We start from the raw sequence: 54,778 nt of genomic DNA on the forward strand, positions 1-54,778 counted from the left end.
CCGTGTTGGCGCGCTATCCGAAGGGCGCACTCCGCAGCGGCCAGAATGGCGGCACCGCTGCGAATGGGAGCCATCGCCTCGGAGCAGATACCGATGCAGCAATGCACCCGAACCGTGCGGCCATCGACCGAGATCGGTGCGGACACGGCAGATTGAATGCGATCAACGATAGCCATGATTATGTCGAGGTCAGCGCGCCGGGTGGGTGCCAGCATGGCGATCACCCCGTCGTCGCCCGTCCGCATGACCGCATCCTGTCCCCGCATCGTAGCCGCGACGCGCTGCACCACGCGATCCATGATCTTGTCCCCGGCATCAGCCCCCCAGCCGCCATCGGCAATGTGGAGATCGTCGACCTGGATGTGCAGAACCGCAGTCGTGCGGTCGCGACGGGCGCAATCGTCCAGCACGTCGTCCACGATTCGCTTCAGGACCGGCCGCGCGAGGGGCTGATCGCTGGACAGCATGGAAAGGGCTGATATCCGGTCGGTGCGGTGGCGTAAAATATCGCCATTCAGGGCGAGGAATACCGGCAGCACGATTGCCAGCACCATCGCCACCGCGTCCTGTCCCGAGGCCCATGCGATGGCAGTCACGACAGGGAACAGCATCATCCAGTCCACGCGGGCGATCCAGCCTGTCAGGCGGGTCCGCGATTGCGGGGCACTTGGCCGGTCGGTCATGCGAATCTCCGATCATCAACTGATTCAGGAGGTAGGCCGCAGGCTCTAACGGTGCCTTAACGCAGGTCAGGAACTTCCATCGAATTGTCTCAATCCGATACCGCGTCTCCCCTGGATGTTACCGTTAAACCGGCGAAATCAAATAATGTCGGGTCCAGCATATGCGAGGGGCGAACCTGCATAAGAGCCGAGAACATCTTGGCGCGACGTCCGGGCACCCTGGCCTCCCACCCGTCCAGCATCGCTTTGATGACCTGCCGTTGCAGCCCATCCTGCGACCCGCACAGATCGCAGGGTATGATCGGATAGGCCATGGTCTCCGCGAAACGCGCGCAGTCGGCTTCTGCCACATGGGCAAGCGGACGCAGCAAGGTCAGATCGCCTTCGTCATTCAGGAGTTTGGGTGGCATCGTCGCGATCTTGCCGCCATGGAACAGGTTCAGAAAGAACGTCTCCAGTATGTCGTCACGGTGATGACCCAGCACCACGGCGGAGCAGCCTTCCTCGCGCGCAATGCGGTACAGATTGGCCCGACGCAACCGTGAACAGAGTGCGCAATACGTGCGCCCGGCAGGCACCTTGTCGACGACGATGGAATAGGTGTCGCGGTATTCGATGCGGTGCGGCACACCCATCCGCTCCAGAAACGCGGGCAGCACGGTGGCGGGGAAATTCGGCTGCCCCTGATCCAGATTACAGGCCAGGATGTCGACCGGCAGAAGCCCGCGCCACTGCAATTCGGTCAGCACAGCCAACAATGTATAGCTGTCCTTGCCGCCCGACAGACAGACCAGCCATTTCGGGCGCGCTCCGCCCGCCCGCGCGGTATCGGGCGGAAGCATGCCATAGCGTTCAATCGCCTCGCGGGTTTCGCGCACCAGACGTTTTCGCAGTTTGCGAAATTCGGTGGTCTTGGGCGCGCCATGAAACAGAGCGTGAATGTCGTCGGTGCCTTGGTCGGATCTCAGGATGTCGGGCATGGGCGGCGTCCTTGGGTCGGGTAACCTTGTCCTAGCGGATCGGACGAGGGGCTTCCACAGGGCAACCGAGTTCAGGCAGCAAGTGTCGGACCAGATATTGCGGGAATATCAGCCCGCGGGCGACCGGCGAGAATACGGTATCATCTTATGTCCCCTCACTGAACGCGGGCAGCAGTGCTTTCGCCCTGTATTATGACGCAAGTGCAGTCATCAGGGACGAGCCGCAATGGCGGATGTGGCTCGGGTCGCAGTCCGTCGACGTTGCCCGTAAACCGGATATTGTCAGTCCGGAACGTTGTCGATGCCAGCACCGCCCCACGGATGGCAACGCACGATACGCCGCACCGCCAGCCATCCTCCGCGTATACCGCCGTGGCGTGCCAATGCCTCCAGGGCATAGGCCGAGCAGGTAGGCTGATAGCGACAGTTGTGTCCGACGTGAGCGGAGAACACCGCGCGGTAACCATGAACCGGCCACGAAAGGACGCGGGCGAGGGGGGTCACGTCTTGCGTCCCTTGGTCCTCACCGATCCATGAACCTTCGTCAGAGCCTTCCGAAGATCGTCCAGTAGCGCCTCGAACTCCCGCGCCGCTGTCGCTTCGGCGCGCCCGATGAGTGCGTAATCCCACCCGGCTTGGCCCAGATCGGGCAGGACCAATCGTGCCGCTTCACGCAAACGCCGCTTGGCGCGATTGCGGGCCACGGCATTGCCGACTTTTCTGGAACAGGTGAAGCCCACACCGATTACCGGATCATCGTCGCACCGGTCGCGGGCCTGCAACAGAAATGCCCCTGCAGGCACGCGCAAGCCCCTGTTGAGCGCAAGAAATTGCCGTCGCTTCTGCAGAACACGCAAAGACGCCGGAGAGGATACCCCCTCCGGCGTCGAAATCGCGTCATCCATCGGGCGTCTTACGCCGAAAGAACCTTGCGGCCACGGGCGCGGCGCGCGTTCAGGATGCGACGTCCGGCCTTGGTGGCCATGCGCGCGCGGAAACCGTGGCGCCGCTTGCGGACAAGGTTCGAGGGCTGGAAGGTACGTTTCATTGCCTTCTCTCCGACATCTTGGGCCAGATTCTGACGTGAACCTGTAACCGGGTAAACTGGAAGTCGCCGTCTAGGTCAGGTGGCAGGGGCTGTCAACGGTCCCGACCGGGCGAACTCACGATCTCCGCGAAGTGTCATCCATTGTTTCAGCCGGATCATCCCGACTTGTAACATCGCGACCCGCGCAGCGTCACAGTCTGAAACAATCGACCTCTTTCAGGGCTCGGGCTTACACGCCCTCTCAAGTCGGCGTGAGGGCGGGTATCTCCGTGCCTCCACACCCGTCAGATACCATTCAAAGTCCGCCGAGCGACCCACGGTCGTCTTGCGGGAAAATCCGAATGATGCACTGGATGTGACATGATCGATCAAACAACGCCCCCCCGGCCCAAGGCAAGGTCAGGTCCAGCTCGATACGTTCCACTGGCTGTTATTGGGCTCGCCGCCGTGATGGGCGCGGTCTTGCTCCGCGATCATCTCAGCTTCGACGCGCTGGCCGCCAACCGCGAGGCGCTGCTGACATTTCGCGATGCGAATTACGTCCTGACCGTCGCGGTCTTCATTGCCGCCTATATCGTCATCGTCGGTTTTTCTCTGCCGGGTGCGACCGTCGCCACGCTGACTGGCGGGTTCCTGTTCGGCGTCTTTCAAGGCACAATATTCAACATGGTCGGGGCGACCAGCGGGGCCACGATCATCTTCCTGGCGGCAAAATACGGATTTGGTGACCGTCTTGCCGCCAGAATGGACGCCTCGGGCGGGGCGGTGAAAAAAATCAAGGAGGGCATTCGCGAAGACGAGACATCGTATCTGTTCATCATGCGCCTGGTCCCTGCAGTGCCGTTCTTCGTGGCAAATCTGTGCCCCGCATTCGTCGGTGTTTCACTCGGGAAATTCGTTTTCACCACCTTCTTCGGCATTCTACCTGCATGCGTGATCTATACTTGGGTCGGTGCCGGACTGGGAGAGGTTTTCGCCCGTGGCGAAACCCCGAACCTTGGCATCATATTCGAACCGCAGATCCTTGGCCCGATCCTCGGCCTCGTGGCACTGGCGGTACTGCCCATTGTCTTCAAGAAATTGCGAAAGCAAGACCGGGGAACACCATGAACATGCAAGCCGCGCCACAGGAAACGACGCAGGTGAAAGGTCCGGCCATGCAAGAGATCAAGACAGACGTCCTGGTGATCGGCGCCGGGTCCGCCGGACTCAGCGTTGCAGCGGGGGCCAGCCAGATGGGCGCCGACGTCACATTGCTGGAAGGCCACCTGATGGGCGGCGATTGCCTGAACTACGGCTGTGTCCCCTCCAAGGCGCTGATTGCGGCAGGCAAACACGCTCAGGCGATGCGCAGCGGGGCAAAATTCGGCGTGTCTCCGGTCAAGCCAAAAGTCGACTATGCCGCCGCCAAGGGCCACGCCCGCAAGGTTATTGAGACCATCGCCCCCGTCGACAGCGTCGAGAGATTCGAGGGTCTGGGTGTCCGCGTCATCAAGGAATACGGCACCTTCACCGACCGCGACACGGTCGTCGCGGGGAACCATCGCATCACAGCGCGCCGCATTGTTATCGCCACCGGATCGTCGCCCTTCGTGCCGCCGATCGATGGTCTCGACGATGTGCCGTTTCACACCAACGAGACGCTGTTCGACCTGATGGAGCAGCCCGACCATCTGTTGATCATCGGCGGTGGTCCCATCGGAATGGAAATGGCGCAGGCGCACATCCGGCTGGGCAGCAAGGTCACCGTGATCGAAGGGGCCAAAGCCATGGGCAAGGACGATCCCGAACTGGCCGAAATGGTGCTGCGCAACCTGCGCGCCGAGGGCGTCGAGATCGTCGAGGGGGCCAAGGCCGGGAAAATTTCGGGCAAGGCGGGTGCGATCACGGTCCAGACGGACAACGGCACATTCAAGGGCTCGCACCTGCTGATGGCAGTCGGGCGCAAGGCCAATATCGAAAAACTGAACCTGGATGCGGCGGGTATAGAACATGACCGCGCCATCAGGGTCGGTGCCGACCTGCGGACCACGAACCGCCGCGTCTATGCCATCGGCGACGTCGCGGGCGGGTTACAGTTCACCCATGTCGCGGGCTATCACGGCGCGACCGTGATCCGTCCGATCCTGTTCGGCCTGCCCGCGAAGGCACGCGAGGATCACGTTCCATGGGTCACCTACACCGACCCCGAACTGGCCCAGATCGGTCTGACCGAGGCACAGGCGCGCGAGGCGCATGGCGACAGGCTTGAGGTCCTGCGCTCCGGCTTCGAGGAAAACGACCGTGCCATCGCGGAAGGCAGGGCCGAGGGGCTGATCAAGGTCATGGTCGTGAACAAGCGTCCGGTCGGCGTCTCGATTGTCGGACCCCACGCGGGCGAGCTGATCGGCCTGTGGGCGCTGGTCATCGCCAACAAGCTCAAGATCGGGGCCGTTACCAACATGGTCGCGCCCTACCCGACGCTGGGCGAGGTCTCCAAACGCGCGGCGGGTCAGTATTACGCCCCGCGCCTGTTCGACAGTCAGTTGGTCAAGGCCGTCGTCGGATTCGTTCAGCGATGGATGCCCTGACCGGAACCTCTGTTCCTCCTGTCGCAATCACCCGCTAGGGGCCATAAGATGCCCCGACGCAACCAGACCGGTTTCCACCATGTTCACGACCCTCTCCGGCCGCTTCCTGATCCTGACCGTGGTGTTCGTGATGCTGGCGGAAGTGCTGATTTTCGTGCCGTCCATCGCGCGCTTCCGCCTGGACTACCTGACCGAACGCATGGAGCGGGCACAGATCGCTTCGCTGGCGCTGCTGGGCGCGGACGAGATGATTCCCGAAAATGTTGAAGCGGAACTGCTTGAAAACGCAGGCGTCCTCAACGTCGTGCTGCGCCGGGACGCGATGCGGCAACTGGTCCTGTCGTCGGACCTGCCTGGCCCTGTCGCAAAGACGGTGGACCTGCGCGATCCTATGGCCCTCGTCCTGATCCGCGATGCCGTCGTACGTTTTGTGACGCCCACGCCCGAAGTTATCCGCGTCATCGCCGAACCCGCCCGCGGTGGCGGCGTCCAGATCGAGGCCGCCATCGACACCGGGGATCTTTACGCCGCGATGATCGAATATGGCCTGAACATCCTGTGGCTTAGCCTGATTATCTCGATCATCACTTCGGTCTTCCTGTTCCTTGCTGTGCGACGCCTTCTGGTCATGCCGATCAAGGCCCTGGTCGGTCACATGAAGGCCTATGCCGCCGCTCCCGAAGACGCGCGCCGCATTATCGAACCCGCATCCCGCATCCGCGAGTTGAACGAGGCCGAGACGACCCTGCGCGACCTTGAAACCCAACTGTCGCAATCGCTGCGTCAGAAGGAGCGTCTGGCCCAGTTGGGCACCGCCGTCGCCAAGATCAGCCATGACCTGCGAAACATCCTGACGACAGCCACCCTGCTGGCCGACCGGATGGAAATGGTCGACGACCCCACCGTCCGCCGCGTCGCCCCGAAGATCGTCAAATCCCTGACCCGCGCCGTGAACCTGACCGAAGGGACGCTGGCCTTCGGGCGCGCCGAAGAGGCTGCGCCTGCCCTCCAGCTGATCGACGCGCGGCCATTCTTCGAGGAGATTTGCGAAGGTGAACAACTTGCCGTCGCGCAGAAGCATGTCACCATCCGTCACGACGCGCCACCTGGCCTGACCCTGCGGATCGATCCCGACCAGATGCACCGCGTGATCGGCAATCTGATCCGAAATGCCCGGCAGGCGATCCAGGTGTCCGGCGGCGCGGGCGAAGTGATCGTAGCGGCGTCCGATATTGGTGATGCCTGGCAGATACGCGTCACCGACACCGGCCCCGGCTTGCCCCCCAAGGCACAGGAGAAACTGTTTCAGGCGTTTCAGGGCAATGTTCGCAAGGGCGGGACCGGCCTCGGCCTCGTAATAGCGTCCGAACTGATCCGCGGCCATGGCGGAACCCTGACGCTGGAACACACGGGCGAGGCGGGAACGACCTTTCTGATCCATCTGCCGCGATCGGTGGACGCAGGTTAAGACGACAGTGGCAAGATAGGCGTGCATCCCCTGATCGCGACTTTGGGGCCTTTTGCAACCGGATCAGGGCACCACGACGATCTTGCCGGTGGATTTGCGCTCGCGGAGCAGGGCCAGTGCTTCTCCTACCTGGTCCAGAGGCAACACGTGGCTGACATGTGGCCGTATTTCGCCCGCAGCATACATCGCGAACAGGGCGGCGATGCTGTCGGTGACGGGTGATGGATCGAAATCCAGATATCCGCCCCAGTAAAAGCCGATCAGGTCTATGTTCTTGACCAGGATGTGATTGGCGGGAAACTCGGGGATCTCGCCGCTGGCGAAGCCGATCACCAGATATCGCCCACCGGGCCGGATGGCACGGAATGCTGCCTTCGCCACGCCCCCGCCGACAGCATCATAGACCACGTCCACACCACCCAGATTGCGCAACTGATCACGCAGATCGGGTGCGTCGGCGTCAATCAGGTGGTGTGCGCCGTGGTCGCGCGCCACAGTAAGTTTATCCGCGCCACGCGCGACGGCAACGACCTCTGCCCCCATCTTCGCGCCCAGTTCCACCGCCGTCAGACCCACACCGCCCGCCGCTCCCAGCACAAGAAGACGTTCGCCGGGTCGCAACCGGGCACGGTGGGTCAGGGCGAGATGGCTGGTCGACCATGCCACGATGAAACCTGCCGCGATCTCTGACGGCATCGCGTCTGGTACGACAACAAGGCGGTTCGCGGGAAAAACCCCGTATTCGGCCAGTCCGCCTTGTCCGCCAAAAACCGCGACCCGCGTTCCGGGGGACGGACCGTCGGTGTCCGGACCAAGGGCGGTCACGGTACCGCAGACCTCCAGCCCTGGAATGAAGGGGGGAGGCGGGGTCGCCTGATAAGTGCCCTTCACCATCAGCAGGTCCGCAAAGTTCAGCCCCGTTGCCCCGATTCTCAGGGCGACCTCGCCGAGACCCGGTTCGGGAACCGCAACATCCTGCTGCAAAGCGGCGGACTCGGGCCCCGTTACGACATATCCACGCATCTCAAAGTCTCCGCTTGCCTGAAAGTGGTCGGAGCAGGGTGTCATTTGACACGCCAGGCTTCCAGCCCCCGGTTTCGCGCAAGCTGTTGCAAACAGAGTTAAAACAACCCATCGGCGATCGATGAAATCGACGGAAAGTCGAATGGAACCTTGCACTTATGCAAGCACGTCTCGCGTTTCATAGATCTATTATACCAAGTCAGCATAAGCGTATGATCTTAGAATTCATTATTCTTCATAAAATTTTCAGTCTTCAGAACATATGTCATTCGAACGGAGCTCAAGATGAAACATCCCGTGGACGTCCATGTCGGCAGGCGGATTCGCCACCGTCGCTGGATGGTGGGAATGACACAGCAACAGTTGGCCGAACAGGTGGGGATCAAATTCCAGCAGATTCAGAAGTACGAAACCGGCATGAACCGGGTTTCCGCGTCGCGACTTTGGGAGATTTCGGACGCGCTCGGTGTCGCGATCGAGCATTTTTTCGAAGGTCTGGAGGGAGAGATTCCTGCGATAGGGGCGCAAGATATGCTGTCCGACAAGGAAACGGTGGAGTTGGTTCGCGCCTATTATGCAATGCCCGAAAACCAGCGCCGTCGCCTGTTCGATCTGGCGCGCGCCTTGTCCGAGAGTGCCGCGTGAACCCGCCTGCCGCTTGACCGTCCTGCGCCGGGATGCCACCCGGTCGGGATGACGAACCGCACCGACATCGACGATATCCGAAAGGCTGCGCATGCGCTGGCCGATGCCGCGCGTGTCGTGACCCTTCGGTATTTTCGCCACCCCCTCGAAATCGAGACCAAGCGGGCCGATTTCGATCCTGTCACCGTCGCCGACCGCGAGGCCGAGGCGGCAATGCGGGCTGTCCTGTCGCGCATGCGGCCCGATGACGGGATATTGGGCGAGGAGGGCGAGGCCGTTCTCGGCACCAGCGGCCTGACCTGGGTGCTGGACCCGATTGACGGCACGCGGGGGTTCATTTCCGGCACACCGACCTGGGGCGTGCTGATCGCGGTGCAAGACGAGGATGGCCCGTTTTACGGCATTATCGACCAGCCGTTCACGGGCGAGCGGTTCGAGGGTGATCCGTCCGGCGCGAGATGGATACGGGCGGGCGAAACGCGGCCCTTGCAGGTCAGCATGACCGCCACGCTGGCGCGGGCGACCATCCTCAGTACCTTTCCCGAAGTCGGGACAAGGGCCGAAGGGGCCGCCTTTGCCCGCGTCGCGCGGGACTGTCGTCTGACGCGCTATGGCATGGACTGCTATGCCTATGCCCTGCTGGCGGCGGGCCACGTCGATCTGGTCATCGAGGCCCAGTTGCAGCCCTATGACATTGCCGCACCGATCGCCGTCATTCAGGCGGCCGGCGGCATCGTCACCGATTGGCGGGACGGCCCGGCCCATCATGGCGGTCAGGTTATTGCCGCCGCCACACCCGCACTGCATGCCGCCGCGCTGGAGCGTTTGAATGGCTGAGGTGCTGATCCGGGGGGCTGGTCACATCCTGACCATGGATGCAACCGTGACCGGAGCCGACATCCTGATCCACGATGGCGTAATCGCCGGGGTTGGAGCGGGCCTGACCACGGTGGGTGAGGTCGTTGACGCGACAGCCTGCCTCGTCACGCCCGGCCTCGTGAACACGCACCATCACCTCTACCAGACATTGACCCGTGCGGTGCCCGCCGGGCAGGACGCATTGCTGTTCGGCTGGCTGCGGGCACTCTATCCGATCTGGGCACGGTTTACGCCGGACCATGTTCACGTCGCCACTCAGCTGGGGTTGGCAGAGCTGGCGCTGTCGGGCTGCACCACGTCGTCCGACCACCTGTATCTGTTCCCGAACGGCGTCCGGTTGGAGGATACGATCCATGCCGCCGCAGACGTCGGTTTGCGATTTCATCCGACTCGCGGGGCCATGTCCATCGGCGCATCCGACGGCGGCCTGCCGCCGGATGTTCTGGTCGAGTCGGAAGCGTCGATCCTTGCCGACAGCATCCGCGTGGTCGACGCGTTCCATGACCCCGCGCCGGGGTCGATGTGCCGGGTCGGCATCGCGCCCTGTTCGCCGTTTTCGGTCAGCCGGGAACTGATGCGCGATGCGGCTCTGCTGGCGCGCGACAAGGGCGTCATGCTGCACACCCATCTGGCCGAGAATGACGAAGACGTCGCGTTTTCGCTCGACCGCTTCGGGTGCCGTCCCGGTCAATATGCCGAAGACCTTGGTTGGACCGGACCAGACGTCTGGCATGCCCATTGCGTCAAACTGGATGCGACGGAAATCGACCTGTTCGCGCGAACGCGCACGGGTGTGGCGCATTGCCCCTGTTCCAACTGTCGGCTTGGGTCGGGCATCGCGCCTTTGAGAGATATGCTGGAGGCGGGGGTTCCGGTGGGCCTGGGTGTTGACGGCTCCGCGTCGAATGATCGCGCGAACCTGTTGGACGAAGCGCGGCAGGCCATGCTGTTGCAGCGGGTATCGCGGGGCGCCGATGCCATGTCGAACATCGAGGCGCTGCAATTGGCCACCGCCGGGGGTGCTGCGGTTCTGGGCCGCGATGACATCGGCCGACTGGCTGTGGGGATGCGTGCCGACATTGCCATATGGGATATGTCCGGTGTCGAGGCGACCGGAAGCTGGGATCGCAGCGCGCTGTTGCTGGCCGGTCCGCGCCGGGTCCGCGACCTCTTCGTCGAGGGGCGGCAGGTGGTGCGTGACGGGCGTATCACGACCATAGATTTGCCCCGCGTGATCGAGCGGGCCGAGACCCTGCTGACGCAGTTGATGGCCTAGATCGGCGGTTCCGGCGGAACGCGATCGCCCGTAGCCTCGCGGAAATGCCGACGGCAGAGCGAGATATAGCGGTCGTTGCCCCCCACTTCGACCTGCCTGCCCTCGGACAGGGCAGTGCCGTCTTCGTCCACGCGAATGACCATCGTCGCCTTGCGCCCGCAGTGGCAGATCGTCCGCACCTCGCGCAGTTCGTCCGCCAGCGCCAGCAGCGCGGCGGAGCCGGGAAACAGCTCGCCCCGGAAATCGACCCGCAACCCATAGGCCATGACCGGCACGTTCAGGTCGTCGACGGCGCGCGCCAATTGCCAGACCTGCTCGCGCGATAGCCATTGCGCTTCGTCCAGCAGGACGCAGGCGACCGGACCTTCGGTCAGCCGGGTTTCGATCATGGCATAGAGATCAGACCGGCCCGACCATGTGTCGGCTTCAGCGTCGATGCCAATGCGACTGGCGATGCGCCCCTTGCCCGCACGGTTGTCGAAATTTGCGGTCAGCAGATAGGTCTGCATTCCCCGTTCTATGTAATTGTAGGACGCCTGAAGCAGGAGCGTGCTTTTGCCTGCATTCATTGTCGAGAAATGAAAATAGAGCTTGGCCATGCCCCCTCCTGCCAAGCGGCCCACGTGGCTGCAAGCCCCCTTCAGGCGCGCGTAAGCAGAACAGACCCGACGGAATACCCGGCCCCGAATGAACAGATCAGCCCCTTGTCACCCAATTCCATGTCAGCCGAATATTGTGAAAAAGCGATGATCGATCCGGCCGACGACGTGTTCGCATAATCCTGCAGAATGTTCGGCTGTTCTTCGGGCGCAGGCACGCGGCCCAGAACCTTCTTGCCGATGAAATCGTTCATCGACTTGTTCGCCTGATGCAACCACAGCCGTTTCAGGTCGTCCGCCACCCAACCTGCATCGGCCATGTGATCGGCGATGTGACCTGCCACCAGCGGCAGCACTTCTTTGAATACCTTGCGACCGTTTTGCATGAACTGCATGTCGCGACGGTCTTCCATTGCGTCACGCGTACGGCGTAGGAACCCGTCGTTGTTGCGGATATTGTTGGAAAACTGCGTCGCACAGCGCGTGCTTTCAACGATGAACCGATCGCCCGTGGCCAGATCATCCCGCTCCAGCACGACGGCGGTGCAGACGTCGCCAAAGATGAAGTGGCAATCGCGGTCGCGCCACTCCAGGTGGGCCGAACATATCTCGGGGTTGACCACGATGGCGCGGCGGATCGACCCGGCGCGGATCATGTCTGCCGCGGCCTGGATACCGAAAGTCGCCGATGAACATGCGACATTCATGTCGAAGGCGAACCCGCCCGTGCCCATCAGGTCCTGAATTTCGATGGCAATGGCGGGATAGGCGCGTTCATGGTTCGAGGCGGCGCAGATCACGACATCAATCTCGCCCGCCAGGATACCCGCCTGCGCCAGCGCATCGGTACAGGCCGCAACTGCCATTTCGGCCATCTGGCTCGGGGCTTCGTCGTCGCGCGCGGCCAGCTTGGGATACATCCGGTCGGGGTCCAGCACGCCCGCCTTGTCGAGAACGAAGCGCTGTTCGATTCCGCTGGCGGACTTGATGAACTCGGCGCTGGACCGAGGGATGGCTTCACGGTTGCCCGACGCGATGTCATCGGCACGTCTGTCATTTTCGCGGTCTGCATAAACGTTGAATGCGACCACCAGTTCGTCGTTAGTGATTACCTGCGAAGGGGTAAAGACGCCCGATCCGGTGATTGCGACGCTAGGTGTGTTGGCCATCCGATGCCTCCCCCAGAGGTCGGTCAGATGTGCCGGGCAGGTCCGGTGTCGTCAAGCCTATGAGGCGCGGAGCGTTACGTCAGATCCGCCCCGCCCCAAGGCTCAGTTCAAAGCGGCTTCTGCGGGACAGTCATCGTCGGCCGCATCCAGATCGACGCCAAGGACGTCCATCAGTTCAGCATGACAGGCTTGCCATCCACTGTCGTCATAGAGCGTCAGCAGTGGCAGTTCGGCCGCCGCGAAGGCCCGGCGGCGGACGGCATCGCGGTGGGCGGGACCACGACCGGCCGGGAGTTCGACGCCGCACAGGGGCATGCCCTCCATGTCGGAAATGACCACGTCGATCCGGCGTTGACGCAGAGCACTGGCAACAGGGGACAGATCGTCGTCGCCGGTTTCGAAAAGACCCGCGAGGGATACCTGCATGTCGATCCGCAACCCCTGGCTGGCGGCGAACCGGGCGAGGGCGTGCAGCATGTCGGACTGACGCGGAGCGAAGAGCTTGCGCTTGCGAAGGCCCGCGGCGAGCGCCGACAAGACAGAAGCGCGGGGCTGCGCGTCGATGCGGTGGGCGGGAAACTCCAGGGTGATTTCGGGCGTTGCCGTGGCGCGGCGGATCGCCATGCTAGAAGCGCTAAGTGCCATGAGGGAGAGGCTCATCGGTTCCATCGGTCTTCCTTTCGAGTGTCTGCTATCTCTGGGAAAACCATTGCCGCCGGTCATGTCTTTCGTTCGCCGGGATCGTGAAACTACGGTGTCCCTCCAGACGGTTTCGGAGACAATCCCATACAAGCCTGTCTTCTGTTTCCGTCGCCGCGAACACCGCCTGACCTATGCCATGTTCCCGTCGGACGCGCGGCCTGTTTCCGGAAAATCCCACGTATGGTGCCAGTGCATATGAAGGTATTACCCCGGTCATACCCCGCGGCATTAGGAATCGATTAAACGTTCCGGCTCAGGTTCACCTGAAATCTGGTGAATTGGGGCGTAACCATGGCGGATCGAAAACCGAACAGAACGCAACACGACGCGACGAATGCGATGATCGCGGCGATGCAGCGATTTGAATGGGACCTGCACCATGTCGCCACGCGCGAGGGGCGGGTGCCGCGCGAATGGCGCGAGGTCTGGCAGAACCGCACGAAGCGCAAGACGCGGGTGTCGCTGTGGCTGGACGAGGACGTGCTGAAGCTGTTCCGGTCTATGGGGCCGGGCTATGGCCCGCGCATGAATATCGTGCTGCGATCGTTCATGTACGCGCGCATGGCAGCGATGCTGGAAGGCGAGGACCTGCTGGACAGCTACCGCGAGGACTGGATGGGCAAGAAGAAGCCGCAGGTCCAGGAGATCGTGGCGGAGATGGAGCGGCTGGGCCGGATCGCCCGGAACGAGACGGGCACGGAGGATTGGGAGATGTGAGGGGGGAGGGTTCGGTGCGAGCAGCTGACCGGGGATGTTGAAGGTTAGGCGGGTTGCACGTGCTTGTAGAAATCAGTCGCCCGAGCGTCGCGCGGCGTTAAACTGCAATATAGGGATGCCTCCATTTCACGAAGACTTGGATGCGCCTTGTGCCAATTTTTCGGCAGTCTTGCGGTGGGGTTGGGGCGTTTTGCCTGAAGTTGAATTGCGACTTTTAGTGAGGCAAGTGCGCGCGCCTATCCGGGATGCTGGAGGACGAGGACCTGCTGGCGAGCTGCGGCGCGCAGTGGGAGGGCAAGCACAAGCCGACGGTGGAAGAGGTGGCGGCGAAGATGGAGGGGAAATTTAAGGAGTAGTAGTATACTCAAAAAACCATAACACTACATCTTGTGTGTATACCAATATTCGGTATAGTCCGAATCGGAGGTGTGCACATGCGTACTGGTTTTGGACGAAGGGCGGCTTTGCGCCGCACTGAACTGAGGATGTCTCAGGCTGACTTCGCGCGCCTGTCGGGGATTGCTCCAGCCCGCGTAAGCAATCTTGAACACGGTAGGACCAATATTGGCGACGACGTTATGTCGCAATACATTCGTATTCTGCAGGCGGACGGTTCGCTCGCTCATGAACTTCGACAACTGCAGAGTATCTCTAACTCGCTACTCTCGAACTCGTCTGATCCAAAGGCGTTGAGGGAAGCAAAAGCATTGTTAGATGGACTCGCAGACAAGCTGTCTGGCGAGGACTTTGAATGGATCAAGTCTCGTATAGCTGCGAGGGGAAATGTCGAGTTGCCTTCGCTTCTTTACGCTTCAAATAAAGTGAAACGAAGCAAGCCAAGAGTATCTCGAAAGAACCCTTGGGACGAAATGGGGCCCGAGCGATTTGCTGAGATTTGTGTGAGTGCCTTGGACCTGCGACGTGAACTCTTCAAGGACTACGAACCAGTTAAGTTTGATATCTTGCTCGACTACATTGCCGCACAAAATATCAGATTTGACTATGAAATAGTCGAATCTCTACCTGCGCAGATCGAAGGGGCATTCGCCGCGATTTTTGGACACTCGTCCGGTCACACCATCTTGTTTGAGGAAGAGCGGTTTGTAAGCGCTTGTGCTGGAGTTCACTTTTTAAGGCACGTTATAGCGCACGAAATTGCGCACCACTTCTTGCATGCTGAGAGCCTGTTATCCGAAGACGGATTGTTCTTGCCTGTTCAAGAAATGGCCAAACGCCGGCCGGTCGATCTTAGGCCGGAAGAGCAGATTCGAGTGGATATATCAACTTTGGAAGAAGCAGAGGCCGAACTTTTTGCGACGGCACTGATAGTGCCATGGGAGAAGTTATTGGAAGGGACAGAACTTCTATTTCTTTCAAAAGACTACGGCGAGCAACTCGGCGCGGTACAAGCCTTTCGGCGGCGTTGGAACCAAAAGGCCGTGCTAGAGGCCTTTGCCACGATTGTTTTTGTTCGAGGCGAGATAAAGCATCCAATATACGACTATCTGAGTGAAGAGCGCTGGCATCCGCGCCATTGTTAAGGGTCGATGCAAGCTCACTGCAACGTCCGAACCTCCACCGGACCTTCCGCGCGCGCGCGCATCGCCAACGCCGCCGCGTGTGACCCTGCCAGCGTCGTGTAATACGGGATGCGGTCCATCAGGGCGACGTTGCGCATGGAGCGGCTGTCCTCGACCGCCTGCGCGCCTTCGGTGGTGTTCATGACCAGCGCGACCTCGCCGTCCTTCATGACGTCGACGACGGTGCGTCCGCCCTCGTAGGCCTTGTTGACGTGACGCGAGTCGATGCCGTGGCGGGCGAGGTATTCGGCGGTGCCGGAGGTGGCGAGGATCGAGAAGCCCATGTCGGTGAGGATCGACGCGGTTTCGATCAGTTGCGCGGTCTTGTCGGAGGGTTTTATCGACAGGAAGACGGTGCCCGAATGCGGCAGTTCGACGCCCGCGCCCATCTGCGCCTTGAGGAAGGCGCGCGCGAAGCTGCGGTCCCAGCCCATGACTTCGCCGGTGGAGCGCATTTCCGGCCCCAGCAGCGTGTCGACACCGGGGAAGCGGGCGAAGGGCAGCACAGCTTCCTTGACCGAGAACCACGGCGTGTCGGGATGGGCCAGCGACATGACATCGCCCATCGGCACGTGGTCGATGGTGGCGTCGGCGGGGTAGGGGTCGCGCAGCGGGAAATTCGACAGCGGCTCTCCGGCCATGAGGCGACTGGCGATGCTGGCGATGGCGGAGTCCACCGCCTTGGCGACGAAGGGCACGGTGCGCGAGGCGCGGGGATTGACCTCGATCAGATAGATCTCGGGCCCGGTCTCGGGGTCGTCCTTCACGGCGAACTGGACGTTCATCAGGCCGACGACACGGAGCGCGCGGGCCAGCGCGACGGTCTGGTCGCGGATCGTGTTGATCGTGTCGGTCGAGAGGGTATGCGGCGGCAGACAGCAGGCGGAGTCGCCGGAGTGGACGCCCGCCTCTTCGATATGCTGCATGATACCGGCGACATGGACGTTTTCGCCGTCGGACAGGGCGTCGACGTCGACTTCGATCGCACCGGAAAGATAGCTGTCGAGCAGGACGGGGCTGTCGCCGGAAACGACGACCGCGTCGCGGATGTAGCGTTCGAGCTGCGCGGTATCGCGAACGATTTCCATGGCGCGGCCCCCGAGGACGTAGGACGGGCGGATCACCAGCGGATAGCCAAGGTCTTCGGCCACGATGCGGGCCTCGGCGTCACTGTGGGCGATGGCGTTCCTGGGTTGTTTCAGGCCGAGCTGGGTGACCAGCGCGCTGAACCGTTCGCGGTCTTCGGCCAGGTCGATGGCATCCGGCGAGGTGCCGAGAATCGGAATGCCCGCGTCGTGCAGGGCAGCGGCGATCTTGAGCGGTGTCTGGCCGCCGAACTGAACGATGACGCCGTGCAGGGTGCCGTTTTCCTGTTCGACCCGCAGGATTTCCATGACGTGTTCGAAGGTCAGGGGTTCGAAGTACAGGCGGTCGGAGGTGTCGTAGTCGGTGCTGACAGTCTCGGGGTTGCAGTTGATCATGATGGTTTCGTAGCCCTGATCGGAGAGCGCGAAACAGGCGTGGCAGCAGCAGTAGTCGAATTCGATGCCCTGACCGATGCGGTTGGGGCCACCGCCGAGAATGACGACCTTCTTGGCATCCGTGGGCCGGGATTCGCATTCCGCTTCGCCCATGACAGGCGCTTCATAGGTCGAGTACATATAGGGGGTCTGCGCCTCGAACTCGGCGGCGCAGGTGTCGATGCGTTTGAACTGGGCCACGACGCCGAGGTTCAGGCGCGCCCGGCGGACGTTGTCTTCGGTCCGCCCGGAGAGTTTGGCAAGGCGGGCGTCGGTAAAACCGTAGGTCTTGAGACGGCGCAGGCCGTCTTCGGTGACAGGCAGACCATTGGCCTTAACTTCGGCCTCCAGGTCCATGATTTCCCTGATGCGGGCCAGGAACCACGGGTCGAACCTGGTGACGGCATTGATCTCATCGTCCGAGAGCCCGTGGCGCATGGCCTGGGCGATGACGCGGATGCGATCCGGCGTCTGACGTCCGAGGGCGGCCTTGATGGCGGCGGGGTCGGTGGAAAGCTCGATCTCGTCAAATCCGGTCAACCCGGTTTCCATCGAGGCAAGCGCCTTCTGCATCGACTCGTGGAAGGTGCGACCGATGGCCATTGCCTCGCCCACGGATTTCATCGCGGTGGTCAGCAGGGGTTCGGCACCGGGAAACTTTTCAAAAGCGAACCTTGGGATCTTGGTGACGACATAATCTATTGTCGGCTCGAACGACGCGGGTGTCACTTTCGTGATATCGTTGTCCAGTTCATCGAGCGTGTAGCCGACGGCCAGCTTGGCGGCGATCTTGGCAATCGGGAAGCCCGTCGCCTTGGACGCCAGTGCCGAGGAGCGCGACACGCGGGGGTTCATTTCGATCACCACCATACGCCCATCGGCAGGGTTTACGGCCCACTGCACGTTTGATCCGCCGGTTTCGACACCGATTTCACGCAGCACGTTGATGCTGTGTGTCCGCATGATCTGGTATTCCTTGTCCGTCAGGGTCAGCGCGGGGGCGACGGTGATGGAATCTCCGGTATGCACGCCCATAGGATCGACGTTTTCGATGGCGCAGACGATGATGGCGTTGTCGGCGGTGTCACGCACGACCTCCATCTCGAATTCTTTCCAGCCCAGCAGGCTTTCGTCGACAAGGATCTGCGCCATCGGCGAGGCTTCCAGACCTGTGCGACAGATGCGTTCGTAATCGGCACGGTTGTAGGCCACGCCGCCGCCTGTGCCACCCAGCGTAAATGCGGGGCGGATAATGGCGGGCAGTCCAACAAATTCAATGGCTTCGATAGCGTCTTTCAAACCGGCAGCGATGTCGAACTTGCCGTTCGGGAGCTTGGGAGCAGAGACGATGGTGGCCTTTGGGTTCTCGATACCCAGCCGCTCCATCGCTTCGCGGAACAGCTTGCGGTCTTCGGCCATTTCGATGGCGGCGCGCCTGGCCCCGATCAACTCCACGCCAAACTTCTCGAGGACGCCCATGTCGTCCAGCGCCAATGCGGTGTTCAGCCCGGTCTGGCCACCCATCGTCGGCAACAGCGCGTCGGGGCGTTCCTGTTCGATGATGCGGGCGACGACATCCGGGGTAATCGGTTCGATATATGTCGCATCGGCCATGCCGGGGTCGGTCATGATCGTGGCCGGGTTCGAGTTGACGAGGATGACGCGATAGCCCTCTTCGCGCAGGGCCTTGCAGGCCTGTGCGCCGGAATAGTCGAACTCACAGGCCTGACCGATCACGATAGGGCCCGCGCCGATGATCATGATCGACTTGATGTCGGTCCGTTTGGGCATGGTCTTCCCTCGATGTCTGGCAAACTCGCCGGGGTTTAGGGGGAGGACTCGCGGAGGGCAAGGGTGCCCGGTGCGATCTGGCGAGCCAGTCGCAGCCATACGGAGGACAAACGCACATACGGTTGAGCCGACGATGTCATGCGCTGGAAACCGTCACGCCCCCTGCCTGTGCGCCAGCGACACGGCCCAAGCTTGGGCACAGGATCTTGAGGGACGGTGTCAGGGGAGGGAAGGTTTACGGATCATCGGTCGGTATAGAGATAGTCGCGGGTGTTGGGCACGGTTTCGCGCCGCTTCGCCAGCTGGATTTGATAGACGACGTGGCTGTAGGCGTCGAAGCTGACCTCGGCGGCGACGAGGTAATAGCGCCACATGCGGATGAAGCGGTCATCGTACATGGCAAGTACGGTGTCGATATTGGCTTCGAACCGGTCCTGCCAGTGGCGCAGGGTTTCGGCATAATGGCCGCGCCAGACCTCGATATCGCCCTGCCAAAGTCGTGTCGCCTCGATTGACGGCAGGAGTTCGGACAGGGACGGTGTGTAGCCGCCCGGAAAGATGTATTTCGCCAGCCATCCCGACGTCGTCGTCGGCGGACCACAGCGCCCGATGGAATGGATCAGCGCCACGCCATCGTCGGTCAGCAAGTCGTCCACCTTGTTGAAATAGGTCGCGTATTGCGGAACGCCGACGTGTTCCAGCATGCCCACGGAGACGATCCGATCATAGCGACCCGAGAGGTTGCGGTAATCCTGCAAGCGGAAGTCGATCTGATCGGTCAGCCCGGCCTCCTTGGCGCGGGCCGTAGCCGTGGCGTGCTGATTCTCGGACAGGGTGACCCCGGTGACATGCGCGCCATAATCGCGGGCCAGCGTCAGGGCCATGCCGCCCCAGCCACAGCCGATATCGAGAACGCGCATCCCCGGTTCAATTCGCAGCTTGGCGGCGATATGGTCCTTCTTGGCTTGCTGCGCCTGTTCCAGTGTCATTTCGGGTTCACGAAAATAGGCGCAGGAATACTGTCGGTCGTCATCCAGGAAAAGGGCGTAGAAATCATCGCCCAGATCGTAATGATGCGCCACGTTGGTACGGGATTTGCGCGGGTCGTTGGCCTGCATGACGCGACGGATGGCAAAGCGGGCACGGTATCCGGCGGCGATGAGCGGCGGCATGATCGACCGCCCGCCATTGATTGCGAACAGGGTGAACATCTCGCGCAGAGTGCCTTCCTCGACAGTGAGGGTGCCGTCCATATAGGCTTCGCCCATGGCCAGTTCAGGGTTGCGCACCAGATCGCGCAGGCGTGATTCGTCGGTCAGCTTCAACGTGATCGAGGGGCCATTGTTGCCCGAACCGAATACGTGGCGTGTGCCGTCCGGCATGATCGCGGTAAGTTGCCCCTTACGGGACAGTCGCTTGAGCATCGTCAGTACTATTGATTGCCACATATCAGCAGTCCTTTTTGGTGGACCCATGGGCGGGTCTTTGCCGCAGAGAACGAAATCTGTCGCGCAGGAGCAAGAGCATGACAATTCAGTGCATATTGTCGGCGGGAGAGTGGGAACGGAACCTTCGCGCCGAGGTTGGGACGCGGAACATTCGATTTCACACGGGAGGAGCTTAGATATGACCTTGCAAGCTGTCTTTTTCGGAGCCATCGGCACACTTGCCGAGACCAGTGAACTGCAACGCCGTGCCTATAATATGGCCTTTGCCGCCGCTGACCTGGATTGGGTCTGGGATCGGGAAAGCTATGCCCGGATGCTGCGTGAGCCGGGCGGGAAGACCCGCATCCGGACCTATGCCGAACAGGCGGGCGACCGGGTGGATGCCGCGGCCGTCCACGCCGCGAAACAGATGTATTTCGCCATGCTGCTGGCCCGCGAGGGGGTCGATCTGCGTCCCGGCGTCGGCGACCTGATCAACGCGGTCCAGGCACGGGGTCTGTTGCTGGCTTTGGTCACCGGCACGGACGCTGCACAGGTAGATGGGTTACTGGCAGCGTTGCCGATTTCGCGCGATGACTTCGACTGGGTCGGTGACCGGACACGTGCGGCGCGGGGAAAACCTGCGCCCGACCTCTACTACGCGGCGATGGATGATCTGGGCCTGTTGCCGCACCATGTTCTGGTGATCGAAGACACGCCCGAAAGCGCGCAGGCCGCCGTCGATGCCGGGCTGGCGACCATCGGTTTCGCGGGCGAAGCGGCGCGGGGCCGGGCCTTTCCGGCAGGCGTCGAGATCGTCGACCGGCTGGACCGGGATCATCTGAACCGAAGCAGCCGGGCCAGTGTCATCGCTGCCGAGTAGGTTGACACCCGGCAAGGGGCCGTGTCGATAGGGCCAACCCTGACGACCCCTTGCCGGAGACCCGATCATGCATGCCTTTCGCACCCACACCTGTGCCGGTCTGACCAAGGACGATGTGGGTGAAACCGTCCGTTTGTCGGGCTGGGTCCACCGTATTCGCGACCACGGCGGCATCCTGTTCATCGATCTGCGCGACCATTACGGGATGACGCAGGTCTTGTGTGACCCCGACAGCCCGGTGTTCGCGCAGATGGAGAAAGTGCGTGCCGAATGGTGCATCCGCATCGATGGCACGGTGAAGGCGCGCGACGCGGAACTGGTGAACCCCAAGATACCGACGGGCGAGATCGAGGTTTTCGTGCGCGATATGGAAGTGCTGGGCGCGGCGGACGAATTGCCGCTGATGGTGTTCGGCGATCAGGAATACCCCGAGGAGACGCGGCTGAAGTATCGCTTCCTCGACCTGCGTCGCGAACAGATGCAGAAGAACATGATCCTGCGTTCAAATGTGGTAAGATCGATCCGTAACCGTATGTGGGAAAAGGGTTTTCACGAATTTCAGACGCCGATCATCACGGCCTCGTCGCCGGAGGGCGCGCGGGACTTTATCGTGCCGTCGCGCCTGCATCCGGGCAAGGTTTATGCCCTGCCGCAGGCACCGCAGCAGTTCAAGCAGCTTCTGATGGTGTCGGGGTTCGACAAATACTTCCAGATCGCGCCCTGTTTCCGCGACGAGGACCCCCGTGCCGACCGCTCGCCCACCGATTTCTATCAGTTGGACATGGAGATGAGCTTCGTCTCACAACAGGATGTTTTCAATACGATTCAGCCCGTGGTCGGCGGGCTGTTCGAGGAGTTCGGGGGCGGTCGCAAGGTCGATGCCGACTGGCCGCTGATTTCCTACAAGGATGCGGCGCTGAAATACGGCACCGACAAGCCGGACCTGCGCAACCCGATCGAGATGCAGGACGTGTCCGGGCATTTCAAAGGTTCGGGCTTCGCGATCTTCGCGTCTTTGCTGGAGAAAGAGGGTACCGAAATCCGCGCCATTCCCGCGCCGACCGGCGGGTCGCGCAAGTTCTGCGACCGGATGAACAAGTTCGCGCAGGAGCAGGGTTTGCCGGGGATGGGGTATATTTTCTGGCGTGATCAGGGCGACGGCTTGGAAGCCGCGGGTCCGTTGGCCAAGAACATCGGGCCCGAGCGGACCGAGGCGATCCGCCAGCAGCTTGGCCTCGGCGTCGGCGACGCCGCGTTCTTCCTCGGCGGCAAGGCCTCCGACTTCGAAGCCGTTGCGGGGCGAGCGCGCACCGTTATCGGCGAGGAACTGGGTCTGATCGACGAAGACCGCTTCGCCTTTGCGTGGATCGTCGACTTCCCGATGTACGAGCGCGACGACGACGGCAAGCTGGACTTCAGCCACAACCCGTTCTCCATGCCCCAAGGCGGAATGGAGGCGCTGGAAGGCAAGCCGGAGGACGTGCTGGGATATCAGTATGATCTGGCCTGCAACGGATATGAGTTGATTTCCGGCGCGATCCGGAACCACCGCCCGGAGATCATGTTCAAGGCGTTCGAACTGGCTGGATACGGCAAGGACGAGGTGGAAAAGCGGTTCGGCGGCATGGTCAAGGCATTCCGCTATGGCGCGCCACCCCACGGTGGCTGTGCGGCAGGCATCGACCGGATCGTGATGTTGCTGGCGGACGAGGCGAACATTCGCGAGGTCATCCTGTTCCCGATGAACCAGCGGGCCGAAGACCTGATGATGGGTGCCCCGTCCGAGCCGGTGGCCGGTCAGTTGATGGAGCTGGGCCTGCGGGTCGTCCCGAAGGACTGACGCAGGCTGGAACACAGGCGCGGCGGCCCCCCTGTGCAAGGGGAAGCCGCGCGCCTATCTTGCCGTCATGATCCCCACACTGGCCGCCATTCGCTTTGGAACCGGGTTGTCGCCCGACTTGCCCTCTCCGACCGGGGCCAACGCACTGTTGTCGCGCCTGGGCGGAGCGGACGAGATGCGGGCGGCCTTTCCGATTGAATCCTGGACGGCGCGGGCCATCGCCATCCGCGACCACGGGCGGCTGCGCCGGGCGCGCCGCGACAGCGATGCGGCGAACGAAGCGTATCGCGTCGCCGACCGCGCGTTGAACGATGGCTATCACCACGATTTGCGGCAGACGCTGTCGCGTGCCGCGATGACGCGCGACGGGATGCGCGAACGCCTGCACTGGTTCTGGGCCGGGCATTTCGCCGTGACCGAGGGGCGTGGCGCGTTGCGGCGCAATGTCGGATCATACCATGACGAGGCGATCCGACCCTATCTAACGGGCGATTTCGCCACGCTGCTGACGTCGGCGGTGACACATCCGGCGATGGTATCCTATCTGGATCAGAACAAGTCGATGGGGCCGAATTCGCCGCGCGGGCGGCGGGGCGGCGGGCTGAACGAAAACCTCGCCCGCGAAGTGCTGGAACTGCATACGCTGGGCGTCGGGGCGGACTATACGCAAACCGACGTGCGGGAGTTGGCGGAGCTTCTGACGGGTCTTGATTTCGACAAGGCCGGGCAGGCACGCTTCACTCCGAACATGGCTGAGCCGGGGGCCGAAACCGTCCTGGGCCGCAGTTACGGCGGCGATCGCCCCAACCGGCATGATATCACCGCCGTCCTGCGCGATCTGGCGGTGCATCCCGCAACGGCGCGGTATCTGTCGGGCAAGCTGGCCGCGCATTTCGTGGCGGATGTGCCGCCGGGCGATCTGGTAGAGGCGATGGCTGCAACATGGCTGGCGACCAAGGGAAACCTGATGGCTGTCTATGGCGCGATGCTGGAGCACCCGGCCGCCTGGGTGCCGGAATTGCGCAAGGTGCGCCGACCGCTGGACATGATGGCGGCGGCGTTGCGCGCGACGGGGGCGGGGTCCGCGCTGCCGGACCAGACGACGCGCCAGATCCGCAAGCGCGTGACTGAACCGCTGACGGCCATGGGTCAGCCTTGGCTGCGCCCTGCCGGGCCTGACGGCTGGCCCGAGGAAGCGGAGGCGTGGATCACCCCGCAGGCGCTGGCGGCGCGTCTGGAATGGACGATGGGGTTGGCGGGCCTTTTGAACCCGGTGCCGGACCCGCGTGCATTCGTGGTGCAGGCGCTGGGACCTCTGGCCGGGCCGCGCACGGTCTTTGCGGCAGAAGCAGCCGAAGATCGGATTGCGGGCATAGCACTGGTTCTGTCGTCGCCGGAGTTTCAGCGGAGATGAGTGCGATGCCCGATGATCTGTCCCGGCGCCGGATGCTGTCGCTGCTGGGCTGTTCGGCGGCGGCGTTCCCGCTGGCCACGCCGATGGCCTTTGCCGCATTGCCGTCGGACAACCGGCTGGTCGTCGTGATCCTGCGGGGTGCGATGGACGGGATGGACGCACTGCAACCCTATGGCGACCCCGATTTGGAGCGGATGCGACCGGGGTTCGATATCGGGCCGGGGGCAGGGGCCTTGGACCTGACCGGATTTCACGCGCTGCATCCGGCGATGGCGCCGCTGCTGCCCTTGTGGCGGGACGGGCACCTGGGGTTCGCGCAGGCGGTCAGCACCCCCTATCGGGGCAATCGCAGCCATTTCGACGCGCAGGACGTGCTGGAGGCGGGGACTGCGGGCGATGTTCCACCGCTGGCGGGGCGCGACGGCTGGCTGAACCGTCTGCTGCCGCTGATGCCGGGGGCACAGGGACGGACGGCCTTTGCCGTGGGCCGGGACGAGATGCTGATCCTGCGCGGCCCGGCGGCGCATTCCAGTTGGGCACCGGATGCGCGGCTGGACATGGCCCCGGCGACGGCGGACCTGTTGCTGCACATTTATCAGGACGACGCGCTGTTTCGCGAAACGGCGACGGCTGCGCTGGGGTTGGCGCGGGCGACGGGAAACACCGAAGGGCGCGGAACGGATGCTCTGTTCGCCTTTGCCGCCGCGCAGTTGCGGCAGGACGCACGGATCGCGGCGCTGAGCCTTGGCGGATGGGACAGTCATCGGGGGCAGGCGCGGCAAGTCACGCGTGGGCTGACGGCGCTGAGCGAAGGCGTGCTGCGGCTGAAGGCGGATCTGGGCCCGGAGTGGGATCGCACGATGATCGTCGCCGTCACCGAATTCGGGCGCACGGCCTTCCAGAACGGCACGCAAGGCACCGATCACGGCACGGGCGGGACGATGATTCTGGCGGGCGGCGCGCTGAAGGGCGGACAGGTCTGGGGCGATTGGCCCGGTCTGGCCGAGGCGCAGCTTCTGGACCGGCGCGACCTGATGCCGACGCGGGATGTGCGGGCCTATCTGGCCTGGGCGCTGCACGGATTGTTCGGAACCGATCGGTCCGCGCTGGCATCGGTGGTTTTTCCGGGACTCGACCTTGGCCCGGACCCCGGCGTTCTGGCCTAGAGTGGCAATTGCATCTTCACGACCGGGAAGGACACACCGCCGCCGATGTCGGCGTCGATGTTCTGCACCGGCATGAAGCCCAGCCCGGCATAAAAAGACTGCGCCGTCGTTGTCGACAGGCACTCCAACCGATCCAGGCGGGTTGCCCGTGCCTCGGCGAGAACGTGTTTCATCAGGTGTGCGGCATGGCCCCGACGCAGATGGCGCGGGTCGGTGGCCACATGGCGCACATGTCCGACCGCATCCTCCTGAATTGCCGTCGGATAGCCGCGCGACCAGCCCCCGACGCAGATCACCTCGCCGTTTTCCTCGATCAGGTGATAGGTGCCACTGGCCAGAAGGTCCGGATTGGACTTCGCAATCAGCGGATGCGCGGCGCGCAGAGTGGCGGCAGGATAGTCCCGCGCCAGCATCTTCGGATAGACACGCGACAGCAGCGCATCCACCGCCAGACGATCCGACAGGTCGGCGGGCCTGAGGGTCAGGGTAAGGGTCATGAACAACCTCCATTGCGAAACAAAAAGAGGCCGTGCGGATAACCGCACGACCTCTCTCACATTCTCGCAAATAAGGTTAAGAAGCCCTTACTTGATTTTGCCTTCTTTATATTCGACATGTTTCCGCGCAACGGGGTCATACTTCCGCACCGACATCTTCTCGGTCATGGTACGGGCATTCTTCTTCGTCACGTAGAAGTGGCCGGTGCCGGCCGAGGAATTCAGCCGGATCTTGATCGTGGTTGGCTTCGCCATCTGGGTGTCTCCTGCAACGGGTCGGGGCCGCGTGGTCGGGCCGCCGCTTAATCCGGAAGCTGCCTTCTAGCCGCTGGACGTGGGGTGTCAACCCGAAGCGGATGCCGGTTCGCGGTCCAGATCGACGACAATCAGATCGCCTTCCGGGGCCAGCTTCATCCGGACCTGACGCGTGTCATTCCGCTTCTGTGCATAGCTGAGGTCCAGTTTCAGAACGACCACACCTTCGATATGGACGCGGCGCAGGGCAGCCATCACGGCAGGACGCTCGGACGGGTGCCAGAAACTCGCAAAGGCCAACCCGTTCAGATCGTCCTTTTCGTCAAAACCGAGGTCGCCGAGCAAAGCCGCGCCAAACACGGCGATACGACCATCGCAATGGATCAATCCACGTCGTGATTTTCGGGATTCGAGCAAATCGAGCGCAGCGTCAGAAAGGGCATCCGGCCCGGACAAGGATGGCAGAGGCGTCTGTTCCATCTGTTCCATCGCAATTCCCGACTTCCTTCATACCCCGATCCCTTAACAGGAAGAGCCGACACTGACCGTGTGGCAAGTCCGATGGTGCGGATTCGTTAATAATCTTGAGAGCGTCGGCTTAATGTCGCCGATATCGGGTCAAAACAGGATGTGCGGGGAGCCTGTAAGCCGGATTCTGTTCCCCGGATCGCTCCGGTTCGACGACCATTCCTCTGGACCGCGAATCGCTTCGCGGCCTCCAGCTGCCAACCCGGACCCCTTCGGCAAAGCACCGATGCCCGAAGGCGCGGGGTCCCTATTTGGCATTGCTCCCGGTGGGGCTTGCCATGCGGGGAACGTTGCCGCCCCCCCGGTGGGCTCTTACCCCACCGTTTCACCCTGACCCCCGTCCATTGCAGAGCAATGTCGCGAAGGCGGTCTGTTCTCTGTGGCGCTGTCCGTCGGGTTACCCCGCCCGGGCGTTACCCGGCACCGTCGCTTTGTGGAGTCCGGACTTTCCTCCCGCAAGGGTTTCCCCCCGCAGGCGGCCGTCCGGCCCCCCGCACAAGGGGCGGAGTATGCGGCAGCGCGAGCCGCGTCAACGAAAATGGCCGCATTGGAAAGATAGGCGATGACTCGAACACAAATATTCGGAAATAGAAGCGGATCAGGCCGGAAAGCGGTGGGCAAGATCCGCGGCCAGTCCCGCATCAGTCGCGTCGAGGGGACCCTGCGCGCCGGGTCGGAACCGCAGGCGGAAGGCGGCCAGCAGCGTTTCGTTATCGACGGAGGATGTATAGCCGAAGGTGCGGGCGTGGCGGCGGAAAGCTTCGGGGTCGGCGGGCACTGACCTGGGCCAGACGGCAAGACCGCGACGGGCAAGACGTTGCCAGTCGAACCGCTTGCCAGGATCGATCTTGCGGCCGGGGGCGCAGTCAGAATGACCGATAACGCCCTGGGGCGGGATGCCGTATCGCGCCATCCGGTCGTGCAGGAGGGCTTCGAGAGCGTCCATTTGCGGGGCGGGAAACGGGGAGTGACCGTCGTTTGACAACTCAATGCCCAGCGAGCGGGAGTTCACGTCGTCCGATCCGCCCCACTGACCCGCACCTGCATGCCATGCCCGCCGGTCGTCGGGGACGAGCCGGGTGATATCGCCGCTTTCTCCGATAACGTAGTGGCAGGAGACCTCGGTTTCAGGATCGCACAGGCGCTTGATCGCCGGATTTGGGCCGCCCTGCATTGCCGTGTAGTGGATCAATATGAGGTCAGGCGCCGCCACACCCCCCTTGCGGGGACCGTGGTTCGGGCTGGGGCAGTCGCGAATGATAAGCGGGCTCACTGGTTTTGGACGAGGTCCCGCACGACCTGCGGATCCCAGGCGCAGGCGTTGCCGTCGCCATCGGGGTCGAGGCCCAGTTTGTCGCGGTCCGGTCCACCGGCGGCGAGGAAATCTTCCTGGGCGATGTCGTCGCTGCGGTAGTTTTGACATTTCACGGCCGCGGCCCGTTCCGAGGCGCGAAATCCGCGACGATAGGCTCCGCTCGTGCCGACGGGCCGCGACGGGCCGAGGGCGTAGGCGAAGATGTTCGGCCCGGTCGAGTCGGGGCGTTGCAACTCGGTCGGTGTGACCAGCTGATATCGCTGGCGCGCGGCGCGCAGGCGTTCGGCGTCGGCGGCCATGTCACGCTGTGCGGTGACGGCATTGAAATCCTGTTCACGGCTGATCGACGGATTATCACGGTCAAGGTTGAGATCGGTCGATGCCGTCGTGATCGTTTGCGGCTGCTGCGCGGGGGATGTCGTCGGGGATGTCGTTGCCGCCGGTCGACCAAGGGCCACGCGGGTCTGGCTGGCCAGGTCTTCGGCTTCGGACGGGGCGGCGGAGGCGACCGCGGTGCCGGGCGCGGGCGGGAGGACCGAGGCCTGCGGTCTCAACGGGGATTGCCCGCTCAACTGTGCGTCGCGCCGCTGCGCAATCTGTTCGGGCGTATCGAAGCCTACGCCGCGCGCGCCGCTTTCGGGCAGGGGCGGTTCGCACGCTGTAACAAGTGTCGCGGCCGCTAGGCCAACAATGATCCTGATCGTCCGCATGTCTGCCCCGACGTTTGTTTTGCGATCCCTACCACCACTTGGCGGGCTGCGCCACGAATCCGGCACGGTCTTCGAGGCATTGTGCGACATTCAGCAGGGCCCCCTCTTCCCAGGGCCGTCCGATGAGTTGCAGACCCATCGGCAGGCCTCTGCGATCCTGTCCCGTCGGCACGGCAATGCCGGGCAGACCGGCCAGATTTACCGTCACGGTAAAAATGTCGTTGAGATACATCTGGATCGGATCGGCGTCGGTCATCGACCCCAGTTCGAACGCAGACGAGGGCGTGGCGGGCGTCAGGATGGCGTCGATGCCATCGGCGAAGACCGTCTCGAAGTCGCGTTTGATCAGGGCGCGAACCTTGCGGGCCCGGTTATAGTAGGCATCGTAGAAACCCGCCGACAGGACATAGGTGCCGATCATGACGCGGCGCTGCACCTCCGGCCCGAAGCCCTCGGCGCGGGTCTTTTCGTACATCTCGGTGATGCCGTCGCCGGGGCCTATGTCGGCACGGTGGCCGAAGCGCACGCCATCGTAGCGCGCCAGATTTGACGACGCCTCGGCCGGGGCGATGACGTAATAGGCGGGCAGGGCGTATTCGGTATGCGGCAGGCTGATGTCACGGATGATCGCACCGGCATCCCGCAGCATCTGGGTGCCTTGGCTCCAAAGCGTTTCGATTTCCTCGGGCATGCCGTCCATGCGGTATTCGCGCGGAATGCCGATGGTCTGGCCCTTGATGTCGCCGGTCAGCATCGCCTCGAAATCGGGCACGGCCAAGTCAGCAGAGGTGCTGTCCTTCGGGTCGTGCCCGGCCATGGCTTCCAGCATGATCGCGCAGTCACGCACGCTGCGGGTCATCGGCCCGGCCTGGTCCAGACTGCTGGCGAAGGCGACGACGCCCCAACGGGAACAACGACCGTAGGTCGGCTTGATGCCGACGGTGCCGGTGAAGGCCGCGGGTTGCCGGATCGACCCTCCGGTATCGGTGCCGAGCGCGCCCAGGCACAGATGCGCGGCGACGGCGGCGGCGGACCCGCCCGAGGATCCGCCGGGCGTCAGTTCCGCGTCGGAGTTTCCGGCCTTCCAGGGGTTCACGGCATTGCCGTAGGTCGAGGTCTCGTTCGAGCTGCCCATGGCGAATTCGTCCATGTTCAGCTTGCCCAGCATGATCGACCCCGCGTCGAACAATTGCGTCGTGATGGTGGATTCGTACTCCGGCTTGAAACCTTCCAGAATGTGCGATCCGGCCTGGGATGCCACGCCCTTGGTGCAGAACAGATCCTTCACCCCGATCGGAATGCCGCACATCGCGGGCGCGTCCCCGGCCTTGATCCGCACATCGGCGTCGGCGGCCTGTTTGCGCGCAATCTCGGGTGTATGGTGGACGAAAGCGTTCAGGGCACCGGCGCTTTCGATGGCGGTCAGATGCGCTTCGGTCAGGTCGATGGCGCTCAGGTCGCCGGCGCGCAGGGCATCGCGGGCGGTGGAAATGGTCAGCTGTGTCAGATCGGTCATTCGACGACTTTCGGGACGGAGAAGAAGCCCTCGCGAGCGTCGGGCGCATTGGCAAGTACGGCCTTGGGCTGGTTGCCGTCAGTCACGACATCGGCGCGCCGCTTGAGCCTCATCGGTGTGACGGATACCATCGGTTCCACGCCGTCGACATCGACTTGCTGCAACTGCTCAATGAAGCCCAGAATGGCGTTGAATTCGCCCGCCAGTGCGTCGAGGTGGTCGTCAGGGACAGCAATGCGGGCCAACTTGGCCACGCGGCGCGCGGTTTCCTTGTCGATGGACATGGGACCTCCGGGGGAATGTTCGAGGGCGGTCTAGCGTCGGGCGCGTCGGGGTTCAATATGGGCTGCGTTCGCAGAGCGGGCCTTTCCAACGATTATGGCAGTGGTTTCGTCTGGAACAGCGTTACACGTAGCCCGCCGTGCGCGACCTGCGGTCCTGGTGACTCGAACGGCAGACCCGTGGCTTGCGCCAACGACGCCTCCGATGTGACGATAGCGACCCGCCAGCCGCGGAACCGCGATTTGAGTGATGCACCCAATGCGCCGTGCAATCCGTACAAAGGCTTCTTGTTTCCGATCCGTATGCCATACGGCGGGTTCACGATTACCAGTCCCGCAGGCCCCTCGGGCGGCTGGATGTCGCTGATAGGGCACTTCCTGAAGTCGACTAATTCGCCCACCCCCGCCCGTTCCGCGTTTGACCGCGCGGCGGTGAACGCGCCTGCATCGCGGTCCGATCCGTGGAAACGCAGAGCGGTCGGTTTCGGGCCAGTCGCTACGTCCGACATTCTGGACCACGCCAGCGCGTCGAAAGTAGCAAGCTGTTGAAATGCAAAACCTCTTGACCGTCCCGGCAACAGCCCCGCCGCGATTTCGGCGGCTTCGATCACGAAAGTTCCCGAACCGCACATCGGGTCCAGCACCGGTTCTTGACCCGAAAACCCGCTCTGCCTCAGAAACATCGCGGCCATGGTTTCCCGCAAGGGTGCCTTGCCGACTGCGACCTTGTGCCCGCGCTTGTGAAGCCCCTCGCCAGAGGTATCGACGCTGAGAACGACCAGGTTGTCATCAATCCGCGCCTTGACCGTGACCGGAGCGTCCGCTGCGATCTCGACACCAAGTTCTTCGATGAGCGCCGTCTCGATCCGCTGCTGCGCGGCCCCGGCGTGATAGATCTTGGATTTGCGATTGGTCGCAACTTCGACCCGCACCGGTACATCGGGACGTAACACGTTGCCCCACGGAAATTTCCGAGCCCGCTTGTCCAGTTGCGCCAGATGAAATGCCCGGAATTCGCCGATGCGGGCCAGTACGCGACCCGTGCCGCGCAATGTCAGGTTGGCGCGCCAGACGTCAGGCCAGTCGCCTGTGAACGTCACGCCGCCGGGCAGGGTGGTCAGGCCTTCGAACCCCGCCGTCCGCGCTTCGTCCGCCAACACGGTTTCAAGGCCCGGTGCGGCCATCAGGAAGATTTCAAAGCTCATGTGTGTCCCTAGCCGAGCCACCGGCCCTGCGGAACCACAGATCGCCTGTCAGCCGTCGATGGCCAGACCGGGATAGAGCGGCTCGTAAATCGGCTCCAGCGTGGCAGTGTCGAACAGCGAGGATACGGACGTGCCGTTCCAGATGTTCAGGATCGCCTGCGTCAGCATCGGGGCGGTCGGCACGATACGGATGTTCTTGCAGTCCTTGATGGCCTGCGTGGGTTCAATGGAATCGGTGATGACCAGCGATTTCATCTTCGAGTTGGTAATTCGCTCGACCGCAGGACCCGAAAGCACACCGTGAGTGATATAGGAGTGAACCTCCGTCGCGCCGGCATCGATCAGAACGTCCGCCGCCTTGCACAGTGTTCCGGCCGTGTCGCAGATGTCGTCGACGATGATGACCTTCTTGCCCGATACATCGCCGATGACCGTCATTTCCGAGACTTCGCCCGCCTTTTCCCGTCGTTTGTCCACGATCGACAGCGGTGCGTTGATCCGTTGCGCCAGTTCGCGCGCGCGGGCCACACCACCAACGTCGGGCGAAACGATCATCACGTCGTCCATCTGGCCCTTGAAGTGGTGCATTATGTCGAGCGCGAAGATCGGGGAAGCATAAAGGTTGTCGACCGGAATATCGAAAAAACCCTGAATCTGCGCGGCATGGAGGTCCATCGTCAGGACCCGTTCGATACCGGAGTTGGCAATCAGGTTGGCAACAAGCTTGGCGCTGATCGGGGTGCGGGCCTTGGTCCGGCGGTCCTGCCTGGCATAGCCGAAATACGGGATCACAGCAGTGATGCGCGATGCAGACGATCGGCGCAGTGCGTCCGATATGATCAGCAATTCCATCAGGTTGTCGTTGGCCGGGTTCGACGTGGACTGGACGATGAACATATCCTCGCCGCGCACGTTCTCATAGACTTCGACGAAGATTTCCTGGTCGTTGAAGCGTTCGACCCGTGCGTCGACCAACCCCGTCTTGATCCCCCTGTGCAGCGACATGCGCCGCGAGATCGCCTGGGCCAATGGCCTGTTGGCGTTGCCGGAGATGATCTTCGGATCAGGGCTTGGCATCGACATTCCTCTCGAATCGTCCGGAGTACGTTGCGCAGGGGTTAGCACCGGGCTAGCCGTTCTTCCAACCATTGGAGAACGGCCTGATGCAGATCGACTACTACTTCGCGACGATTTCACCTTTCACCTATCTGTCCGGCACCCGCCCGGCCCAAGTGGCGGCCAAGCACGGGGCTTCGCTGAACTATAAACCACTGGACATCATGGGACTGTTCGGGCGCACCGGGGGCACGCCGCCCAAGGATCGCCACGAAAATCGCAAGGCGTATCGTCTGACGGACATGCGGCGGGCGGCGGCCAAACTGGGGATGCCGATCAATCTGCAACCTGCGCACTGGCCGACCAACCCTGCACCTTCGTCCTATGCGATCATCGCCGCTATCCGTGACGGCTCGGGCGATGTGGCCGACCTGGTGGCAGGACTGACGCGCGCCTGCTGTGCCGAGGAAAAAGATATCGCCCAGGATGAGGTGATCGGCGATTGTCTTGCCGCCGCTGGCTTCGACCGTGCGCTGGTCGACCACGACATGATGCAGGGGGCCGAGACCTACGCCCGAAACCTCGAAGATGCTGTCAAGGCCGGGGCCTTCGGCGCGCCGTTCTTCATCGTGGGAGAGGAACCATTCTGGGGACAGGATCGGATCGATGATCTGGACGCCTATCTTGCTGCGGTTTGACCATAGTGGGAGGCCATCATCTTGACTCGTAACGTGCTGGGCCTGCATTGCAGTCTGGCGTCAGGTGCGGTTTTCGAGGCGCTGAGGGACGTTTTGCCAGAGGTCCTGTTTCACTGTCCGGATCTGCCAGGTCACGGCACGTCAGGGGGCTGGGACGAACTTCAGGACTTTCAGACGCAAGCTCTTGACCTTGCTATGGAGGCTGCACCCAACGGGCGGTTCGACGTGCTGGGTCACAGTTTCGGCGGCTGCCTTGCCCTGCGTCTTCTGGCAGATCACCCCGAACGGGTGCGAAGTCTCGTCCTGATCGAGCCTGTGAAGTTCGCGGCCGCCGATGCCGCGGAGCTGGAGGACCATTGGCTGGAGATGACGAGATTCGATGTGGCTATGGCGCGGGGCGACCATGTGAAAGCCGCGCGCATGTTCATGGAGGTCTGGGGCGACGGTACAAATTTCGATGATCTGAGCGATCTGCAGCGCGCTTACGTCATCGACCGGATCCCCCTGATCCCCGCGATGGCACCCAGTATTACCGAAGACATCCACGACGTATTGAACCGGCTTCCGGCGGGCAGGCCACCGACCCTGATCGTGGCGCGCCACAATCCGCCCGATATCGTCCGGTCGATTTGCGATGGCCTACAGCGACACATGCCACAGGCGAGACAGGCCCGAACGGGCAGGGGTCACATGATACCCCTTACCGACACGGGCGATTTGGCACAGGTAGTGCGGGATTTCTGGAGAGATGCGGAAGCAATGGACGACGCGGAGTAGGATGGACGCAGCCCGGTTCTTCGACTCTGCTGTCGGAGTTCTGGAATCGTCGGGCCTGACGGGCATCCGCCTGCGGTGGCTGCCTTTGCGGCTGGTCGGGCCGACCCCTTTCGGGATCGACCCTGTGGTGAACCATGGCAACCGTCGAACATGTATTCCCGAGGACCTGTATATACAGGTGGGCGCCGGGTAACGCAGCCAGGACCGCGACAGAGCCAGCTCCCTCGGAATTGCTTAAGGCCACTGGAATTATGTCCGGATGACGGGAAGCACAGAAGCACCGTATCTATCAGATAGGCTTGCGCTGGTGTGCGGGCAAGGGCAATGCCCCGCGATGGCTTAGCTGGACTTTTGTTCACCTTTCATTCACATGTCCCCTGATGACGCCCGAGATCCTCCAACCCGGTCAGTTGCTGGCCCGCGGTGTATGCCGACATCTGCGCGATCTCGATTTCACCTGTCTGGAGGAGTTTTCGCCCGAACGCGGCAAGCGGCTGGACGTCATGGCCCTGGGACCGAAGGGCGAATTCTGGATTGTCGAATGTAAATCCAGCCGCGCCGATTTTACGGCCGATGCGAAATGGTCGGGCTATCTGGAATGGTCGGATCGGTATTTCTGGGCCGTGGATCCCGAGTTTCCGGTCGACCTCCTGCCGCAGGACACAGGCCTGATCATCGCCGATTCCTTCGGGGCCGAAGTCGTCCGCATGCCCGACGCGACGCCCCTGGCTTCGGCCCGCCGCCGCGCCCTTACGTTCCGGTTCGCACGTTGCGCGGCGCTGCGGATGCAGGCGCTGCGTGACCCAATGGGGCTGATATGAAAAATCAGCGTTTGCTGGCCGCGATGGCGGCGGCGGCGCGAATTTCTTCGGCGATCTCGAGCGCGTCCTCGGGATCGAAATCCATCGGAATTTCCACACTGCCGGATTCGATGAACAGGCGCACCATTCCCTGATCGGTCGGTGCAATCTGCAGATTGGCCTCGGCGTCGGATTGATCGTTGATACCCATGAGCCGATCTCTAGACAGACCGTTGCATCCGCGCAAGGCTGCCGCCATGGCTACGGACATCCTCTCGACCGACTTCATTCAACTGCGTGATCTGCATCCCGGCGATGCGGGCTGGGTCGTGCAGCGCCATGGCGAACTATATTGGGTCGATGAAGGCTATGACATCCGGTTCGAGGGGCTGGTTGCCGGTATACTGGCGAATTTCATCAAAGAGCGCGGCCCGAAAGATCGTGCATGGATTGCAGTCGACGGACAGGGCACTCGGCAGGGCTGCGTCTTCTGTGTCTGGCCGGACGATGCGACGGCCAAGCTGCGGATGTTTCTGGTAGAACCGGCGATGCGAGGCAGTGGCCTGGCGCAGAGGTTGCTGGACGCAGTGGTGGACTGCGCGCGGTTGGGCGGCGCGACAAAGCTGGTCCTCTGGACTCATGAAAGCCACCGGGCGGCCGGCAGGCTCTATGCACGCAACGGCTTTGAATTGCTCGACGAAAAGCCGGTCGAAGCCTTCGGTCAACCCACGAAGGAACAGAATTGGGCGCTGACCCTCTGACCGCTCCACGACCCTTGCACCCCGGCGTCAGCTTCGCTAAATCGCCCGCAGTGCCGCCGTAGCTCAGTAGGTTAGAGCGCCTGATTGTGGATCAGGAGGTCCCCCGTTCGAGCCGGGGCGGTGGTACCACTCCCAAAGCGGCGATCTCTATTGCAGATCCCCGAACGCCTTTTGCATGCGCGCGACTGCCTTTTCGATGTTCGCGCGCGGTGTGGCGATGTTGAACCGCAGGAAACTCTCGCCGCCCTTTCCAAAGGTCGGCCCATGGTTCGCGGCGATATGTGCACCCTGTTCGGTGCGGTGAGTGAACTCTTCCCGCGACATGCCGGTGCCTGAAAAATCCACCCAGGACAGAAAGGTCGACTGTAACGGCACGGATTTCAGGCCCGGAATCGCATTGATCCCTGCGTCAAACAGTTTGCGGTTCCCGTCCAGGTAATCGATCAGCGCATCCAGCCATTCAGCCCCCTCGGTTGAGTAGGCGGCGGTGGCCATGAACAGCCCGAAGGAATTGGGTGATATTCCGAATGCGCCCATTTTTCTGGCAAACTGCGCCCGCAGCTTTTCGTCGTGGACGATCACGTTACCGACATGCGATCCGGCGATATTGAAGGTCTTCGTGGTAGCGGTCATCATCACGAGGCGGTCCGAGATGCCGTCGATATGCGCCATGGGAATATGCGTATTGCCGGGATAGACCACGTCGTGGTGAATCTCGTCCGCGATCAGGATCAGGTCGTGGCGGCGCGCGAAGGCGGCATATCCTTCCAACTCCTCGCGCGACCAGACCCGTCCATTCGGATTGTGTGGTGAGCACAGGATCATCAGCTTGGCACCCGTACCTTCGACCACCTTGTCCCAGGCATCGAAATCGCAGGTATATTGCGTGCCGTCGAACGGCAGTTCGCATTCCACGACCCGGCGGTCGTTGGCTTTGATCACCCTTGCGAACGCATGATAGACAGGTGTGAAAAGAACCACGCCATCACCCGGATCGGTCCATGTGTCGACGCAGAGCGCCGCGCCGTTGACCAGGCCATGGGTCGAAAAGATGGCGGACGGATCGACCTTCCACCCGTGCCGCGTCTTCATCCACCAGCAGATTGCGTCACGATACGGTCCGTCGTCGCCGAAATAGCCGAAAATACCATGATCGACCTGCCGCTGCACTGCATCGATGACGACTTGGGGCGGACGGAAATCCATATCGGCGACCCACATTGCAAGGCCGTCATCACCTGGCACGCCATAGATGTCCTCCATCATATCCCACTTGGAACAATGCGTGCCGCGCCTGTCGATGACCTGGTCGAAACGGTCATCGATCTGGGTAAGTCGGGGGTCGGCGTTCATGGAAATCTCTCCTTGGCTTGATCGGACCCTAGACCACGCGGTCGCGGTTGCAAGGCGCGGGTTGCACGACTATCTGGGCAGCCGATGAAACGTCCGATTTTGATCCACCCCGACCCTCGTCTGAAGCAGGTCGCCGCCGCCGTGTCCGATCTGTCGGACGAACGGCGCGCTCTCGCTGCCGACCTGCTGGAGACGATGTACGACGCGCCCGGCATCGGTCTGGCTGCACCGCAGGTGGGGGTGGCGGAGCGTCTGATCGTCGTGGATTGCGTCAAGGACGAGGGCGTAGCACCTCGCCCGCTGATCATGTTCAACCCCGAAATCATTGCCGCCTCGGATCGGACATCGGTTTACGAGGAAGGCTGCCTGTCGATTCCCGAGCAATATGGCGAAGTCACCCGCCCCGCCGAAGTCACCGTGCGCTGGATCGACGAGACCGGGGCGGAACGGTCGGAGGATATGGAAGGTCTTTGGGCAACCTGTGTGCAGCACGAGATCGATCACTTGGACGGCAAGCTGTTCATCGACTACCTTGGCCCGATGAAACGTCAGTTGATCACGCGGCGGATGGTGAAGCTGAAGCGCGAACTCGCGCGTGGATAAGATCTGCGCGCGGCCCGGAGCGGTAGATTGATTCTGCCGATCCTCCTGTCTCCCGACCCGGTTCTCAATGTGCGGTGCACCCCGGTCGTCGGCGACCGGACCGATCTTGCCCGCGACATGCTGGACACGATGTATGCCGCGCCGGGACGCGGGTTGGCCGGTCCGCAGGTGGGGGTTACGGAACGGATTTTCGTGATGGACGCGTCGTGGAAAGAAGGTCTGCCCGATCCGCGCGTTTTCGTGAACCCGGAGATCACAGCGCGGGAGGGCGCGCAGGTGAATACCGAAGGCTGCCTGTCGATCCCGGACATGCCGCGCCGCATTGCCCGACCGGCGAGTGTCACGCTTGCGTTCGATGGGGTGAAAGGCCGCCGGTCCGAAGTGTTCACGGGCATGGCCGCCGCCTGTATCTGTCACGAGATGGATCATCTGGATGGAATTCTGATCACTGACCTGCCGGAAGCGCCCGAATGACGCATCGCCCGTTCCTGCGCTGGCCTGACGCGCGTTTGACAAAGCCTGCGCGGCCGGTGGATGCGGTAACGGACGAAACCCGCGCGATCTGGAACGAGATGATCGCCGCCATGCGTGCGATGCCGGGCGTCGGACTTGCCGCGCCGCAGCTTGGCATTCCGCAGCGCCTTGCGGTGGTGGACGCGGATGACGGGTTTGGCGTCACGCGTCTGGCCAACCCGCGCATCCTTCATGCCAGCGGGGACCTGCGCGAACACGACGAAGCATCGCCTAACCTTCCTGGGGTATCGGCCAAGGTGAAGCGTCCGCGCGCCGTGACGGTTGCCTATCTGGACGAGACTGGGACGGCGCGGGAGCAGGATTTTGTTCTGCTGCGCGCAACGTCTGTGCAGCATCAGATCGATCATCTGGACGGCAAGCTGTATTTTCACCGTCTGTCGAAACTCAAGCGGGACATGCTTCTGCGAAAGGCGTCGAAATGCGCGTAATCTTCATGGGCACGCCCGATTTTTCGGTGCCGGTACTGGACGCACTGGTGGAGGCGGAACATGAGATCGCCGCAGTCTATTCGCAACCGCCGCGTCCGGCAGGTCGGGGCAAGAAAGACCGTCCATCGCCAGTGCAGAGGCGGGCCGAGGCGCTGGGCTTCGAAGTCCGCACGCCGAAATCGCTTAAAGACGAAGCCGCGCAGGCGGAGTTCGCAGCCTTTCAGGCCGATATCGCCGTGGTCGTGGCATACGGTTTGATCCTGCCGCAAAACGTCCTCGACGCCCCGGCAAAGGGTTGCATCAATGTCCATGCATCCCTGTTGCCGCGATGGCGCGGGGCAGCTCCGATCCACCGCGCGGTTATGGCGGGCGACGACCGGACAGGTGTCTGCATCATGCAGATGGAGGCAGGGCTGGATACCGGGCCAGTCCTGCTGCGCGAGGGCACGGATATCGCCCCGACCGACACCACGGGCGACCTGCACGACCGTCTGTCGGCGATGGGCGCGCGGCTGGCAGTGCAGGTTGTTGCGCAGGTGGACCGCCTGTCGCCCGTGGCGCAACCCAGGGAGGGCGTGACCTATGCCGCCAAGATCGACAAGGCCGAGGCGCGCGCCGATCCGGCCTGGGACGCCCAAACACTTGTGCGGCATATAAATGGTCTGTCGCCCGTTCCAGGTGCCTGGGTCGAGCATGGCGGCACAAGACTAAAGTTGTTGCGCGGTCGGGTGGCCGATGAGCTTGATGAGGTAGATGTCGAACCGGGAACGCTTCTCGATATGCCGGGCCTGATCGTTGCCGCCGGGCAGGGGGCGGTTGAGTTATTGCAGGTTCAGCCTGCGGGCAGGGGGCCGGTCTCCGGCACCGCATTCCGCAATGGCGCACGACTCAAGCCCGGTGACACCCTGATGGACTGACAGGGTTTCCCGCAGCTTCATCGTCGGTTTGTGCTGACCCGACAATTCGGCCACTAAGGGGGCATTCTCTGCATAGGTGCTCCCTTCCATGTTTCTTACCCTGTTCGGAACGGTCGTGATCGCGGGCATCGTCGGCTATGCATCCGAGCGGATGGCGTTCACCCACAATGGCTATCTGCAAAGCATCATCATCTGCATCGGCGGGGCCTTTCTGTTCTATTTCGTCAGCATCATGTTCGGCTTCGGTTTCAGGGCGCAGGGACTGAACGCGATCATGGCGTCGGTCGGAGCGCTCGTCATCGTTCCGACGCATTGGCGGCGCTAGCCGGACGACAGGTGTTGAATACATAACATACCGTTGGATCTGGCAGGCGCGCGCGACATTCCCTCGGTGCCGTATCGATCAACGGGCATGAAGTCGCCTGTCGTGGGCATGAGGTCAAACTCCTGCGTCAGGACGATAGCAGATGCATTTCGCACTCGACTGACAGGTTGCTGGCGATTCATCGGCTATTAGGACTATTCGCCCATGCCCCTTGTGACAGGACCCGTACGGGACCCACTGCGAGGGATGAAAATGCATTTGACGTCAATCAAGGGAAGATGATCCTGCTGGCGGTTTTTGTGTCGGTCGTCTGGGCATCGCTGGTGACACTGAGTTATCGCGTCGGCAAGTTTCTCATCTTGTTCGGACCTGTCGGCGTACTGTCACTTCTTGTGATCTCCGGTCTTCTGGGCCGGTCCATCGGAAACGCTGTAGCAAGGATGACCGAAGTCATGTCGCGATTGTCCGATGGGCGAACGGATATCGTGATTCCCTTCACCGCACGTCGGGATGAATAGGGCGAGATGGCCATCGCAATGCAGGTCTTTCGGCGCAATGCCGAGGCGCAACGGGAACACGAGGCGCTCAAGGCCCGCAACGCCGAGACGAAGGCCGCCCGTGCCGAAGAAAGCCGGGCCCGCGCCGAGGCGGAGAGCGAGCGAGGCGGCGCGCGCAGGAGAGGCCGGCCGCGGCTTCGCCGTCGTCGCATCGGAGGGGCGCGCTTTCGCCGGGCGGGCGTCTCAGGCGGCACAGGATATCGGTACGTTGATTTCCGAAAGTTCGGCCCAGATCGGAACCGGTACGGCGCTGGTCACCCGCGCAGGCATGATATTTCGTTTCAGGATGTAGACCTTCCTTTAAAACTGTTGACCCGCCGCGGGATACGACACGTTTGACGTAAACATTGACGGGTATCCGGACCGATGTTTTCAAATCCGGTTCACAAGAACGTCTTCCCCGCCTGGACCGGTCCATTTCGACCTGCAAAGGAACGCTTGGACTCCATCTGGCAATGGTTGGGGGTGGACGCGGGACAGGGGGCCGCCTAACTCATGCCACGAGAGGATGGCCGTGATGAACAAACCCCCGCTGACCCTTTTTCTGGCCGCACCGCGCGGCTTTTGCGCGGGCGTGGATCGTGCCATCAAGATCGTGGAGATCGCACTGGAAAAATGGGGTGCGCCGGTTTTTGTGCGCCATGAAATTGTTCATAACCGCTACGTTGTCGACAGCCTGCGGGACAAGGGCGCCGTTTTCGTCGAGGACCTGGATGAATGCCCGCCCGACCGCCCCGTGATCTTCAGTGCGCATGGCGTACCCAAGGCAGTGCCCGCGGCGGCGGCTGCGCGTCAGATGGTGTTCGTCGACGCCACCTGTCCTTTGGTCAGCAAGGTTCATATAGAAGCCGCCCGCCATCATGAGGCGGGTTTGCAGATGATTATGATTGGCCACGCCGGTCACCCGGAAACCGTCGGTACGATGGGGCAGTTGCCCGAGGGCGCGGTCCTGCTGGTTGAGACGGCCGATGACGTGACGACGTTAGAGCCGCATGATCCCGAGAAGCTGGCATTCATCACGCAGACAACTTTGTCAGTCGATGATACCGCCGCCGTGGTCGCCGCGCTCAAGGCGCGTTTCCCGGCAATCGTCGGACCGCACAAGGAAGATATCTGCTACGCCACCACCAACCGCCAAGAGGCGGTCAAGGCCATGGCTCCCGATTGCGACGCGATTCTGGTGGTCGGAGCGCCGAATTCGTCGAACTCTCGCAGGTTGGTCGAAGTTGGGGCAAAAGCAGGATGTGCCTATGCCCAACTGGTGCAGCGGGCGACGGATATCGACTGGCGCGCGCTGGACGGCATCCGTTCGATAGGGATCACGGCTGGCGCGAGTGCGCCAGAAGTTCTGATCGACGAAGTCGTCGACGCGTTTCGGGCTCGCTATGATGTGACGGTCGAATCGGTCGTAACCGCCGAGGAGCATGTGGAGTTCAAGGTCCCGCGCATTCTGCGCGAACGGGCCTGAGGATCGGCGCTTGCAGGCAACGCCGTCGCGATCCAGCTTGTATTCGTCCCACCCCCCGACGCGAAACGGACCACGCACCTGATATGGTCCGACTCCAGAGCCGCCCGCGCAATCGACATGGCTGAAGTCTGCCGGAACGCAGACTCCGATAGCTGCTGTGACAGGATTGCGCCCCCGCTGGAACGACAGCAGCAGCAGAAGAGCGACCGCGAGTTGGGGGCGGACCAGCGCAGTGGGTTCGTGGTAAAAATCCGACCTCGTTAATATTCGTTAACGAAGTGATACCAAATCTTATCTCGACAATCGGTGCGGGAGCAAAAACGCTTTGTCGTTCGCGCATCGCCATGTTTGTGGCCGTTACCCACAGCTGTCCATGCCCTTGCTGGCGCGTGTCCGGCACGCGTAAATGGGTCAGGGTGGCCAAATGGTTACCGTGCAGTTGCTTTTACAGCCCTGATCATCGTCATCGCCCCAGAAACCGGCGTCGTCTGCATACTGGCACCAAGACCGGGCAGCGGGTGCCTCTCCAGATTGGCGGCGGCAGGATGCACTCTGGGTATTGTTCTGGCGCTTGCCACCGCGGCTTTGGGTTTAGGCGCGCTGGACGTGCGCCCAGCGGACCGCAGATCCGATCCGTTGCTGCGCGTGGCGTGGCGTGGGGTTCTGATCAATGTTCTGAATCCCAGGTTGTCGATCTTCTTTCTGGCATTTTGCCGCCTTTCCTGTCCGGCGATGCCAGCCAAGCCACAGTCGAGATGGCAACGTTCGGAGGCGGTTTCATGGCGATGACGTTTACAGTCTTTGCCATCTACGGCCTGTTCGCCGGGGCATTGCGTGTCCGATTGCTGTAAGCGATCGCGCGATGGCTTGGCTGAATCGCAGCTTCGGCGGTCTTGACGGGCATGGCGGGACGATTGGCATAGGAGCGCACCTGACTGACCGGATTGAATGCAACGCGCATTATCAGCGGCATGCCCAGAGCGCGTGGAAAATCTGAGCTGCGCCGATCCGCCCTGATATGCGGCCTAGCGCGCACAAGTTTCCGGTTCCCCGCCGCGCTCGCACGTGGCATCTGCAGCGCATGTTCGACGCTCGCATCCCGACATCCGCCCTTCTGCTCGGTTTAGCCGGTCTTTTGCCATTCATCTGGGGACAGGTGACCATCATCTCCGACCCGGCGGCAGCGTTAACGATGGAATGGCTGGGTCCGCGCTTCATCGGGCCATATGTCGGTCTGTTCTATGGCTCGGTCATCCTGTCGTTCATGTCCGGCGTGCTATGGGGATTTGCCACACAGGCCGAAGGGCGGGTCGCGGCGACAGGATATGCCTTGTCCACGCTGCCCGCGCTCTGGGCGTTTTTCATGACCGGGGGCGGGCCGACCAGCGCGGCCATTGCATTGGTCGCGGGATACATCGGCCTGCTGGGCCTGGACTGGCTGTTCTGGCAACAGGGATTGGCCCCGGCATGGTGGATGAAATTAAGGCTGATCCTGACGGCAGGCGTTGTTGCCAGCCTTTTACCGATCGCGTTCTGAGAGAGGTTCGATGGATTTGACGGCTTATACCGATGGTGCCTGTAGTGGAAATCCGGGGCCCGGCGGCTGGGGCGCGCTTCTCGTTGCGTCCGAAGACGGGGCGGTGTTGCGCGAGCGGGAGTTGAAGGGCGGCGCGGCCGACACCACCAACAACCGAATGGAATTGCTGGCCGCGATCCATGCGCTGGAAGCGTTGGAGCGGCCATCGACGCTGACTCTTGTTACCGACTCGGCCTATGTGAAGGGCGGAATCACAGTCTGGATGCATGGTTGGAAGAAGAACGGCTGGAAGACATCGACCCGCAAGCCGGTCAAGAACGAGGACCTGTGGAAGCGTCTGGACACCGCACAGGCGCGTCACAAGGTGATCTGGAAGTGGGTCAAGGGCCACGCCGGCCATCCCGAGAACGAAAAGGCGGACGAATTGGCACGGGCCGGTATGGCACCGTTCAAGGACAAACGGTGACGGCATGACAGTGACGACCGCGCTTGACCTGGCATCCGTGCTGGTGTTCGCGATAACAGGCGCACTGGTCGCCGCGCGGTCGCAACTGGACCCGGTGGGTTTTATCTTCATCGCTTGCCTGACGGCAGTGGGCGGCGGCACGGTCCGCGATGTGCTTCTGGGGCGCGACCCGGTGTTCTGGGTCGGAAACCCGACGCCGCTGGCTGTCGCGGGCAGTGCGGCAATTCTGGTATTTTTCACGCATCATCTGCTGGCGTCACGGATGGCGTGGATCATCTGGCTGGATGCAGTAGCCCTGTCAATTGCAGTGGCAGCCGGAGTCGGCGTGGCCTACGGACTGGGTCAGCCGATCTGGGCGCAGGTTGTCATGGGTGTCGTGACGGGATGCATGGGCGGGCTGTTGCGGGACGTGGTCTGCAACGAAGTGCCGCTGGTTCTGAAACAGGGTGAACTCTATGTCACTGCGGCCCTGGCGGGGGGCGGTGCAGCCGTAGTGACGCGGGAGGGCGGCGGCGCGGGGCTGCTGCCGCTGGCGGCCTGCATCGCGGTGACATTCCTGCTGAGGGCCGGAGCGATCCGTTATGGGTGGAGTTTGCCATCGTTCCGCCCGCGTCCGCCTAGAGCATGATACCAAGCTGAAAACGTCCTAGCGTATGACTTTGCAACGACCTACCTGGCGGCGACAGCAGCCGGCTCGGCTTCGCGGGTTTCCCGCGGTGGGCGTCCAATGACGTCTCGCAGATCTTCCAATTCGATGAAATTGTCGGCCTGACGGCGAAGATCATCTGCAATCATCGGAGGCTGGCTTCGCATGGTAGAGCAGACCGACACACGGACGCCCTTGCGCTGCAGCGCTTCGACCAGAGGTCGGAAATCGCCATCCCCCGAGAACAAAACAATGTGATCGACGTGGTCCGCGGCCTCCAGCGCATCGACGGCCAGTTCGATGTCCATGTTGCCCTTGATCTTGCGCCGACCCTGACTGTCAGTGAATTCCTTGGCGGGCTTCGTGATCATATTGAAGCCGTTGTATTGCAGCCAGTCGACCAACGGGCGGATCGGCGAGTATTCGTCGTTCTCAAGCAGGGCCGTATAATAACAGGCGCGTAACAGCTTGCCACGTCGAACAAATTCCTGGCGTAGCAGCTTGTAGTCTATATCGAATGAAAGCGCCTTCGCTGCCGCATACAAATTCGAGCCATCGATGAAGAGCGCCAATCGCTCGTCCCGGTAAAACATTTCAGATCCTCATAGAGAACGTCTGGACCCGATCAGCGATGAGTGAAATCGTCAGGTACAGCTTCTCTCTGTAATTTCCTACATATAGTTGTTGCCAGATGCAGCAACAATGTTTGGTCATCCGGTGACATTATGTCTAATCGCGCTCGGTGCCAATTCCGGCGTCAGTTTCGCCGCAAACGCGCGGGGTCTTGCCAAGGCGGCCCGACAATTGCCCGGCCGAATAGGCGCGATTTCGCGGATTTATCGAACGCCTGCATGGCCACCGGGGGCGGGTCCGGATTTCGCAAATGCCGTTGCCTTGCTGCACTGCACGATGGCGCCGAATATCCTGTTGGACCGGTTGCATGGCATCGAGGCGCGCCATGGGCGGGTGCGCGAGCGTCGTTGGGTCGCGCGGACGCTGGACCTCGATCTTCTTGACTGGCACGGCACGGTGCGCCCGGATGTGCCGACCGTGCGACATTGGATGACGTTGCCCCCAGCCGTTCAGGCCAGCATCGCGCCGGACCAATTGATCCTGCCACACCCGCGCCTTCAGGACCGGGCTTTCGTGTTGATCCCGCTGTGCGACGTGGCTCCGGACTGGCGGCATCCGCTGACCGGACGGACGGCGCGGGCAATGCTGATGGCCCTGTCGGGGGCAGAGCGTGGACAAATCACCGCGATTGGACCCGTGCACGGGGTTGTCAATATAAAACGTCGGTAATAGATACGCCTTTCCGACCCCCCTGACAGAGGTGCGCCCATGGCCCGCGTGACAGTCGAAGATTGCGTCGACAAGGTTCCCAACCGGTTTGAACTGGTGATGTTGGCCGCCCATCGGGCGCGCGAAATCGCCACCGGCAGCCCGGTGACCGTGGACCGGGACAACGATAAGAACCCCGTTGTCGCCCTGCGCGAGATCGCGGAGGAAACGCAGCGGGCCGATGACCTGCGTGAGCGTCTGATCGAATCGAACCAGACGCAGATCGAGGTTGACGAGCCGGAAGAGGACTCGATGGCCCTGCTGATGGGTGTCGAAAAGGACATGCCTGCCCAGGACGATATGTCCGAGGAAAAACTGCTGCGCGCGCTGATGGAGGCGCAAGGCCAGCCCTGACACAAGCGGAGGCCTGCGCGAGATGATCGAGGTCGAAGACCTGATCGCGCTGGTGCGCGCCTATAATCCACGAACGAACGCCGATCTGATCCGCGAAGCCTATGCCTATGGGCGGGACATGCATGCAGGTCAGGTGCGTCGATCCGGCGAGCCGTATTTCACCCATCCTGTCGAAGTGGCCAGCTTGCTGACGGAACAGCGGCTGGACGACGCGACAATTATTACCGCGCTTCTGCACGATACGATCGAGGACACACGGTCCACATATGCCGAGGTCGAGACTCGCTTCGGCCTCGAAATCGCCGAGATGGTCGACGGCGTTACCAAGCTGACGAACCTTGAACTCAGCTCTTCCGAGACCAAGCAGGCCGAGAATTTCCGCAAGCTGTTCATGGCGATGTCCAAGGACCTGCGGGTTATCCTGGTCAAGCTGACGGACCGGCTGCACAACATGCGCACCATCCGTCACATGGCGCATCACAAGCAGGCCAAGAAGGCGCATGAGACGATGGAAATCTATGCGCCGCTGGCCGGGCGCATGGGCATGCAATGGATGCGAGAGGAGTTGGAGGATCTGTGTTTCGCGGTCATCAACCCCGAGGCACGTAATTCCATCCTGCGCCGTTTCGTGACCCTGCAGCGCGAAGCGGGCAACGTCATACGTCGCATCACCGACGATATCGAAACCGAACTGGCCCGCGCCGAGATCACCGCAACCGTCATGGGACGCGCGAAGCGCCCGTTCAGCATCTGGCGCAAGATGGAGGAAAAGGAGATCGGGTTCTCCCGTCTCTCCGACATCTATGGGTTCCGCATCATCGTCGGGTCAGAAGCTGATTGTTATCGTGCGCTCGGTGTCATCCACCAACGCTGGCGGTCCGTGCCGGGCCGTTTCAAGGACTATATCAGTCAGCCCAAGTCCAACGGCTATCGCTCGATCCATACGACGGTGTCGGGGCGCGACGGCAAGCGGGTCGAAGTGCAGATCCGCACTCGGGAAATGCACGAGGTCGCCGAACGCGGCGTGGCGGCGCACTGGTCGTATCGCGACGGTGTGCGGGCCGAGAATCCGTTCGCCGTCGATCCGGCGGAGTGGCTGAAGACGATGACCGAGCGCTTTGAGGAAGCCAGCGACCACGCCGAATTCATGGAAGCCGTGAAGCTGGAAATGTATACCGATCAGGTGTTCTGCTTCACACCCAAGGGTGATGTCATCAAGCTGCCCAAGGGGGCTACGCCCATCGACTTCGCCTATGCGATCCACACCCGCATCGGTCATCGCACCGTGGCGGCGCGGGTCGACGGAATGCGGGTGCCGCTCTGGACCCGTTTGCGCAACGGACAGTCGGTCGAAATCGTTACAGCCGAAGCGCAGTCACCGCAGGCCACCTGGATCGACATCGCAACCACCGGACGCGCGAAATCCGCGATCCGCCGCGCGCTCAAGGCCGAGCGACGGGGGGGGCATGTGCGGCTGGGGCGGGAACTGGCGCGTGCCTCCTTTGCGCAGGTCGGCAAGCGCTCGACCGACAAGGCGCTTGAGACCGCGGCCAAGGCGCTCGGGTTCGATGACGATGAAGATCTGCTGGCCGCCATCGGCGCGTCAGAGGTCAGCGCGAGAACCGTAGTCGCGACACTTTACCCCGAGATATCGCAAGCCCCCCCCGCGCCGGATGTTTCGCCCGAACGCGCTATTATCGGCCTCGACCCAAAGGCGCATTACGACCGCGCGACCTGTTGCCAGCCGGTACCGGGAGAGCGGATCGTGGGCATCACCAACAAGGGGCACGGCGTCACGATCCACGCCATCGACTGCCCGCGCATGGCCGAATTCGAGGATCAGACAGACCGCTGGGTCGATCTGGGCTGGTCGCCGGGGCATCACGCCCCGCGCAATGCGGTCACTCTGGACATGACGATAAGCAACGCGCCAGGGGTGCTGGGCCGGATTTGCCTTCTGATTGCGGAACAGAACGCTAATATCTCGGATTTGCGCTTCGTAGATCGCAAGCCGGACTTCTTCCGGCTGCTGATTGATGTCGACGTGCGTGACCGCGAGCACCTGCACAGCCTTGTCATGGCGATCGATACTGACAACGATGTGGCGCAGGTCCGCCGTCATCGCGAACGCCTGACACACCCGGGGCCGCCCCCGTCCATACCCGCCTGAGGACCGATCTTGTTCAAACGCCGCGACCGATTGCCCCTTTGGCAAAGCATCTGGCAGGCGGTCTGGCCGCGGGGCGGATGGGGTCGTGCCGCGATCTACGTCAAGCACCGGTTGCGGCGTTTGCCCGACACACCGCGCAAGATCAGCCGTGGCATCATGGTCGGCGTTTTCACGACGTTCACGCCGTTTTACGGGTTGCACTTCTTCGTCGCGGCGAGCCTTGCCATCGCAGTGCGCGGCAACGTCATGGCTGCACTGCTAGGGACATTTTTCGGCAATCCGCTGACCTATGTGCCGATTGCAGTCGTGTCGCTCAACCTCGGGCATTTCATGCTGGGGACCGAAGTGCGCGGTGCCGTCGATGAAAATATCTTCGGCAAGTTCTTCGGCGCGGGTGAAGATCTTTTCTGGAACAGCTGGAACGCGCTGGTCGGCAATTCTGTCGACTGGACTGCGACGGCTGTATTCTGGAACGACGTATTTCTGCCGTGGCTGGTCGGCGGTCTGGTGCCGGGTATTTTCACCGGGATCGCCGCCTATACGATCAGCCTGCCGCTGATCGAAGCCTATCAGAAGCGCAGACGCGGCCGGATCAAGAAAAAGCTGGACGAGATACGGCGTAAGGCGGCGGCGCGAGCTGCCGAGAAGAAGGCAAAGGGCGAGGCGAATGGATAAGCTGAGGCTGGGCATCAATATCGATCATGTGGCCACCATCCGGAATGCGCGCGGTGGCGACAATCCCGATCCGGTGCGCGCGGCCCTGATGGCTCAGGCCGCCGGAGCCGACGGGATTACGGCACATTTGCGTGAAGATCGTCGCCACATCCGCGATGCCGACATGGCGGCAATTGCCGAGGCCATCGACATTCCGCTGAATTTTGAAATGGCGGCGACCGAGGAAATGTGCCGTATCGCCTTGGCCACAAGGCCCCACGCCGTCTGTCTGGTGCCCGAGCGACGCGAGGAACGAACCACCGAGGGCGGGCTGGAGGTGGCGGGCGATGCCAACCGTCTGAAGACTTATGTCGCGCCGCTGGTCAATATGGGTGCGCGCGTCTCGCTGTTCATAGCGGCCGACCCCCGGCAGATCGACGCCTCGGCCCGCGTAGGGGCGGCTGTCGTGGAACTGCACACCGGCAAGTATTGCTATGCTGTCGCCGAAGGACGGATCGAAGAAGCCGAAGCGGAGCTTGGGCGACTGATTTCCGCCGCGCGCCAGGCCGACGATCTGGGGCTGGAGGTGCATCTGGGCCATGGAATTACCTATGACAGTGTCACGGCATTGGCCGCGATTCCGCAGGCGGTAGAGTTGAACATCGGCCATTTCCTGATTGGCGAGGCCGTGTTTCGCGGCCTGCCCGACGCCATGGCCGAGATGCGGCGGCTGATGGATCAGGCGCGGGGCATGGTGCAGTGTTGACGCAAGGGCAAATCCGGTCCGCTTTGCCGATCAAGTTTTACAGATGATCCTTGGCATCGGCACCGATCTTGCGAACATCGACAGGGTGCAGGGTGTTCTCGACCGCTTTGGCGACAGGTTCCGCAACCGCGTGTTTACCCCCCGCGAACAGAGCAAGGCAGCCAGCCGCGTGGACGAGGCAGCGACCTATGCCAAACGCTGGGCCGCCAAGGAGGCCTGTTCCAAGGCCCTCGGCACCGGGCTGCGTATGGGGATTTCATGGAAAGACATGGCCGTCAGCAACCTGCACACCGGCCAGCCCGTGATGAGTGTGACCGGCTGGGCGGCGGAGCGTCTGGATGTTATGTGCCCGGATGGATACGAGGCGATCATCCACGTCAGCCTGACAGACGACCACCCTTGGGCTCAGGCTTACGTCGTGATCGAAGCGCGCCCCTTCGCCTGATGCGCATCGCTTGACCATCTGAATTGCCGCGACACTTCGCCCTCGGGCGGGTGCGCTGTTGACAGCAAAGAGGGCAGGGGGCAGGGAACCGAAACGTAATTCTGGAAGGTGATCATGGCGAAGGCGGAGAAGAAGGAGGGTCTCTTCGAGACGGTCAAGACCGTGTTCTGGGCCCTGGTGATCGCAGGCATCTTCCGTACACTGTTCTTTCAGCCGTTCTGGATTCCGTCCGGCTCGATGAAAGACACGCTGCTGATCGGCGATTTCCTGTTCGTCAACAAAATGGCCTACGGTTATTCCCGCTATTCCTGCCCGTTTTCACTCTGTCCGGTGTCCGGCCGTATCTTAGGATCGCAACCTGAACGTGGGGATGTGATCGTCTTTCGCCATCCGGTCAATGGCACCGACTTCATCAAACGGCTGATCGGTCTGCCGGGGGATACGGTGCAGATGCGCGACGGCAGGCTTTACCTTAATGGCGAAGCGGTGCGGGTCGAACCGGCACCCGATCTCGTGGAGACGAAGGCCCCGCAGGGGCCGCAGCGCCTGACGCCGCGTTGTTCCAACGATCCCATCGGCCTGGGTGGTGAGTGCATTAAAGAGCGGTTTACCGAATATCTGCCGGGCAACGACCGCGGTCATTCGATCCTGAACATCGGTATGTCCAGCACTGACAATACCCCGGTCTTCACGGTTCCCGAGGGCCAGTATTTCTTCATGGGCGACAACCGCGACAACTCGCGCGACAGCCGGGTGCCCCGGTCGATCGGCGGCGTGGGGTTCGTGCCATATGAAAACCTGATCGGGCGGGCCGACCGGGTCGTCTTCTCCTCTGCCGGCAGTCGGATGCTGTATTTCTGGACATGGCGGCTGGACCGTTTCTTCGAGGAGATCGTTTGAAGCTTTCCCGCGATCTCGACGCTTTCCAGGACCGTATCGGTCATCGCTTCGGGCAGCCCGAGTTGCTGCTGCGTGCGATGACTCATTCGTCTATCGCATCCGATACCCGTCCCGACAATCAACGGCTTGAATTTCTGGGCGACCGCGTTCTGGGCCTCGTTATCGCCGAGGCGTTGATGAACGGCGACCGCACCGCCGAAGAAGGTCAGCTCGCCCCGCGCTTCAATGCACTGGTTCGCAAGGAGGCCTGCGCCGAAGTGGCCCGGTCAGTCGGGTTGGGCGATGTCCTCAAGCTTGGCAAATCGGAGCAGGTGACAGGCGGGCGTCGCAAGCTGGCATTGTTGGGCGACGCGATGGAAGCCCTGATCGCGGCGGTCTATCTGGATGCCGGACTGGACGCCGCCCGCGCGATGATCCTGCGCCTCTGGTCCGATCAGGTCGAGAATGTGGAATACGACGCCCGCGACGCCAAGACGACATTGCAGGAGTGGGCGCAGGCGCGCGGCATGAAGCCACCGGTCTATACTGTCACGGAACGGTCCGGCCCGGATCATGCGCCTGTTTTCCGCATCACTGCCAGCCTTGGGGACGGCCCGTCGGCAGACGGAGAAGCCCCGTCCAAACGAGCAGCGGAACAGGCGGCGGCCAAGGCTCTGCTGACAGAGGTAAGTCATGACTGACCAATCAACTCGGGCTGGTTTCGTTGCCCTTATTGGCGAGCCGAATGCCGGGAAATCCACACTTCTCAACCGGATGGTGGGGGCCAAGGTGTCCATCGTCACGCACAAGGTCCAGACCACGCGCGCCCGTGTACGCGGTGTGGCGATGGCGGGGGCAAGCCAGCTGATCTTTGTCGATACGCCCGGATTGTTCCACCCCAAGCGCCGCCTGGATCGCGCCATGGTCGCAGCGGCCTGGACGGGGGCGGCGGACGCGGATGTGGTCGTTCTGTTGATCGAGGCGACACGCGGGCTGATCGAAGGTGTTGAGGCGATTTTGACTGCACTGGAGGACAAGCGCGGTGCGGGGCAGCCGGTCTTGCTGGCCATAAACAAGATCGACCGGGTTAAGGCCGATACGCTCTTGGCGCTGACCGAGAAGATGAACGCGCGCTACGCCTTTGACGGCACGTTCCTGATTTCAGCGGAACGCGGTCACGGGGTCGAGGATCTGCGCGCCGATCTGGCGGCGCGGGTGCCAGTGGGACCGTGGCTCTATCCCGAGGATCAGATCGCGGACCTGCCGCTCAGGACCATTGCGGCGGAAATAACGCGCGAGAAACTGACGCTGCGGCTGCATCAGGAGTTGCCGTATCAACTGACTGTGGAAACCGAGAAGTGGGAGGATCGTCCCGACGGATCGGTGCGGATCGACCAGTTGATCTATGTCGTCCGGGATGGTCACAAGGGCATCGTGCTGGGCCGCAAGGGCGAGACGACGAAGGCAGTAGGACAGGCGGCGCGCGCCGATATGGAAGCGTTTTTGGGCCAGCGCGTCCACCTGTTCCTTCAGGTCAAGGTGCGGCCCGGCTGGATGGACGACGCGGAAAGGTTCGACGCAATGGGCCTGGATTTCAAGGACGGCAACGCCTGATGCGACTGACGGCATCCTTCTGGGTGTCCGCCTATCGCAAGCGGCTGGAGATGCACGACATATCCTGCTTCGTGGTGCGTCATGGCGACGATACGGCAGGCGCAGTACTGGTCAAGCTCAATACACTGGACGGAAATGCCCGTGTCTTTCAGCGCAGTTTCGACCTGATGACCGGGGACCGGTCGTGGATCGTGCTGGCCGAGGGCGAAGAAACGTATTGCGATCAGGCAATTGCGCGGCAAAACAGCTTTGATCCGGACCTTTGGGTGCTGGAGGTTGAAGACCGGCAGGGGCGGCATATGCTGGATCAGGACGGTATGGGCTGATGGAATGGCGGGACGAAGGCATTGTTCTCGCGGCGCGACCTCATGGCGAAACTTCTGTTATTCTCGAGATGTTTACGCGCGCGCACGGGCGCCATCTGGGCGTCGTGCATGGGGGTGTGTCGCGCAAGAAATCCCCGATGCTGCAACCGGGCAATCAACTCGATGCAGTCTGGCGGGCCCGGCTGGAGAGCCATATGGGCGGCTGGACGGTGGAGCTGAAGCGGTCACGGGCGGCTGGAATATTGAGCGATCCTTTGCGGTTGGCTGCGTTGACGTCGGCCTGTTCAATGGCGTCGTTCGCTCTGCCGGAGCGAGAGGCGATGGAGGATTTCCAGACGCGGACAGAAGACCTTTGCGATGCGATCGTGGACGGGAAGGGCTGGATAACCGATTACGTTTATTGGGAAATGGCGCTTCTTGAGGTCACGGGCTTTCGGTTGGATCTGTCGGCTTGCGCGGTATCCGGTGGGGCGAACGATCTGGCCTATGTCAGTCCGCGTACGGGTCGAGCGGTCAGTCGGTCGGGGGCCGGGGAGTGGGCATCCAAGTTGTTGAAATTGCCGGATATACTTCTCGGTGGAGCGCCGTCGATTGAAGGTGCTGTCGCGGCTTTGGAGGTTACCGGGTTCTTTTTGGAGAACAGGCTGGCGCCGTCACTGGGCAATCGGCCTGTGCCGCCAGCACGTCAGCGATTGCTGGCGGCGCTGAAATCCGAGGTATGAGGAACGGGTGATCCACGGGTGATCTGCGTCGGACGTCGAGGGCGCAGAACGTCGCGTCTTTCCCCTGCGTAAGCGTCAGGGGAGGAGGGGATAACTCAGGTTTTACCCGAGCAAGCGGCGGGCGATCACCTGAGCCTGAATTTCCGCCGCGCCTTCGAAGATGTTCAGGATGCGGGCGTCGCAGAGCAGGCGGCTGATCGGGTATTCCAGAGCGAAGCCGTTGCCACCGTGGATCTGCAACCCGTTGTCGGCGGCGGCCCACGCGGTGCGTGCGCCCAGCAGTTTGGCCATGCCCGCTTCGATGTCGCAGCGGCGGTCGTTGTCTTTTTCCCCGGCGGAGAAATAGGTGAGCTGTCGCGTGACCATGATGTCGACGGCCATCATCGCCAGTTTGTTGGCGACGCGGGGGAATTCGATCAGGGCCTTGCCGAACTGGGTGCGGGTTTCGGCATAGGCAAGCGCTTCGTCCAATGAGGCCTGTGCGACGCCGATGGCGCGTGCGGCGGTCTGGATGCGAGCGCTCTCGAACGTCTGCATCAACTGCTTGAAGCCCGCGCCGGTGACGCCGCCCAGAAGGTTATCGCCCGCGACGTGAAAGCCGTCGAACGCCAGTTCATATTCCTTCATGCCACGGTAGCCCAGCACCTCGATCTCGCCGCCGCTCATGCCGTGGGTCGGGAAGGGTGCTTCGTCCGTGCCGGGCGTTTTTTCGGCAAGGAACATCGACAGGCCCTTGTAGTCGGTGGACTCGGGGTCGGTCCGCGCCAAGAGGGTCATCATATGTGTGCGAGCTGCGTGGGTGATCCAGGTCTTGTTGCCAGTCACGGTCCAGTCGTCGCCTGTCCTGACGGCACGCGTCTTGAGAGAGCCGAGGTCGGAGCCGGTATTCGGCTC

62 protein-coding genes, 1 tRNA gene and 1 other RNA gene (2 of these 64 only partly in view) are annotated in these 54,778 nt (G+C 62.3%); 39 read left to right on the forward strand and 25 right to left on the reverse strand.

The genetic code is table 11. The annotated features are described in order from the left end of the window. The 5 genes from BMY38_RS06575 to rpmH form a co-directional block, all read right to left on the reverse strand. Positions 1-683 carry the 5' portion of a putative bifunctional diguanylate cyclase/phosphodiesterase gene (locus BMY38_RS06575; protein WP_092760850.1) on the reverse strand. 871 nt of this gene lie to the left of the window's left edge, so only the first 683 of its 1,554 coding nucleotides appear in the window; it begins with the start codon at positions 681-683; its stop codon lies off the left edge, out of view. A gap of 89 nt (positions 684-772) precedes the next feature. Beyond that, positions 773-1,663: a tRNA 2-thiocytidine(32) synthetase TtcA gene (gene ttcA, locus BMY38_RS06580; protein WP_092760852.1), complete on the reverse strand. Its 891-nt coding sequence runs from the start codon at positions 1,661-1,663 to the stop codon at positions 773-775. Between the two features lie 282 nt (positions 1,664-1,945). Beyond that, positions 1,946-2,167: a membrane protein insertion efficiency factor YidD gene (gene yidD, locus BMY38_RS06590; protein WP_092760856.1), complete on the reverse strand. Its 222-nt coding sequence runs from the start codon at positions 2,165-2,167 to the stop codon at positions 1,946-1,948. After that, positions 2,164-2,568 carry a ribonuclease P protein component gene (gene rnpA / locus BMY38_RS06595; RefSeq protein WP_092760858.1) on the reverse strand — a complete coding sequence of 135 codons (405 nt, stop codon included), beginning with the start codon at positions 2,566-2,568 and terminating at the stop codon, positions 2,164-2,166. The genes yidD and rnpA overlap by 4 nt, the downstream gene beginning before the upstream one ends. 8 nt (positions 2,569-2,576) lie before the next feature. Next, positions 2,577-2,711 (reverse strand): 50S ribosomal protein L34, encoded by a 135-nt coding sequence (rpmH, locus tag BMY38_RS06600; protein ID WP_092760861.1) that lies wholly within the window; start codon positions 2,709-2,711, stop codon positions 2,577-2,579. Between the two features lie 360 nt (positions 2,712-3,071). On the opposite strand from rpmH, the gene BMY38_RS06605 reads away from it, so the two are divergent. The 3 genes from BMY38_RS06605 to BMY38_RS06615 all read left to right on the forward strand — a co-directional run bounded on the left by BMY38_RS06605 (position 3,072) and on the right by BMY38_RS06615 (position 6,749). After that, a complete protein-coding gene (locus tag BMY38_RS06605; protein ID WP_092760863.1) occupies positions 3,072-3,821 on the forward strand; it encodes a TVP38/TMEM64 family protein in 750 nt (249 codons plus the stop codon). A 47-nt stretch (positions 3,822-3,868) separates the two neighbouring features. Beyond that, entirely contained in the window at positions 3,869-5,281 is a 1,413-nt protein-coding gene (locus BMY38_RS06610) for a dihydrolipoyl dehydrogenase family protein (RefSeq protein ID WP_092761295.1), read from the forward strand. A 79-nt stretch (positions 5,282-5,360) separates the two neighbouring features. Further along, entirely contained in the window at positions 5,361-6,749 is a 1,389-nt protein-coding gene (locus BMY38_RS06615; RefSeq protein ID WP_092760865.1) for a sensor histidine kinase, read from the forward strand. Between the two features lie 63 nt (positions 6,750-6,812). On the opposite strand, the gene BMY38_RS06620 is transcribed toward BMY38_RS06615, so the two are convergent. After that, positions 6,813-7,772 (reverse strand): NADPH:quinone oxidoreductase family protein, encoded by a 960-nt coding sequence (locus tag BMY38_RS06620; RefSeq protein WP_092760867.1) that lies wholly within the window; start codon positions 7,770-7,772, stop codon positions 6,813-6,815. A 285-nt stretch (positions 7,773-8,057) separates the two neighbouring features. Between BMY38_RS06620 and BMY38_RS06625 the strand changes: the two genes are divergently transcribed. Genes BMY38_RS06625 through BMY38_RS06635 form a run of 3 tightly spaced genes read left to right on the forward strand, consistent with a single transcriptional unit; the run spans position 8,058 to position 10,572 of the window. Then, positions 8,058-8,417, forward strand: a complete 360-nt coding sequence (locus BMY38_RS06625; RefSeq protein WP_092760869.1) for a helix-turn-helix domain-containing protein — start codon at positions 8,058-8,060, stop codon at positions 8,415-8,417. Between the two features lie 48 nt (positions 8,418-8,465). After that, positions 8,466-9,254, forward strand: coding sequence for a histidinol-phosphatase (gene hisN / locus BMY38_RS06630; RefSeq protein ID WP_092760871.1), 789 nt, complete (start codon positions 8,466-8,468; stop codon positions 9,252-9,254). Then, the gene (locus BMY38_RS06635) at positions 9,247-10,572 is read left to right on the forward strand and encodes an 8-oxoguanine deaminase (protein WP_092760873.1); all 1,326 of its coding nucleotides are present in this window, start codon (positions 9,247-9,249) and stop codon (positions 10,570-10,572) included. The genes hisN and BMY38_RS06635 overlap by 8 nt, the downstream gene beginning before the upstream one ends. Here BMY38_RS06635 and BMY38_RS06640 read toward each other — a convergent pair. The 3 genes from BMY38_RS06640 to BMY38_RS06650 all read right to left on the reverse strand — a co-directional run bounded on the left by BMY38_RS06640 (position 10,569) and on the right by BMY38_RS06650 (position 13,000). Beyond that, complete coding sequence (locus BMY38_RS06640; protein WP_092760875.1) at positions 10,569-11,171, reverse strand: thymidine kinase; 603 nt, start codon at positions 11,169-11,171, stop codon at positions 10,569-10,571. The two genes, BMY38_RS06635 and BMY38_RS06640, sit on opposite strands and share 4 nt — an antisense overlap. Before the next feature lie 41 nt (positions 11,172-11,212). Further along, positions 11,213-12,340 carry a beta-ketoacyl-ACP synthase III gene (locus BMY38_RS06645; RefSeq protein ID WP_092760877.1) on the reverse strand — a complete coding sequence of 376 codons (1,128 nt, stop codon included), beginning with the start codon at positions 12,338-12,340 and terminating at the stop codon, positions 11,213-11,215. A 102-nt stretch (positions 12,341-12,442) separates the two neighbouring features. Further along, positions 12,443-13,000, reverse strand: coding sequence for a DUF2726 domain-containing protein (locus BMY38_RS06650; RefSeq protein ID WP_175495787.1), 558 nt, complete (start codon positions 12,998-13,000; stop codon positions 12,443-12,445). Positions 13,001-13,333: 333 nt separating this feature from the next. Here BMY38_RS06650 and BMY38_RS06655 point away from each other — a divergent pair, with 333 nt between their 5' ends. After that, positions 13,334-13,759, forward strand: coding sequence for a BrnA antitoxin family protein (locus BMY38_RS06655; RefSeq protein ID WP_092760881.1), 426 nt, complete (start codon positions 13,334-13,336; stop codon positions 13,757-13,759). 434 nt (positions 13,760-14,193) lie between these two features. Next, positions 14,194-15,300: a helix-turn-helix domain-containing protein gene (locus BMY38_RS06660; protein ID WP_092760883.1), complete on the forward strand. Its 1,107-nt coding sequence runs from the start codon at positions 14,194-14,196 to the stop codon at positions 15,298-15,300. A 14-nt stretch (positions 15,301-15,314) separates the two neighbouring features. Here BMY38_RS06660 and carB read toward each other — a convergent pair whose 3' ends face one another. Then, complete coding sequence (gene carB / locus BMY38_RS06665; RefSeq protein WP_092760885.1) at positions 15,315-18,650, reverse strand: carbamoyl-phosphate synthase large subunit; 3,336 nt, start codon at positions 18,648-18,650, stop codon at positions 15,315-15,317. 242 nt (positions 18,651-18,892) lie between these two features. Next, complete coding sequence (locus BMY38_RS06670) at positions 18,893-20,098, reverse strand: SAM-dependent methyltransferase (protein WP_092760887.1); 1,206 nt, start codon at positions 20,096-20,098, stop codon at positions 18,893-18,895. A gap of 178 nt (positions 20,099-20,276) precedes the next feature. Here BMY38_RS06670 and BMY38_RS06675 point away from each other — a divergent pair, with 178 nt between their 5' ends. From BMY38_RS06675 to BMY38_RS06690, 4 genes are all read left to right on the forward strand, one after another. Next, a complete protein-coding gene (locus BMY38_RS06675) occupies positions 20,277-20,960 on the forward strand; it encodes an HAD-IA family hydrolase (protein ID WP_175495788.1) in 684 nt (227 codons plus the stop codon). A 67-nt stretch (positions 20,961-21,027) separates the two neighbouring features. After that, the gene (gene aspS, locus BMY38_RS06680; protein WP_092760893.1) at positions 21,028-22,800 is read left to right on the forward strand and encodes an aspartate--tRNA ligase; all 1,773 of its coding nucleotides are present in this window, start codon (positions 21,028-21,030) and stop codon (positions 22,798-22,800) included. A 67-nt stretch (positions 22,801-22,867) separates the two neighbouring features. Then, on the forward strand, positions 22,868-24,214 hold the full coding sequence (locus BMY38_RS06685) for a DUF1800 domain-containing protein (RefSeq protein WP_092760895.1): 1,347 nt from the start codon (positions 22,868-22,870) through the stop codon (positions 24,212-24,214). Positions 24,215-24,219: 5 nt separating this feature from the next. After that, positions 24,220-25,380 carry a DUF1501 domain-containing protein gene (locus BMY38_RS06690; RefSeq protein ID WP_092761297.1) on the forward strand — a complete coding sequence of 387 codons (1,161 nt, stop codon included), beginning with the start codon at positions 24,220-24,222 and terminating at the stop codon, positions 25,378-25,380. Here BMY38_RS06690 and BMY38_RS06695 read toward each other — a convergent pair. From BMY38_RS06695 to BMY38_RS06735, 10 genes are all read right to left on the reverse strand, one after another. Continuing rightward, the gene (locus BMY38_RS06695; RefSeq protein WP_092760897.1) at positions 25,377-25,877 is read right to left on the reverse strand and encodes a GNAT family N-acetyltransferase; all 501 of its coding nucleotides are present in this window, start codon (positions 25,875-25,877) and stop codon (positions 25,377-25,379) included. The two genes, BMY38_RS06690 and BMY38_RS06695, sit on opposite strands and share 4 nt — an antisense overlap. A gap of 87 nt (positions 25,878-25,964) precedes the next feature. Next, positions 25,965-26,132: a 50S ribosomal protein L33 gene (rpmG, locus tag BMY38_RS06700; protein WP_028958297.1), complete on the reverse strand. Its 168-nt coding sequence runs from the start codon at positions 26,130-26,132 to the stop codon at positions 25,965-25,967. 87 nt (positions 26,133-26,219) lie between these two features. After that, the gene (locus BMY38_RS06705; protein ID WP_092760899.1) at positions 26,220-26,621 is read right to left on the reverse strand and encodes a hypothetical protein; all 402 of its coding nucleotides are present in this window, start codon (positions 26,619-26,621) and stop codon (positions 26,220-26,222) included. A gap of 139 nt (positions 26,622-26,760) precedes the next feature. Next, positions 26,761-27,155: RNase P RNA component class A (gene rnpB / locus BMY38_RS06710), an RNA gene on the reverse strand. A 103-nt stretch (positions 27,156-27,258) separates the two neighbouring features. Then, complete coding sequence (locus BMY38_RS06715; protein WP_483867449.1) at positions 27,259-27,918, reverse strand: N-acetylmuramoyl-L-alanine amidase; 660 nt, start codon at positions 27,916-27,918, stop codon at positions 27,259-27,261. Between the two features lie 11 nt (positions 27,919-27,929). Continuing rightward, positions 27,930-28,685 carry a hypothetical protein gene (locus BMY38_RS18360; protein ID WP_245737514.1) on the reverse strand — a complete coding sequence of 252 codons (756 nt, stop codon included), beginning with the start codon at positions 28,683-28,685 and terminating at the stop codon, positions 27,930-27,932. Positions 28,686-28,713: 28 nt separating this feature from the next. Then, a complete protein-coding gene (gatA, locus tag BMY38_RS06720) occupies positions 28,714-30,201 on the reverse strand; it encodes an Asp-tRNA(Asn)/Glu-tRNA(Gln) amidotransferase subunit GatA (RefSeq protein ID WP_092760903.1) in 1,488 nt (495 codons plus the stop codon). Continuing rightward, positions 30,198-30,485, reverse strand: a complete 288-nt coding sequence (gatC, locus tag BMY38_RS06725; protein ID WP_092760905.1) for an Asp-tRNA(Asn)/Glu-tRNA(Gln) amidotransferase subunit GatC — start codon at positions 30,483-30,485, stop codon at positions 30,198-30,200. Before gatC ends, gatA begins: the two co-directional genes overlap by 4 nt. A 92-nt stretch (positions 30,486-30,577) precedes the next feature. Beyond that, positions 30,578-31,687 (reverse strand): THUMP domain-containing class I SAM-dependent RNA methyltransferase, encoded by a 1,110-nt coding sequence (locus BMY38_RS06730; RefSeq protein ID WP_092760907.1) that lies wholly within the window; start codon positions 31,685-31,687, stop codon positions 30,578-30,580. 48 nt (positions 31,688-31,735) lie between these two features. Next, positions 31,736-32,764 carry a ribose-phosphate pyrophosphokinase gene (locus tag BMY38_RS06735; protein ID WP_092761299.1) on the reverse strand — a complete coding sequence of 343 codons (1,029 nt, stop codon included), beginning with the start codon at positions 32,762-32,764 and terminating at the stop codon, positions 31,736-31,738. Between the two features lie 83 nt (positions 32,765-32,847). Between BMY38_RS06735 and BMY38_RS06740 the strand changes: the two genes are divergently transcribed. From BMY38_RS06740 to BMY38_RS06755, 3 genes are all read left to right on the forward strand, one after another. After that, complete coding sequence (locus BMY38_RS06740; RefSeq protein ID WP_092761301.1) at positions 32,848-33,441, forward strand: 2-hydroxychromene-2-carboxylate isomerase; 594 nt, start codon at positions 32,848-32,850, stop codon at positions 33,439-33,441. Between the two features lie 21 nt (positions 33,442-33,462). After that, a complete protein-coding gene (locus tag BMY38_RS06745; RefSeq protein WP_175495789.1) occupies positions 33,463-34,218 on the forward strand; it encodes an alpha/beta fold hydrolase in 756 nt (251 codons plus the stop codon). A 380-nt stretch (positions 34,219-34,598) separates the two neighbouring features. Next, positions 34,599-35,039, forward strand: a complete 441-nt coding sequence (locus BMY38_RS06755; RefSeq protein ID WP_092760913.1) for an MmcB family DNA repair protein — start codon at positions 34,599-34,601, stop codon at positions 35,037-35,039. A gap of 4 nt (positions 35,040-35,043) precedes the next feature. On the opposite strand, the gene BMY38_RS06760 is transcribed toward BMY38_RS06755, so the two are convergent. Beyond that, complete coding sequence (locus BMY38_RS06760) at positions 35,044-35,229, reverse strand: DUF6324 family protein (RefSeq protein WP_092760915.1); 186 nt, start codon at positions 35,227-35,229, stop codon at positions 35,044-35,046. 46 nt (positions 35,230-35,275) lie between these two features. Between BMY38_RS06760 and BMY38_RS06765 the strand changes: the two genes are divergently transcribed. Continuing rightward, the gene (locus tag BMY38_RS06765) at positions 35,276-35,779 is read left to right on the forward strand and encodes a GNAT family N-acetyltransferase (protein ID WP_092760917.1); all 504 of its coding nucleotides are present in this window, start codon (positions 35,276-35,278) and stop codon (positions 35,777-35,779) included. 52 nt (positions 35,780-35,831) lie between these two features. Then, positions 35,832-35,908, forward strand: a tRNA-His gene (locus BMY38_RS06770). Between the two features lie 18 nt (positions 35,909-35,926). Here BMY38_RS06770 and BMY38_RS06775 read toward each other — a convergent pair. Continuing rightward, positions 35,927-37,132, reverse strand: a complete 1,206-nt coding sequence (locus tag BMY38_RS06775; protein ID WP_092760919.1) for a MalY/PatB family protein — start codon at positions 37,130-37,132, stop codon at positions 35,927-35,929. A gap of 84 nt (positions 37,133-37,216) precedes the next feature. Between BMY38_RS06775 and def (BMY38_RS06780) the strand changes: the two genes are divergently transcribed. The 11 genes from def (BMY38_RS06780) to BMY38_RS06840 all read left to right on the forward strand — a co-directional run bounded on the left by def (BMY38_RS06780) (position 37,217) and on the right by BMY38_RS06840 (position 44,595). After that, positions 37,217-37,735, forward strand: a complete 519-nt coding sequence (def, locus tag BMY38_RS06780; protein ID WP_092760921.1) for a peptide deformylase — start codon at positions 37,217-37,219, stop codon at positions 37,733-37,735. Positions 37,736-37,762: 27 nt separating this feature from the next. Beyond that, positions 37,763-38,209, forward strand: coding sequence for a peptide deformylase (locus tag BMY38_RS06785; protein ID WP_092760923.1), 447 nt, complete (start codon positions 37,763-37,765; stop codon positions 38,207-38,209). Then, complete coding sequence (gene def / locus BMY38_RS06790) at positions 38,206-38,697, forward strand: peptide deformylase (RefSeq protein WP_092760925.1); 492 nt, start codon at positions 38,206-38,208, stop codon at positions 38,695-38,697. The genes BMY38_RS06785 and def (BMY38_RS06790) overlap by 4 nt, the downstream gene beginning before the upstream one ends. Further along, positions 38,688-39,614 (forward strand): methionyl-tRNA formyltransferase, encoded by a 927-nt coding sequence (gene fmt, locus BMY38_RS06795; RefSeq protein WP_092760927.1) that lies wholly within the window; start codon positions 38,688-38,690, stop codon positions 39,612-39,614. Before def (BMY38_RS06790) ends, fmt begins: the two co-directional genes overlap by 10 nt. An 88-nt stretch (positions 39,615-39,702) precedes the next feature. Next, complete coding sequence (locus BMY38_RS06800) at positions 39,703-39,939, forward strand: hypothetical protein (RefSeq protein WP_092760929.1); 237 nt, start codon at positions 39,703-39,705, stop codon at positions 39,937-39,939. A 278-nt stretch (positions 39,940-40,217) separates the two neighbouring features. Further along, positions 40,218-40,457 (forward strand): hypothetical protein, encoded by a 240-nt coding sequence (locus BMY38_RS06805; RefSeq protein WP_092760931.1) that lies wholly within the window; start codon positions 40,218-40,220, stop codon positions 40,455-40,457. A 37-nt stretch (positions 40,458-40,494) separates the two neighbouring features. Continuing rightward, positions 40,495-40,788, forward strand: a complete 294-nt coding sequence (locus BMY38_RS18695) for a methyl-accepting chemotaxis protein (protein ID WP_425431623.1) — start codon at positions 40,495-40,497, stop codon at positions 40,786-40,788. 225 nt (positions 40,789-41,013) lie between these two features. Beyond that, positions 41,014-41,964 (forward strand): 4-hydroxy-3-methylbut-2-enyl diphosphate reductase, encoded by a 951-nt coding sequence (gene ispH, locus BMY38_RS06815; protein WP_092760935.1) that lies wholly within the window; start codon positions 41,014-41,016, stop codon positions 41,962-41,964. Positions 41,965-43,045: 1,081 nt separating this feature from the next. Then, positions 43,046-43,501: a DUF3429 domain-containing protein gene (locus BMY38_RS06830; protein WP_092760937.1), complete on the forward strand. Its 456-nt coding sequence runs from the start codon at positions 43,046-43,048 to the stop codon at positions 43,499-43,501. Between the two features lie 10 nt (positions 43,502-43,511). Next, positions 43,512-43,967, forward strand: coding sequence for a ribonuclease HI (gene rnhA, locus BMY38_RS06835; RefSeq protein WP_092760939.1), 456 nt, complete (start codon positions 43,512-43,514; stop codon positions 43,965-43,967). Positions 43,968-43,971: 4 nt separating this feature from the next. After that, positions 43,972-44,595 carry a trimeric intracellular cation channel family protein gene (locus BMY38_RS06840; protein ID WP_092760941.1) on the forward strand — a complete coding sequence of 208 codons (624 nt, stop codon included), beginning with the start codon at positions 43,972-43,974 and terminating at the stop codon, positions 44,593-44,595. 41 nt (positions 44,596-44,636) lie between these two features. On the opposite strand, the gene BMY38_RS06845 is transcribed toward BMY38_RS06840, so the two are convergent. Then, on the reverse strand, positions 44,637-45,206 hold the full coding sequence (locus BMY38_RS06845) for a LabA-like NYN domain-containing protein (protein ID WP_092760943.1): 570 nt from the start codon (positions 45,204-45,206) through the stop codon (positions 44,637-44,639). A 109-nt stretch (positions 45,207-45,315) separates the two neighbouring features. On the opposite strand from BMY38_RS06845, the gene folK reads away from it, so the two are divergent. The 11 genes from folK to recO all read left to right on the forward strand — a co-directional run bounded on the left by folK (position 45,316) and on the right by recO (position 53,884). Next, positions 45,316-45,915 (forward strand): 2-amino-4-hydroxy-6-hydroxymethyldihydropteridine diphosphokinase, encoded by a 600-nt coding sequence (gene folK / locus BMY38_RS06850; RefSeq protein WP_092760945.1) that lies wholly within the window; start codon positions 45,316-45,318, stop codon positions 45,913-45,915. A 39-nt stretch (positions 45,916-45,954) separates the two neighbouring features. Then, entirely contained in the window at positions 45,955-46,308 is a 354-nt protein-coding gene (gene rpoZ, locus BMY38_RS06855; RefSeq protein ID WP_092760947.1) for a DNA-directed RNA polymerase subunit omega, read from the forward strand. Between the two features lie 22 nt (positions 46,309-46,330). Beyond that, positions 46,331-48,478 carry a RelA/SpoT family protein gene (locus BMY38_RS06860; protein WP_092760949.1) on the forward strand — a complete coding sequence of 716 codons (2,148 nt, stop codon included), beginning with the start codon at positions 46,331-46,333 and terminating at the stop codon, positions 48,476-48,478. Between the two features lie 9 nt (positions 48,479-48,487). After that, the gene (locus BMY38_RS06865) at positions 48,488-49,153 is read left to right on the forward strand and encodes a DUF2062 domain-containing protein (RefSeq protein ID WP_342707743.1); all 666 of its coding nucleotides are present in this window, start codon (positions 48,488-48,490) and stop codon (positions 49,151-49,153) included. Continuing rightward, a complete protein-coding gene (locus BMY38_RS06870; RefSeq protein ID WP_092760953.1) occupies positions 49,146-49,898 on the forward strand; it encodes a pyridoxine 5'-phosphate synthase in 753 nt (250 codons plus the stop codon). The genes BMY38_RS06865 and BMY38_RS06870 overlap by 8 nt, the downstream gene beginning before the upstream one ends. A 43-nt stretch (positions 49,899-49,941) precedes the next feature. Beyond that, positions 49,942-50,343: a holo-ACP synthase gene (gene acpS, locus BMY38_RS06875; RefSeq protein WP_092760955.1), complete on the forward strand. Its 402-nt coding sequence runs from the start codon at positions 49,942-49,944 to the stop codon at positions 50,341-50,343. A 114-nt stretch (positions 50,344-50,457) separates the two neighbouring features. Beyond that, positions 50,458-51,243: a signal peptidase I gene (gene lepB / locus BMY38_RS06880; protein ID WP_092760957.1), complete on the forward strand. Its 786-nt coding sequence runs from the start codon at positions 50,458-50,460 to the stop codon at positions 51,241-51,243. Then, positions 51,240-51,923 (forward strand): ribonuclease III, encoded by a 684-nt coding sequence (gene rnc / locus BMY38_RS06885; protein ID WP_092760959.1) that lies wholly within the window; start codon positions 51,240-51,242, stop codon positions 51,921-51,923. The genes lepB and rnc overlap by 4 nt, the downstream gene beginning before the upstream one ends. Then, positions 51,916-52,836 (forward strand): GTPase Era, encoded by a 921-nt coding sequence (gene era, locus BMY38_RS06890; RefSeq protein ID WP_092760960.1) that lies wholly within the window; start codon positions 51,916-51,918, stop codon positions 52,834-52,836. Before rnc ends, era begins: the two co-directional genes overlap by 8 nt. Then, positions 52,833-53,162 (forward strand): DUF1491 family protein, encoded by a 330-nt coding sequence (locus BMY38_RS06895; RefSeq protein ID WP_092761303.1) that lies wholly within the window; start codon positions 52,833-52,835, stop codon positions 53,160-53,162. Before era ends, BMY38_RS06895 begins: the two co-directional genes overlap by 4 nt. Further along, the gene (gene recO, locus BMY38_RS06900) at positions 53,162-53,884 is read left to right on the forward strand and encodes a DNA repair protein RecO (protein WP_092760962.1); all 723 of its coding nucleotides are present in this window, start codon (positions 53,162-53,164) and stop codon (positions 53,882-53,884) included. The genes BMY38_RS06895 and recO overlap by 1 nt, the downstream gene beginning before the upstream one ends. A gap of 102 nt (positions 53,885-53,986) precedes the next feature. Here the strand turns inward: recO and BMY38_RS06905 are convergent, their stop codons facing one another. After that, a protein-coding gene (locus BMY38_RS06905) for an acyl-CoA dehydrogenase family protein (protein WP_092760964.1) crosses the window boundary here: on the reverse strand, positions 53,987-54,778 show its end. The gene runs 894 nt beyond the window's last position; the window shows 792 of its 1,686 coding nt (coding positions 895-1,686); the start codon falls outside the window, past its right edge; its stop codon occupies positions 53,987-53,989.

This window comes from Jannaschia helgolandensis (assembly GCF_900109285.1).
GTDB classification, from domain to species: domain Bacteria; phylum Pseudomonadota; class Alphaproteobacteria; order Rhodobacterales; family Rhodobacteraceae; genus Jannaschia; species Jannaschia helgolandensis.

Bases quoted from the DNA above. Each gene is read 5' to 3' on its own strand.
- BMY38_RS06655 (WP_092760881.1), top strand. From the start codon at position 13,334: ATGGCGGATCGAAAACCGAACAGAACGCAACACGACGCGACGAATGCG.
- carB (WP_092760885.1), bottom strand. From the start codon at position 18,650: ATGCCCAAACGGACCGACATCAAGTCGATCATGATCATCGGCGCGGGC.
- BMY38_RS06620 (WP_092760867.1), bottom strand. From the start codon at position 7,772: ATGCGTGGATATGTCGTAACGGGGCCCGAGTCCGCCGCTTTGCAGCAG.
- BMY38_RS06690 (WP_092761297.1), top strand. From the start codon at position 24,220: ATGCCCGATGATCTGTCCCGGCGCCGGATGCTGTCGCTGCTGGGCTGT.
- BMY38_RS06695 (WP_092760897.1), bottom strand. From the start codon at position 25,877: ATGACCCTTACCCTGACCCTCAGGCCCGCCGACCTGTCGGATCGTCTG.
- BMY38_RS06730 (WP_092760907.1), bottom strand. From the start codon at position 31,687: ATGAGCTTTGAAATCTTCCTGATGGCCGCACCGGGCCTTGAAACCGTG.
- ttcA (WP_092760852.1), bottom strand. From the start codon at position 1,663: ATGCCCGACATCCTGAGATCCGACCAAGGCACCGACGACATTCACGCT.
- BMY38_RS06735 (WP_092761299.1), bottom strand. From the start codon at position 32,764: ATGCCAAGCCCTGATCCGAAGATCATCTCCGGCAACGCCAACAGGCCA.
- recO (WP_092760962.1), top strand. From the start codon at position 53,162: ATGGAATGGCGGGACGAAGGCATTGTTCTCGCGGCGCGACCTCATGGC.
- BMY38_RS06635 (WP_092760873.1), top strand. From the start codon at position 9,247: ATGGCTGAGGTGCTGATCCGGGGGGCTGGTCACATCCTGACCATGGAT.
- gatC (WP_092760905.1), bottom strand. From the start codon at position 30,485: ATGTCCATCGACAAGGAAACCGCGCGCCGCGTGGCCAAGTTGGCCCGC.
- BMY38_RS06645 (WP_092760877.1), bottom strand. From the start codon at position 12,340: ATGGCCAACACACCTAGCGTCGCAATCACCGGATCGGGCGTCTTTACC.
- rpmG (WP_028958297.1), bottom strand. From the start codon at position 26,132: ATGGCGAAGCCAACCACGATCAAGATCCGGCTGAATTCCTCGGCCGGC.
- BMY38_RS06605 (WP_092760863.1), top strand. From the start codon at position 3,072: ATGATCGATCAAACAACGCCCCCCCGGCCCAAGGCAAGGTCAGGTCCA.
- BMY38_RS06660 (WP_092760883.1), top strand. From the start codon at position 14,194: ATGCGTACTGGTTTTGGACGAAGGGCGGCTTTGCGCCGCACTGAACTG.
- rpoZ (WP_092760947.1), top strand. From the start codon at position 45,955: ATGGCCCGCGTGACAGTCGAAGATTGCGTCGACAAGGTTCCCAACCGG.
- fmt (WP_092760927.1), top strand. From the start codon at position 38,688: ATGCGCGTAATCTTCATGGGCACGCCCGATTTTTCGGTGCCGGTACTG.
- BMY38_RS18695 (WP_425431623.1), top strand. From the start codon at position 40,495: ATGCCGAGGCGCAACGGGAACACGAGGCGCTCAAGGCCCGCAACGCCG.
- BMY38_RS06860 (WP_092760949.1), top strand. From the start codon at position 46,331: ATGATCGAGGTCGAAGACCTGATCGCGCTGGTGCGCGCCTATAATCCA.
- rnhA (WP_092760939.1), top strand. From the start codon at position 43,512: ATGGATTTGACGGCTTATACCGATGGTGCCTGTAGTGGAAATCCGGGG.
- BMY38_RS18360 (WP_245737514.1), bottom strand. From the start codon at position 28,685: ATGCGGACGATCAGGATCATTGTTGGCCTAGCGGCCGCGACACTTGTT.
- BMY38_RS06830 (WP_092760937.1), top strand. From the start codon at position 43,046: ATGTTCGACGCTCGCATCCCGACATCCGCCCTTCTGCTCGGTTTAGCC.
- gatA (WP_092760903.1), bottom strand. From the start codon at position 30,201: ATGACCGATCTGACACAGCTGACCATTTCCACCGCCCGCGATGCCCTG.
- BMY38_RS06610 (WP_092761295.1), top strand. From the start codon at position 3,869: ATGCAAGAGATCAAGACAGACGTCCTGGTGATCGGCGCCGGGTCCGCC.
- BMY38_RS06840 (WP_092760941.1), top strand. From the start codon at position 43,972: ATGACAGTGACGACCGCGCTTGACCTGGCATCCGTGCTGGTGTTCGCG.
- rnpA (WP_092760858.1), bottom strand. From the start codon at position 2,568: ATGGATGACGCGATTTCGACGCCGGAGGGGGTATCCTCTCCGGCGTCT.
- BMY38_RS06800 (WP_092760929.1), top strand. From the start codon at position 39,703: ATGTTTCTTACCCTGTTCGGAACGGTCGTGATCGCGGGCATCGTCGGC.
- rpmH (WP_092760861.1), bottom strand. From the start codon at position 2,711: ATGAAACGTACCTTCCAGCCCTCGAACCTTGTCCGCAAGCGGCGCCAC.
- folK (WP_092760945.1), top strand. From the start codon at position 45,316: ATGTTTGGTCATCCGGTGACATTATGTCTAATCGCGCTCGGTGCCAAT.
- aspS (WP_092760893.1), top strand. From the start codon at position 21,028: ATGCATGCCTTTCGCACCCACACCTGTGCCGGTCTGACCAAGGACGAT.
- BMY38_RS06870 (WP_092760953.1), top strand. From the start codon at position 49,146: ATGGATAAGCTGAGGCTGGGCATCAATATCGATCATGTGGCCACCATC.
- BMY38_RS06675 (WP_175495788.1), top strand. From the start codon at position 20,277: ATGACCTTGCAAGCTGTCTTTTTCGGAGCCATCGGCACACTTGCCGAG.
- BMY38_RS06760 (WP_092760915.1), bottom strand. From the start codon at position 35,229: ATGGGTATCAACGATCAATCCGACGCCGAGGCCAATCTGCAGATTGCA.
- BMY38_RS06765 (WP_092760917.1), top strand. From the start codon at position 35,276: ATGGCTACGGACATCCTCTCGACCGACTTCATTCAACTGCGTGATCTG.
- BMY38_RS06615 (WP_092760865.1), top strand. From the start codon at position 5,361: ATGTTCACGACCCTCTCCGGCCGCTTCCTGATCCTGACCGTGGTGTTC.
- BMY38_RS06625 (WP_092760869.1), top strand. From the start codon at position 8,058: ATGAAACATCCCGTGGACGTCCATGTCGGCAGGCGGATTCGCCACCGT.
- BMY38_RS06775 (WP_092760919.1), bottom strand. From the start codon at position 37,132: ATGAACGCCGACCCCCGACTTACCCAGATCGATGACCGTTTCGACCAG.
- BMY38_RS06650 (WP_175495787.1), bottom strand. From the start codon at position 13,000: ATGAGCCTCTCCCTCATGGCACTTAGCGCTTCTAGCATGGCGATCCGC.
- acpS (WP_092760955.1), top strand. From the start codon at position 49,942: ATGATCCTTGGCATCGGCACCGATCTTGCGAACATCGACAGGGTGCAG.
- BMY38_RS06805 (WP_092760931.1), top strand. From the start codon at position 40,218: ATGATCCTGCTGGCGGTTTTTGTGTCGGTCGTCTGGGCATCGCTGGTG.
- era (WP_092760960.1), top strand. From the start codon at position 51,916: ATGACTGACCAATCAACTCGGGCTGGTTTCGTTGCCCTTATTGGCGAG.
- BMY38_RS06640 (WP_092760875.1), bottom strand. From the start codon at position 11,171: ATGGCCAAGCTCTATTTTCATTTCTCGACAATGAATGCAGGCAAAAGC.
- BMY38_RS06755 (WP_092760913.1), top strand. From the start codon at position 34,599: ATGACGCCCGAGATCCTCCAACCCGGTCAGTTGCTGGCCCGCGGTGTA.
- hisN (WP_092760871.1), top strand. From the start codon at position 8,466: ATGACGAACCGCACCGACATCGACGATATCCGAAAGGCTGCGCATGCG.
- BMY38_RS06685 (WP_092760895.1), top strand. From the start codon at position 22,868: ATGATCCCCACACTGGCCGCCATTCGCTTTGGAACCGGGTTGTCGCCC.
- lepB (WP_092760957.1), top strand. From the start codon at position 50,458: ATGGCGAAGGCGGAGAAGAAGGAGGGTCTCTTCGAGACGGTCAAGACC.
- def (WP_092760925.1), top strand. From the start codon at position 38,206: ATGACGCATCGCCCGTTCCTGCGCTGGCCTGACGCGCGTTTGACAAAG.
- BMY38_RS06670 (WP_092760887.1), bottom strand. From the start codon at position 20,098: ATGTGGCAATCAATAGTACTGACGATGCTCAAGCGACTGTCCCGTAAG.
- def (WP_092760921.1), top strand. From the start codon at position 37,217: ATGAAACGTCCGATTTTGATCCACCCCGACCCTCGTCTGAAGCAGGTC.
- BMY38_RS06705 (WP_092760899.1), bottom strand. From the start codon at position 26,621: ATGGAACAGATGGAACAGACGCCTCTGCCATCCTTGTCCGGGCCGGAT.
- BMY38_RS06845 (WP_092760943.1), bottom strand. From the start codon at position 45,206: ATGTTTTACCGGGACGAGCGATTGGCGCTCTTCATCGATGGCTCGAAT.
- ispH (WP_092760935.1), top strand. From the start codon at position 41,014: ATGAACAAACCCCCGCTGACCCTTTTTCTGGCCGCACCGCGCGGCTTT.